58 protein-coding genes and 1 pseudogene (1 of these 59 cut by a window edge) are annotated in these 54,136 nt (G+C 69.3%); 20 read left to right on the forward strand and 39 right to left on the reverse strand.

Annotation, left to right across the window (positions count from 1 at the left end; translation table 11 throughout):
• Positions 1-66 precede the first annotated feature (66 nt).
• Positions 67-663 carry a YveK family protein gene (locus ABEA30_RS03860; RefSeq protein ID WP_345579239.1) on the reverse strand — a complete coding sequence of 199 codons (597 nt, stop codon included), beginning with the start codon at positions 661-663 and terminating at the stop codon, positions 67-69.
• Positions 664-878: 215 nt separating this feature from the next.
• Here ABEA30_RS03860 and ABEA30_RS03865 point away from each other — a divergent pair, with 215 nt between their 5' ends.
• Positions 879-1,697, forward strand: a complete 819-nt coding sequence (locus ABEA30_RS03865; protein WP_345579242.1) for an SGNH/GDSL hydrolase family protein — start codon at positions 879-881, stop codon at positions 1,695-1,697.
• Between the two features lie 48 nt (positions 1,698-1,745).
• On the opposite strand, the gene ABEA30_RS03870 is transcribed toward ABEA30_RS03865, so the two are convergent.
• From ABEA30_RS03870 to ABEA30_RS03900, 7 genes are all read right to left on the reverse strand, one after another.
• The gene (locus ABEA30_RS03870; protein ID WP_345579245.1) at positions 1,746-3,845 is read right to left on the reverse strand and encodes a prolyl oligopeptidase family serine peptidase; all 2,100 of its coding nucleotides are present in this window, start codon (positions 3,843-3,845) and stop codon (positions 1,746-1,748) included.
• A gap of 84 nt (positions 3,846-3,929) precedes the next feature.
• Complete coding sequence (locus ABEA30_RS03875) at positions 3,930-5,159, reverse strand: serpin family protein (protein ID WP_345579248.1); 1,230 nt, start codon at positions 5,157-5,159, stop codon at positions 3,930-3,932.
• On the reverse strand, positions 5,156-6,376 hold the full coding sequence (locus ABEA30_RS03880; protein WP_345579251.1) for a serpin family protein: 1,221 nt from the start codon (positions 6,374-6,376) through the stop codon (positions 5,156-5,158). The genes ABEA30_RS03875 and ABEA30_RS03880 overlap by 4 nt, the downstream gene beginning before the upstream one ends.
• Positions 6,373-7,788, reverse strand: a complete 1,416-nt coding sequence (locus tag ABEA30_RS03885) for a serpin family protein (RefSeq protein WP_345579254.1) — start codon at positions 7,786-7,788, stop codon at positions 6,373-6,375. The genes ABEA30_RS03880 and ABEA30_RS03885 overlap by 4 nt, the downstream gene beginning before the upstream one ends.
• A gap of 1 nt (position 7,789) precedes the next feature.
• A complete protein-coding gene (locus ABEA30_RS03890) occupies positions 7,790-8,275 on the reverse strand; it encodes a SigE family RNA polymerase sigma factor (RefSeq protein ID WP_182766254.1) in 486 nt (161 codons plus the stop codon).
• A 331-nt stretch (positions 8,276-8,606) separates the two neighbouring features.
• Complete coding sequence (locus ABEA30_RS03895) at positions 8,607-9,692, reverse strand: hypothetical protein (protein WP_345579260.1); 1,086 nt, start codon at positions 9,690-9,692, stop codon at positions 8,607-8,609.
• A 1-nt stretch (position 9,693) separates the two neighbouring features.
• On the reverse strand, positions 9,694-10,200 hold the full coding sequence (locus ABEA30_RS03900; protein ID WP_345579262.1) for a SigE family RNA polymerase sigma factor: 507 nt from the start codon (positions 10,198-10,200) through the stop codon (positions 9,694-9,696).
• 429 nt (positions 10,201-10,629) lie between these two features.
• On the opposite strand from ABEA30_RS03900, the gene ABEA30_RS03905 reads away from it, so the two are divergent.
• Complete coding sequence (locus ABEA30_RS03905) at positions 10,630-11,679, forward strand: lipoate--protein ligase family protein (protein WP_345579265.1); 1,050 nt, start codon at positions 10,630-10,632, stop codon at positions 11,677-11,679.
• Here ABEA30_RS03905 and ABEA30_RS03910 read toward each other — a convergent pair.
• Positions 11,645-12,598 (reverse strand): COX15/CtaA family protein, encoded by a 954-nt coding sequence (locus ABEA30_RS03910; protein WP_345579268.1) that lies wholly within the window; start codon positions 12,596-12,598, stop codon positions 11,645-11,647. The two genes, ABEA30_RS03905 and ABEA30_RS03910, sit on opposite strands and share 35 nt — an antisense overlap.
• A gap of 97 nt (positions 12,599-12,695) precedes the next feature.
• On the opposite strand from ABEA30_RS03910, the gene ABEA30_RS03915 reads away from it, so the two are divergent.
• A complete protein-coding gene (locus tag ABEA30_RS03915) occupies positions 12,696-13,382 on the forward strand; it encodes a carbohydrate kinase family protein (RefSeq protein WP_345579271.1) in 687 nt (228 codons plus the stop codon).
• Positions 13,379-13,525, forward strand: coding sequence for a hypothetical protein (locus ABEA30_RS03920; protein ID WP_345579274.1), 147 nt, complete (start codon positions 13,379-13,381; stop codon positions 13,523-13,525). Before ABEA30_RS03915 ends, ABEA30_RS03920 begins: the two co-directional genes overlap by 4 nt.
• Positions 13,526-13,580: 55 nt before the next feature.
• On the opposite strand, the gene ABEA30_RS03925 is transcribed toward ABEA30_RS03920, so the two are convergent.
• The 6 genes from ABEA30_RS03925 to ABEA30_RS03950 all read right to left on the reverse strand — a co-directional run bounded on the left by ABEA30_RS03925 (position 13,581) and on the right by ABEA30_RS03950 (position 19,611).
• Positions 13,581-14,405, reverse strand: a complete 825-nt coding sequence (locus tag ABEA30_RS03925) for a carbohydrate ABC transporter permease (RefSeq protein ID WP_077343552.1) — start codon at positions 14,403-14,405, stop codon at positions 13,581-13,583.
• Complete coding sequence (locus tag ABEA30_RS03930; RefSeq protein WP_345579282.1) at positions 14,402-15,319, reverse strand: carbohydrate ABC transporter permease; 918 nt, start codon at positions 15,317-15,319, stop codon at positions 14,402-14,404. Before ABEA30_RS03930 ends, ABEA30_RS03925 begins: the two co-directional genes overlap by 4 nt.
• An 8-nt stretch (positions 15,320-15,327) precedes the next feature.
• On the reverse strand, positions 15,328-16,632 hold the full coding sequence (locus ABEA30_RS03935) for an ABC transporter substrate-binding protein (protein ID WP_345579285.1): 1,305 nt from the start codon (positions 16,630-16,632) through the stop codon (positions 15,328-15,330).
• 69 nt (positions 16,633-16,701) lie between these two features.
• Positions 16,702-16,986 (reverse strand): penicillin-binding transpeptidase domain-containing protein, encoded by a 285-nt coding sequence (locus ABEA30_RS03940; protein ID WP_345579288.1) that lies wholly within the window; start codon positions 16,984-16,986, stop codon positions 16,702-16,704.
• Positions 16,987-17,356: 370 nt separating this feature from the next.
• Positions 17,357-19,099: a hypothetical protein gene (locus tag ABEA30_RS03945; protein ID WP_345579291.1), complete on the reverse strand. Its 1,743-nt coding sequence runs from the start codon at positions 19,097-19,099 to the stop codon at positions 17,357-17,359.
• Entirely contained in the window at positions 19,096-19,611 is a 516-nt protein-coding gene (locus ABEA30_RS03950; RefSeq protein ID WP_345579294.1) for a SigE family RNA polymerase sigma factor, read from the reverse strand. Before ABEA30_RS03950 ends, ABEA30_RS03945 begins: the two co-directional genes overlap by 4 nt.
• A 224-nt stretch (positions 19,612-19,835) precedes the next feature.
• On the opposite strand from ABEA30_RS03950, the gene ABEA30_RS03955 reads away from it, so the two are divergent.
• From ABEA30_RS03955 to ABEA30_RS03975, 5 genes are all read left to right on the forward strand, one after another.
• Entirely contained in the window at positions 19,836-20,129 is a 294-nt protein-coding gene (locus ABEA30_RS03955; RefSeq protein ID WP_345579297.1) for a BrnT family toxin, read from the forward strand.
• Entirely contained in the window at positions 20,116-20,415 is a 300-nt protein-coding gene (locus ABEA30_RS03960; protein WP_345579300.1) for a ribbon-helix-helix protein, CopG family, read from the forward strand. The genes ABEA30_RS03955 and ABEA30_RS03960 overlap by 14 nt, the downstream gene beginning before the upstream one ends.
• A gap of 155 nt (positions 20,416-20,570) precedes the next feature.
• On the forward strand, positions 20,571-20,813 hold the full coding sequence (locus ABEA30_RS03965) for a type II toxin-antitoxin system Phd/YefM family antitoxin (RefSeq protein WP_345579303.1): 243 nt from the start codon (positions 20,571-20,573) through the stop codon (positions 20,811-20,813).
• Positions 20,810-21,076: a Txe/YoeB family addiction module toxin gene (locus tag ABEA30_RS03970; protein ID WP_345579306.1), complete on the forward strand. Its 267-nt coding sequence runs from the start codon at positions 20,810-20,812 to the stop codon at positions 21,074-21,076. The genes ABEA30_RS03965 and ABEA30_RS03970 overlap by 4 nt, the downstream gene beginning before the upstream one ends.
• Before the next feature lie 119 nt (positions 21,077-21,195).
• Positions 21,196-21,435: a VOC family protein gene (locus ABEA30_RS03975; protein ID WP_345579309.1), complete on the forward strand. Its 240-nt coding sequence runs from the start codon at positions 21,196-21,198 to the stop codon at positions 21,433-21,435.
• 225 nt (positions 21,436-21,660) lie between these two features.
• On the opposite strand, the gene ABEA30_RS03980 is transcribed toward ABEA30_RS03975, so the two are convergent.
• Complete coding sequence (locus ABEA30_RS03980; protein WP_345579312.1) at positions 21,661-22,314, reverse strand: cold shock and DUF1294 domain-containing protein; 654 nt, start codon at positions 22,312-22,314, stop codon at positions 21,661-21,663.
• Between the two features lie 29 nt (positions 22,315-22,343).
• Between ABEA30_RS03980 and ABEA30_RS03985 the strand changes: the two genes are divergently transcribed.
• Positions 22,344-23,477: a sulfite oxidase gene (locus ABEA30_RS03985; protein ID WP_345579315.1), complete on the forward strand. Its 1,134-nt coding sequence runs from the start codon at positions 22,344-22,346 to the stop codon at positions 23,475-23,477.
• A 103-nt stretch (positions 23,478-23,580) separates the two neighbouring features.
• On the opposite strand, the gene ABEA30_RS03990 is transcribed toward ABEA30_RS03985, so the two are convergent.
• Complete coding sequence (locus tag ABEA30_RS03990; protein ID WP_345579318.1) at positions 23,581-23,778, reverse strand: DUF1232 domain-containing protein; 198 nt, start codon at positions 23,776-23,778, stop codon at positions 23,581-23,583.
• 284 nt (positions 23,779-24,062) lie between these two features.
• Here ABEA30_RS03990 and ABEA30_RS03995 point away from each other — a divergent pair, with 284 nt between their 5' ends.
• The 3 genes from ABEA30_RS03995 to ABEA30_RS04005 all read left to right on the forward strand — a co-directional run bounded on the left by ABEA30_RS03995 (position 24,063) and on the right by ABEA30_RS04005 (position 25,694).
• Positions 24,063-24,587: a GyrI-like domain-containing protein gene (locus ABEA30_RS03995; RefSeq protein ID WP_345579321.1), complete on the forward strand. Its 525-nt coding sequence runs from the start codon at positions 24,063-24,065 to the stop codon at positions 24,585-24,587.
• Between the two features lie 136 nt (positions 24,588-24,723).
• Positions 24,724-25,356: a protealysin inhibitor emfourin gene (locus ABEA30_RS04000; RefSeq protein ID WP_345579324.1), complete on the forward strand. Its 633-nt coding sequence runs from the start codon at positions 24,724-24,726 to the stop codon at positions 25,354-25,356.
• A 26-nt stretch (positions 25,357-25,382) separates the two neighbouring features.
• Positions 25,383-25,694, forward strand: coding sequence for a monooxygenase (locus ABEA30_RS04005; RefSeq protein ID WP_345579327.1), 312 nt, complete (start codon positions 25,383-25,385; stop codon positions 25,692-25,694).
• 19 nt (positions 25,695-25,713) lie between these two features.
• Here ABEA30_RS04005 and ABEA30_RS04010 read toward each other — a convergent pair whose 3' ends face one another.
• The 8 genes from ABEA30_RS04010 to ABEA30_RS04045 form a co-directional block, all read right to left on the reverse strand.
• The gene (locus ABEA30_RS04010) at positions 25,714-26,244 is read right to left on the reverse strand and encodes a DUF1697 domain-containing protein (RefSeq protein ID WP_345579330.1); all 531 of its coding nucleotides are present in this window, start codon (positions 26,242-26,244) and stop codon (positions 25,714-25,716) included.
• 272 nt (positions 26,245-26,516) lie between these two features.
• Complete coding sequence (locus tag ABEA30_RS04015) at positions 26,517-26,951, reverse strand: RbsD/FucU family protein (protein ID WP_345579333.1); 435 nt, start codon at positions 26,949-26,951, stop codon at positions 26,517-26,519.
• 387 nt (positions 26,952-27,338) lie between these two features.
• On the reverse strand, positions 27,339-28,325 hold the full coding sequence (locus ABEA30_RS04020) for a LacI family DNA-binding transcriptional regulator (RefSeq protein ID WP_345579335.1): 987 nt from the start codon (positions 28,323-28,325) through the stop codon (positions 27,339-27,341).
• Complete coding sequence (locus tag ABEA30_RS04025; RefSeq protein ID WP_345579338.1) at positions 28,322-29,731, reverse strand: rhamnulokinase; 1,410 nt, start codon at positions 29,729-29,731, stop codon at positions 28,322-28,324. Before ABEA30_RS04025 ends, ABEA30_RS04020 begins: the two co-directional genes overlap by 4 nt.
• A 184-nt stretch (positions 29,732-29,915) precedes the next feature.
• Positions 29,916-31,685, reverse strand: coding sequence for an L-fucose isomerase (locus ABEA30_RS04030; protein ID WP_345579341.1), 1,770 nt, complete (start codon positions 31,683-31,685; stop codon positions 29,916-29,918).
• A gap of 199 nt (positions 31,686-31,884) precedes the next feature.
• Positions 31,885-32,967, reverse strand: a complete 1,083-nt coding sequence (locus ABEA30_RS04035; protein WP_345579344.1) for an ABC transporter substrate-binding protein — start codon at positions 32,965-32,967, stop codon at positions 31,885-31,887.
• 76 nt (positions 32,968-33,043) lie between these two features.
• Entirely contained in the window at positions 33,044-34,048 is a 1,005-nt protein-coding gene (locus ABEA30_RS04040) for an ABC transporter permease (protein ID WP_345579347.1), read from the reverse strand.
• The gene (locus ABEA30_RS04045; RefSeq protein WP_345579350.1) at positions 34,045-35,565 is read right to left on the reverse strand and encodes a sugar ABC transporter ATP-binding protein; all 1,521 of its coding nucleotides are present in this window, start codon (positions 35,563-35,565) and stop codon (positions 34,045-34,047) included. Before ABEA30_RS04045 ends, ABEA30_RS04040 begins: the two co-directional genes overlap by 4 nt.
• Positions 35,566-36,600: 1,035 nt before the next feature.
• Here ABEA30_RS04045 and ABEA30_RS04050 point away from each other — a divergent pair.
• Positions 36,601-39,741, forward strand: a complete 3,141-nt coding sequence (locus ABEA30_RS04050; RefSeq protein ID WP_345579353.1) for a S8 family serine peptidase — start codon at positions 36,601-36,603, stop codon at positions 39,739-39,741.
• A 63-nt stretch (positions 39,742-39,804) separates the two neighbouring features.
• On the opposite strand, the gene fbaA is transcribed toward ABEA30_RS04050, so the two are convergent.
• From fbaA to ABEA30_RS04080, 6 genes and pseudogenes are all read right to left on the reverse strand, one after another.
• On the reverse strand, positions 39,805-40,827 hold the full coding sequence (fbaA, locus tag ABEA30_RS04055) for a class II fructose-bisphosphate aldolase (protein WP_345579355.1): 1,023 nt from the start codon (positions 40,825-40,827) through the stop codon (positions 39,805-39,807).
• A gap of 85 nt (positions 40,828-40,912) precedes the next feature.
• Positions 40,913-41,455, reverse strand: a complete 543-nt coding sequence (locus ABEA30_RS04060) for a hypothetical protein (RefSeq protein ID WP_345579358.1) — start codon at positions 41,453-41,455, stop codon at positions 40,913-40,915.
• 4 nt (positions 41,456-41,459) lie between these two features.
• A complete protein-coding gene (locus tag ABEA30_RS04065; RefSeq protein WP_345579361.1) occupies positions 41,460-42,110 on the reverse strand; it encodes a TrmH family RNA methyltransferase in 651 nt (216 codons plus the stop codon).
• Between the two features lie 32 nt (positions 42,111-42,142).
• Complete coding sequence (locus tag ABEA30_RS04070) at positions 42,143-43,186, reverse strand: hemolysin family protein (protein ID WP_345579364.1); 1,044 nt, start codon at positions 43,184-43,186, stop codon at positions 42,143-42,145.
• Complete coding sequence (locus tag ABEA30_RS04075) at positions 43,183-43,875, reverse strand: transporter associated domain-containing protein (protein ID WP_345579528.1); 693 nt, start codon at positions 43,873-43,875, stop codon at positions 43,183-43,185. Before ABEA30_RS04075 ends, ABEA30_RS04070 begins: the two co-directional genes overlap by 4 nt.
• A 69-nt stretch (positions 43,876-43,944) precedes the next feature.
• Positions 43,945-44,406, reverse strand: a pseudogene (locus ABEA30_RS04080) (CNNM domain-containing protein); the annotation flags it as partial.
• Positions 44,407-44,677: 271 nt separating this feature from the next.
• Between ABEA30_RS04080 and ABEA30_RS04085 the strand changes: the two are divergent.
• Positions 44,678-44,974 (forward strand): GNAT family N-acetyltransferase, encoded by a 297-nt coding sequence (locus tag ABEA30_RS04085; RefSeq protein ID WP_345579367.1) that lies wholly within the window; start codon positions 44,678-44,680, stop codon positions 44,972-44,974.
• Between the two features lie 54 nt (positions 44,975-45,028).
• Here ABEA30_RS04085 and ABEA30_RS04090 read toward each other — a convergent pair whose 3' ends face one another.
• The 5 genes from ABEA30_RS04090 to ABEA30_RS04110 all read right to left on the reverse strand — a co-directional run bounded on the left by ABEA30_RS04090 (position 45,029) and on the right by ABEA30_RS04110 (position 48,589).
• Positions 45,029-45,571, reverse strand: a complete 543-nt coding sequence (locus ABEA30_RS04090; protein ID WP_345579370.1) for a YceI family protein — start codon at positions 45,569-45,571, stop codon at positions 45,029-45,031.
• 309 nt (positions 45,572-45,880) lie between these two features.
• On the reverse strand, positions 45,881-46,612 hold the full coding sequence (locus ABEA30_RS04095; RefSeq protein ID WP_345579373.1) for a LemA family protein: 732 nt from the start codon (positions 46,610-46,612) through the stop codon (positions 45,881-45,883).
• A gap of 73 nt (positions 46,613-46,685) precedes the next feature.
• Positions 46,686-47,234: an orotate phosphoribosyltransferase gene (pyrE, locus tag ABEA30_RS04100; protein WP_345579376.1), complete on the reverse strand. Its 549-nt coding sequence runs from the start codon at positions 47,232-47,234 to the stop codon at positions 46,686-46,688.
• A complete protein-coding gene (locus ABEA30_RS04105) occupies positions 47,231-47,887 on the reverse strand; it encodes a class E sortase (RefSeq protein WP_345579379.1) in 657 nt (218 codons plus the stop codon). Before ABEA30_RS04105 ends, pyrE begins: the two co-directional genes overlap by 4 nt.
• A gap of 60 nt (positions 47,888-47,947) precedes the next feature.
• Complete coding sequence (locus ABEA30_RS04110) at positions 47,948-48,589, reverse strand: LysR substrate-binding domain-containing protein (protein WP_345579382.1); 642 nt, start codon at positions 48,587-48,589, stop codon at positions 47,948-47,950.
• Between the two features lie 32 nt (positions 48,590-48,621).
• Between ABEA30_RS04110 and ABEA30_RS04115 the strand changes: the two genes are divergently transcribed.
• Both ABEA30_RS04115 and ABEA30_RS04120 read left to right on the forward strand, forming a co-directional pair.
• Complete coding sequence (locus ABEA30_RS04115) at positions 48,622-48,975, forward strand: DUF5997 family protein (RefSeq protein WP_345579385.1); 354 nt, start codon at positions 48,622-48,624, stop codon at positions 48,973-48,975.
• Positions 48,976-48,985: 10 nt separating this feature from the next.
• On the forward strand, positions 48,986-49,477 hold the full coding sequence (locus tag ABEA30_RS04120) for a hypothetical protein (RefSeq protein WP_345579388.1): 492 nt from the start codon (positions 48,986-48,988) through the stop codon (positions 49,475-49,477).
• Here the strand turns inward: ABEA30_RS04120 and ABEA30_RS04125 are convergent.
• The 3 genes from ABEA30_RS04125 to ABEA30_RS04135 are packed head-to-tail and all read right to left on the reverse strand — an operon-like array spanning position 49,446 to position 52,629.
• Positions 49,446-50,207, reverse strand: coding sequence for a hypothetical protein (locus tag ABEA30_RS04125; protein ID WP_345579391.1), 762 nt, complete (start codon positions 50,205-50,207; stop codon positions 49,446-49,448). The two genes, ABEA30_RS04120 and ABEA30_RS04125, sit on opposite strands and share 32 nt — an antisense overlap.
• Before the next feature lie 50 nt (positions 50,208-50,257).
• Positions 50,258-51,511: a fatty acid desaturase family protein gene (locus ABEA30_RS04130; RefSeq protein ID WP_345579394.1), complete on the reverse strand. Its 1,254-nt coding sequence runs from the start codon at positions 51,509-51,511 to the stop codon at positions 50,258-50,260.
• Between the two features lie 8 nt (positions 51,512-51,519).
• Complete coding sequence (locus ABEA30_RS04135) at positions 51,520-52,629, reverse strand: ferredoxin reductase (protein ID WP_345579397.1); 1,110 nt, start codon at positions 52,627-52,629, stop codon at positions 51,520-51,522.
• A 73-nt stretch (positions 52,630-52,702) separates the two neighbouring features.
• Here ABEA30_RS04135 and ABEA30_RS04140 point away from each other — a divergent pair, with 73 nt between their 5' ends.
• The 3 genes in view from ABEA30_RS04140 to ABEA30_RS04150 are tightly spaced (at most 52 nt apart) and all read left to right on the forward strand, a layout consistent with a single transcriptional unit that may run on beyond the window.
• Positions 52,703-53,509: a spermidine synthase gene (locus ABEA30_RS04140; protein WP_345579400.1), complete on the forward strand. Its 807-nt coding sequence runs from the start codon at positions 52,703-52,705 to the stop codon at positions 53,507-53,509.
• Between the two features lie 52 nt (positions 53,510-53,561).
• Entirely contained in the window at positions 53,562-54,065 is a 504-nt protein-coding gene (locus ABEA30_RS04145) for a DUF1707 SHOCT-like domain-containing protein (RefSeq protein WP_345579403.1), read from the forward strand.
• A gap of 35 nt (positions 54,066-54,100) precedes the next feature.
• Positions 54,101-54,136, forward strand: the beginning of a protein-coding gene (locus ABEA30_RS04150; protein ID WP_345579406.1) for an MATE family efflux transporter. The gene runs 1,272 nt beyond the window's last position; the window shows 36 of its 1,308 coding nt (coding positions 1-36); it begins with the start codon at positions 54,101-54,103; its stop codon lies beyond the right edge, outside the window.

Below are 54,136 nucleotides of genomic sequence, written 5' to 3' on the forward strand. Positions count from 1 at the left end.
CCTGGCGAACCGGAGGTTCACTGCTGAGGCAACGATCAGTTCACCCGGAGGTATTGACATGAGGCATCACGGGACGCTGCGCAGCACTGCTTGCCCGAATCCGAGCAGGAGGCCCAAGAGCGCGCCGAGCGCGAGGTTCATCGCCGGGCGGGGAGCGGACGGTGAAGCGGGCGCCACCGCCGCGTCGATCACCGTGGCGCTCACCAGGCGGGTGCCGTCGGGGCCGGCCGGTGCGAGTGCCTCGGTCGAGCTTTGCAGGCTAGCCGCCACCGCATTCGACAACTCTGCCGCCCCTTGAGGCGAACCGTCCTCGGCGGCAACCTTGATGATCGACGTCGCAGTCGGGGAGGAGATCGCCAACTTCTCGCCCAGTTGCTTGACCGACAGATCGAGGCCGAGCTCGTCGATGACCGGCTGGAGCACCAGGGCAGAGGTGGCGACGGAGACGAATGAACCCACCTGGCGTTCGGCGTACGTCGCGCCTTGGGACAGTTCGCCGGCTGTGCCGCCGCTCTCCACAGCGATGAACACCGAGGAGGTGGCGGTGTACGTGGGGCTCTGCAGCAACGTGAAGCCGGCTGCCAGGGCGATACACAGGAATACGGTTGCCAGCGTGCTCCTCCAGTATCGGCGAGCGATCTGCAGGTACTGCTGCAACTCCATTGATGATTCCTTGTCCAGCCAGGGCGCTCCAGACCGATCCGGAGCCTTATCCGTTTGTTCACAGGGGATGTTATGGCGGCGACGGGTCACCGCTTTGTCTACCCTAACCCGAAGTGCCCCGGGTAGCCGACTCGGGGCCGGGTTCACGCCGTCGGTGGCAACGTGCACTAGCCTCTAAGGCGTTCCGTGAATTTCGATGACAGGAAGACAGGGTCATGCGCACTCCCCGTGATTTCGGCAGGCTGAGCATCATCGGCTTGATCGTGCTCGGCGTGCTCGCCGTCGTCCTGGCCGCCGCTGCCTTGCTGATGAATCGGCCTATCGAGGCCGAGCCGGCCCCGGGCGGGACCTCCTCCGCTGCGGTGACCCCGTCGTCGGATCCGGTGATTGAGTCTTCGCCGCCGTCGGTGGTCGTCTCGGAGCCAGCCACCCCGTCGCCGACCGCAGACGTGAGTGAGGGTGTGCCGCCGGCCGTCGTCGAGACGTCGCCGGAGCCGAGTGCGTCTGAGTCGCCGGCCGTCGGCGGTCCCACCGTCGTGGTCATCGGCGATTCGTACTCCATCGGCGACGACACCTGGGTGACCACCGCCGCAGAGGCGCTGGGCTGGGGTGAGGTGGTCAATTTCTCCTCCCCCGGCCGCGGCTACATCACGGCGCCCCGGGCGTGCGACTTCACCCCGTGTGCGGACTTCGCCCGCTCCGTCGGCCTGGTCGCCGACGCTGATCCTGACGTCGTCGTGACGTTCGGTGGGGTCGCTGACGGTGATTACAGCATCAGGCCCGGTGCCGACGCGTACTACGCCTCCTTGCGGGAGGCACTACCGGACGCCGAGATCGTCGGCATCGCGCCAGTCACCACGGAGGATGTGGCTGAGTACTGGCTGACGCTGCACGGGCGCAGCATCAGCGCGGCGCTGGATGCCGTCGACGGGGTCTTCGTGAGTGCGGGCCAGCCTGGTTTGGGCGACGGCACGTCGTTGTCGGCTGAGGCGCAGGACGCGATTGCTGCGGCTGTCGTGGAGGCGCTGAGTTAGGCCGGCGGGCGCGCCTAGAGCCCATCGACCAGTCACAGAGCAACTGGCTCAGGGGACGAGGCCGGTGTGGTGAGCGGCGAAGGCCAGCAGGTCCGCCCACTCGCTGGCGACCATCTGCAACGACTTCCCCGCACCGTGACCGGCTGACGTCTCCACCCGGAGCCACGCCTCGGCGGGCGACACGGCCTGCAGGGCCGCCGCGAACTTGAAGCTGTGCAGCGGCACCACCCGGTCGTCGTGGTCAGCGGTGAGGATCATCGTCGGCGGGTACTGGGTGCCTTCCTTGAGGCGGTGCAGCGGCGAGTAGGCGTAGGCCGCGTCGAAGCCCTCGGGGGTGTCGGGGTCGCCGTAGTCGCTGATCCACGCCGAGCCGATCGTGAACTTGTGGAACCTCAGCACGTCCAGCACGCCGACGGTGGGCATCGCCGCGGCGAACAGGTCGGGGCGCTGCGTGAGCGCGGCGCCGACGAGGAGGCCGCCGTTGGAGCGGCCGTAGATCGCCAGCTGCTTCGAGGTGGTGACGCCCGCGGAGATGAGGTGTTCGGCCACCCCGATGAAGTCGTCGAACACGCGCTGCTTGCTGGCCAGGCGGCCGTCGTCGTACCAACGGGTGCCGAACTCACCGCCGCCGCGCAGGTTGGCGATCGCGAGCGCTCCCCCGGCCGCCAGCCACGCGGACCAGCCGGGGCGGTAGTCGGCGAGGACGGGGATCTTGAAGCCGCCGTAGCCGTAGAGGAGCGTGGGACGGGGGCCCGAGTGGTCGTCGTCGGGGGTGATGAGGAAGTACGGGACAGGCGTGCCGTCGGCGCTGGGCGCGCGGTGTCGCTCCACGGTGAAGGACGGCGCGAACCGTTCGGAGGCCGCCGTGAGGGCGATGGGCTCGGCGGGGAGGGCGTGGGGGCCCTTCGGCCTGCCCGGCTCCTCCGTCGCAGGGGCAGGCTCGGCGACCGGCAGCGGCACGTGGAAGGACGCGGTGGGGGTGGCGATGGTGCTGAGGCCCACGAAGGCCTCGTCGCGCACCGGGGAGGAGTCAAGGGCCACCAGGGCGCCCGCCGGGAGGTCGACGGGGCGCGGGCTGGAGCCGTCGAGGTTGCGGTACTCGACGCGATGCTGGGCGTCGTCGAGGTAGGCCAGGAGTATGCCGTCCCCCGAGGCTTCGACGGCGGAGAGCGTGGCGTCGGATTCCGGGACGACCTCGCTCAGTTCACCGCCGGCCACGTTCATGCGGATGACCCGGCCCAGCGGGGCATCGAGGTCGGTATGCAGGTACAGGTGGCCGCCGTCGGTGCGGATGAAGGTGTACTCGGCGTCGGCCGTGTCGAGGGGCTTGACGGGCTCGCCGAGGGTGGAGCGGCCGTCCGCCGTGGTGATCGGGTAGACCCACAGGCGGTTGACGTTCTCCGTGCCGCGGAAGATGCTCACGACGAGCCAGTTGTCGTCGTGGCTGACCTCGCCGCTGGCCATGGTGTGCGGCTCGTCGGGGAAGGTCAGCAGCAGCTCGTCGTCGCCGCAGGGGCGGTGGATCATGAGGCGGGCCACCCCGAGGCCGGCCGTCGCGGTGCCGCGGGCGTCGTCGGCCTCGTCGAACGTGGTGTACAGGAACGAGCTGTTGTCCGGCAGCCAGGCGGGGCTGGAGAACTTCGCGGTGACCTCGCCGTCGAGGTCCTCGCCGGTGCGGAGGTCGCGGGTGCGGATGTGCTGCCAATCCGAGCCGCCGTCGCTGCGGGCGTAGGCCATCAGCGAGCCGTCGCGGGCGACGGTGAAGGTGGACAGCGAGGACGTGCCGTCATCGCTCCACGTGTTGGGGTCCAGGACGACCTCTCCCCCGTCGACCAGCTCCTCGAGCGTGGGCGCGGTGTACCAGAGGTCCTGCGCGCTGGTGCCGTCGTTGCGGCTGACGAACCAGCGGCCGCCGCGCTTCAGCGGCACGCCCGCCCGGGGGCGCGCGACGATGCGGCCCATCAGCTCCGTGAACCAGCCGCGGGCGGGGAGGTGCTGGAGTTGGGCCTCGGTGAAGTCGCGCTGCGCCGCCACCCACTCCTGCACCTCCGGGTTGTCGGCGTCCTCGAGCCAGCGGTACGGATCAGGGACGGCGGTGCCATGGAGGTTGTCGACGGTGTCGTCGCGGCGGGTGTGGGGGTAGGTCATGGAACCAGCCTATGGGGCGTGTTCCAGGAGGGGTGGGGGCGGTGTCGTCCACCGCTCCGCGTCCTTCGACCAGCCCCCGGCGGCTCAGCCTGCGGCGGCGGGATCGGCGATGCTGGCGAGGAACAACGGCCAGCCGGTGCGGGTGTCCAGCACGCGGAACACATACGGGCGGTCCACCTCGAACACGCCGTCGAGCATGGGGGCGCTCTCCGCCACCGCCAACTCGGTGACGGCCGCGCCCACGGTGCCCTTCGCGCTGACCTGGAGGATCACCTGCTGCACCCACTGTTCGCCGTAGCCGCCGGGGAAAATGCCGCTGAGGTCGCTGAGGTCGATCTCAGGGAGGGCCTCCATGAGGTCCGTTTTGGATTTGAGGTCGAACGACGGCATGACCACCATCACCTGCTGCTCCGAGGCGTCGTTGAGGGCGGCGGTCGCTGCCTCGAGGTCCTCCGCGGCCAATTCCTCCGGGCCCGTCCCCTCGTCAGGGAGCACGACGTCGGCGGCCAGGTTGTCGTCGTAGGGCAGCCGCACGGCGGTCCAACCGTCGCCCTCGGCGAGGCGGGCCGTGACGAGGCCGCTCACGCCGTCCACCTCACCCGCCCCGGCCGGGCCGGTGAACGGGACCTTGCGCTCCTGCTCGAACGGCGTGCGCCACGCGGCGGCGAACAGGACGGCGTCCTGCAGCACGGCGACCGTGTCGGGCTTGACCTTGACGCCCGACTTCTCGATGAGGCCGGCCGTATGGAGGTTGACCCACTCGTCGAGGCTGGCCTGCGCCTCCGCGCGCGGGGACTGCACCGCGGCCGCGTCGTAGAACTCGGCCAGGCGGTCGAGGAAGGGCTGCTCCAACGTCGCGTCCACCGCGAGGACGCGGCTGGACTGATGGACGACGGGGCTCTCCGGCGGGTCGTCGACGTCCACCTCGTCGGGGAGGGAGTCGTACGGGGCGAGGGCTTGCCGGAGGGCGCCGAACGCCTTGGCGCGGTCGTCGCCGGTGAGGCCGAGGATGTCGTCGAAGCTCTGCAGCGAGACGGTCTGCGCGCCCTCGGCGGCCTGGGCCATGGACATGCTGAGGGAGCTCGGGGAGGTGAGGCGGTTGTCGCCTTCGGTGTTCTGGATGACGCGCCAGGCGACCTCCTGGGAGACGCGGGCCGCCTCGTCGACGTTGGGGGTGGTGTCGAGGGGAAGGTCGAGGACGGCTGCGGCGCCTTTGACCTCCGTCGCGATGGGTTCGGCGGTGGGTTGGGAGCAGGCGGTGAGGGCGAGGGCCGTGATGAGGAGCGCTGCCCGGCTCAGCCAGCGGATGTTCATGATTCCTCGCTCGGGTTGGAGATGGCCGCCAGGAACAGGGGCCAGCCGGTGCGGGTGTCCAGCACGCGGAAGACGTACGGGCGGTCGACCTTGAAGGCTCGTGGTTCTTGCGAGGTGCCGCTCGCAGCGACGACCACCTCGGTCACGGCGGCGCCGACGGTGCCCTTGGCTGTCACGATCAGCTTCGCCTGCTGACCCCACTGATCCGCGTAGCCGCCCGGGAAGATGCCACCGAGGTCGGATAGGTCGATGTTCGGGAGGGCGGTGAGCAGGTTGGTCTTGGCGGTGAGGTCGAAGGCCGGCATGGTGACGTCCACCGGCTCCGGCTCAGCCTGCGCCAGCACGAACCGGGCCTCGGCGAGCTCACGCTCGGTCAGCTCCAAGGGGTCGACGCCGGGGCGGGGCAGGATCACGTCGGCCGCCAGGGCGTCGTCGTACGGGAGCCGCACGGCCGTCCAGCGCTCACCCCCGGCGAAGGGGAGGGAGAAGGTGCCCGCGAGCCCGTCCACGGGCGTCACTCCGTCGGGGGTGTCGAACGGGATGGCCGGCTCGCCCGTGAACTCCTGCGCCCAGGCGGCGGCGAACAGAAGCGCGTCCTGGAGGACGGCCACGGTGGAGCCGTCGGGCGTCACGGCGGATTGCGGGATCAGGCCGGCGGTGTGCTTCTTGACCCAGGCGTCCAGGTTGGGTTTGGCGTCGGCGAGGGTCACCTGTTGGGCAGGGGCGTCGTAGAACTCGGAGAGGCGGTCCAGGAAGGGCTGCTGGAGCTCGGAGTCGACGGCCAGCACCCGGCTGGCCTGGTGCACCACGGGGGTCTCGGGCGGGTCGTCGGCATCCACCTTGCTGGGGAGGTCGTCGTACTCGAGGAGGGATTGGCGGAGGGCCCCGAAGGCGCGGGCCCTGTGGTCGCCGGCGAGGCCGAGGGCGTCGTCGATGCTCTCGAGCGACGCGCCCCGAGCGCCTTCAGCAGCTTGAACGAGGGACATGGACAGGGACGACGGCGAGACCACCCGGTTGAGGCCCTCGCCGTTCTGGACGGCGAGCCAGCCGAGCGCCTCGGAGGCGTCGGCCGCCTCGTCGACGGAGGGCGTTGACTCGTAGGGCAGGTCGAGGACGGCGACGGCGCCCTTCGCCTCGCCTGCGTTGATCGCCGGGGCGGGTTGGGCGCAGGCGGTGAGGGCGAGGGCAGCGATGAGGCTCAGCAAGCGGATGTTCATGATTCCTCGCTCGGGTCGGAGATGGCGGCCACGAAGAGCGGCCAGCCGGTGCGGATGTCGGAGACGCGGAAGACGTACGGGCGGTCGACGATGAACTCGCGCTCCGCGGAGCCCCCGCTGCTCGTGAAGACGGCCATCTCGGTCAGCGCCGCGCCGACCGTGCCCTGGGCCGTGACGATCAGCTTGGTCTGCTGCACCCATTGCCCCGCGAAGCCGCCGTCGAAGATGCCGTTGAGGTTGGACAGGTCCAGCTGGGGCAGCGCGTTCAGGAGGTCGGTCTTGGCGGTCAGTTCCAGGGTGGGCATGGTGACGCCGATGGGAGCGGGCGCGGCGGCATCCAGGGCCGCGCGGGCGGCCTCGAGCTCCTCGACGGTGAGGCTTTCGGGGGCCACCCCCGCCGTCGGGAGGATGACGTCGGCGGCGAGGTTGTCGTCGTACGGGAGCCGCACGGCCGTCCAGCGCTCCCCCTCGGCGTAGGCGACCGGCAGGACGTCCGAGACCCCCTCCACCGTCTTGGGCCCCGCCGGGGTGATGAAGCTGATGGGCTGCTCGTAGCGGAACTCGTCGCGCCAGGCGGCGGCGAACAGCAGGGCGTCCTGGAGGACCGCCACGAAATCGGGTTTCGGCTCGATCGCGGACTGCTCGATGAGGCCGGCGGTGTGCTTGGTGGCCCAGGCGTCGAGGTTGGCCTTGGCGTCGTCGAAGGTGGTGGACTCGGCCTGGGCGTCGTAGAAGAGGGCGATGCGCTCGAGGAACGGCTGCTTCAGCTCAGAGTCGATGGCCAGCACCCGGCTGGCCTGATGCACGACGGGGGTCTCGGGCGGGTCGTCGGCGTCGACGCTTGCGGGGAGGGAGTCGTAGGGCAGCAGCTGCTCCCGGAGGGCGGCGAATGAGGCGGCACGGGAGTCGCCGGTGAGGCCGAGGGTGTCGTCGATGCTGGCCAGCGATGCGCCCTCGGCACCCTCGGCCGCCTGCACCAGCGACATGACCAGGGATGAGGGCGACACGACGCGGTTGGGGCCATCGGCTGCCTGGATGACGTCCCAGCCCAGCTCCAGGGAGCGCGTGGCGGCGAACTCCGGGGAGACCGTGACGGACCCCTCGCCGGAGGCGGCCTCAGGCGTAGCCTCTGCTTCCGGGGCTGCCTCTTCGACGGGGGGTTGGGCGGATTCGGCGACCTCGGCCACCGCGTCGGTCACCGGCGCGGAGGCGGGCTCGGCCACCGGGCCGGCGCCGTTGCCCAGGTTCAGCGCCAGCGGCACGATCAGCGCCCCGGCCAGCGCGAGGGCACCGGCGGCGACCAGCCCACGGGTGCGCCGACGGCGGCGGAGCGCCCCCCGGAGCAGACCTGCGGGGACAGTGGGGTGGGGGGCGGCGCGGTTGAGTGCGTCCCTGATGTCGTCGTCGTTCATCTCAAGCCTCCTGGGGCGTGAGGTGCGTCGACTCCCGGAGGGCGGCGCACGCTCGATGGGCGTACTTCTTCACCGCGCCCTGGCTGATGCCCAGTGCCTCGGCCACCTCCGCGATGGGCCGGTCCTCGACGTAGCGCATGGTCACCACCGCCCGCTGCATGCGGGGAAGGGTGGCCAGGGCGCGCAGCACGTCGAGCCGGAGCTCGGCGGTGGCGTCCGCGGCGGGTTGGTCGTCGTCGGGGACCTCGCTGGGGATCTCGGATCGCCAGCTGAGCCGTCGCCACCAGGAGATGTACGTGCGGTACATGGTGGTGCGGAGATAGGCCTCGAACTTGTGGTCGTTGGCCAGGTTGTCGTAGGCGCCCAACGACTTCGCCAACGCGGTTTGGAGGAGGTCTTCCGCGTGATGGGAGTCGCCGGTGAGCACCCACGCGGCGCGGAGGAGGTCGCCACCACGGTGGGCGATGAACGCTTCGATGCCCTGCATGGCCACCTCCTCACCCTAACGACGCGGTGGGGGTCGCGGGAGGTTGTCATGGAGAAGCGGTCGGTTGGGCTGGGTGGGGCGGGGCGTGGCGGACAGGGGGGCGCGGGTAGGGGCATCGGCATCGGGCCGGGCAGAGTGAAGTTGTGCAGCAAGTCCGCTGCACAACTCAACAACGCCCGGCTGGGGGCGGCGCTCCCGGGCTGGGCAGAGTGAAGTTGTGCAGCAAGTCCGCTGCACAACTTCACTCTGCCTCCACCCCCGAAGGCGGGCCGGGCGTCGACGGCGGGCCGGGCGTCGACGGCGGGCCGGGCGTCGCCGGCGCCTCGGCGGCCTACCCGGCGAAGAGGGCGTCGAGCTCGGCGGCGAACTCCGGCGCGGGGGTCCAGCGCATGAGGCTGGTCTCGCCGCGGAACTCGTAGCCGTCGCCGCGCTGCTCGAGCCGCAGCTCGTCGCCCCACACGTTGCGCAGCACCAGGGTGCGCTGCCCGGCGTCGTCGCTGTCTGCGGCCTCGGTGGGGACGGAGTTGGCCAGGGCCTCCGCCCCGATCTGAGCAGCCACGGATTCACGCAGCTCCACGTTCTTCGTGGGCTCCCCGGCCTCCAAGGCGCAGGCGTAACCGCCCACCACCTCGTCCAGCTCGACCGGGAACAGCGCCTGGTTGAACGTCACTGGGCACGCCTGCACCGGCGCGTACTCGCCCACGGGGCGTCCGAGCTGTTGGCGCTGCGCCAACCAGCGGGCCTCGATCTCGTCGCGGAAGAACGCCTCGCTCCCCTGCAGGCTGGTGTCGCCGTCGGTGAGTTCGGTGGAGTCCTGGATGTCGCCGGTGAACGCGGCCTTGCGGCCGTCGTCGTACTCGAAGATCACGGTGTAGGACTGAGCGGTCTCGGGGGCGTCGGCCTCGGTCAGCGGCGGCTGGGCGTAGAGGGCCTCGACGAGCCCGTCGACGTCCACGACGAGCGGCTCCAGCGGGCCGACCGTGCCGTAATCGGATGTGCAGAGCCAGGCGCGGGCCGCACCGGTGTCGATGGTGCCGATGTTGATCCAGCTGCCCACCGGCTCGTCGACCTCGTTGTAGCAGACCTCGGCTCCGGGCTGGCCGTCGCGTCGGGTCGAGAGCGACACCTCCGGCGACGGCGCGGTCACGCTGGGCGCGGGCTGAGGCGTCTCCTCCGGGGAGGTGGTGGGCGCCGCTGAGCTCACCGTCGGCTCCGGGGAGGCCACCAGGTTCTCGGCCCCACTCAACGACAGGTTGAGCGCCAGCGGGACCCCCAGCGCAAGCACCACCCCGGCCGAGAGACTGCCCGCAACCATCTGACGGCTGCGGCGCTTGCGGCGGGCGGCGGTGGCCCATCCGTTGGGCGAGGGTGCCTGCGGCACCGATTGCTTGAAGAGATCATGGAAGTCGTCGTTCATGTCACTCACCCCTTCCTGCGAGGTGCTTGGAGGCGCGCAGTGCGGCGCGGCCGCGGTACGAATGGGTCTTGACGGTGCCGGGTGAGATACCCAGGCGCTGGGCGATGTCGTCGGTGGCGAGATCCTCGAAGTACTGCAGCACGAGCACGGCGCGCTGCATGCGGGGCAATTCCTCGAGGGCGCGGACGAGGTCGCGGTTGACGCCGTGCGGTGTCTCGGGGGCGGCCGAATCCGCGACGAACTCGGCCGCCTTCTCGTTGCGCCAACTGAGCTTGCGCCACCACGACACGAACGTGCGGTAGATGGTGGTGCGGACGTAGGCCTCGAACTGGGCGTCGTTGCCGAAGTCGCCGTAGCGCGTGAAGGTCTTGGAAAGCGCGGTCTGGACGAGGTCTTCGGCGTGGTGGGAGTCGCCCGTCAGCAACCACGCGGCGCGCCAGAGGCCCCGGCCCCGCTGCGTCACGAACCCCTCGAAGCCGAGGGTCGCCTCGCTGACGTCGTCGTTCACAAGGCTCACCCTAACTGCGGCGGGAGCCGGTATGGCGAGTGTTTCGGCATGCACGGTGCCTCCTTGGTTGAGCGATCTGTCACCCCCAACACGCGTCGAGGGTGCCGTTCGGTGCACAGGGTCGGCGAAATGCCTGAGTTGGGGCGGTGAGTCGGGGCGCCGCGGCTGCCCGCGCGTCGAACCGGCCAGGCAGAGTGGAGTTGTGCAGCGGACTTGGTGCACAACTTCACTCAGCCCACCGTCGTGGCCGCTGCCCCCACCAGGCGTTGTCGAGTTGTGCAGCGGACTTGGTGCACAACTTCACTCAGCCCGCCGTCGCGACCGCCCACCCCACCAGGCGTTGTCGAGTTGTGCAGCGGACTTGGTGCACAACTTCACTCAGCCCTCCGCCACCACGGGCCCCAACCCCGGGTGGGTAAGCTCATCGACATGCGTGGCGAATACAAGGTTCCTGGCGGCAAACTCGTGGCGGTCGACGTCGAACAGCAGGGTGGCAGGCTCAGCCGCGTGGCCATCTCAGGCGACTTCTTCCTCGAGCCCGACGAGGCCCTGGACGACATCAACGGCGCGCTGCTCGGCATGCCCACCACGTCGTCGGTGGTGGAGATGGCCGAAGCCATCACCGCGCGGCTGCACTCCGAGACGCAGATGATCGGCTTCACGCCCGAGTCGGTGGGCATCGCGGTGCGCCGCGCCCTCGGGCACGCCACGGACTGGTCAGACCACACGTTCGACGTCATCGGCCCCGTCTCCATGGACCCGCGGATGCACGTGGCGCTCGACGAGGTGCTCGCCGCGGAGCTCGCGAAGGGCGAGATCCGCCCCAGCCTCCGCATCTGGGACTGGGACCAGCCGCTGGTGGTGATCGGCTCCTTCCAGAGCTACAAGAACGAGATCGACGACGAGGGCCGCGCCCGGCACGGCATCAACGTGGTGCGGCGCATCACGGGCGGCGGCGCCATGTTCATGGAACCCGGCAACTGCGTCACGTACTCGCTGGTGGTGCCGGTGTCGCTGGTGGAGGGCCTCAGCTTCGAGCGCTCCTACGAGTTCCTGGACCAGTGGGTGCTGGGCGCGCTGAAGGAACTGGGCGTCAACGCGCGCTACGTGCCGCTCAACGACATCGCCTCGGACAAGGGCAAGATCGCCGGCGCCGCCCAGCGACGGGTCACTGGCGGCGTCGTCGTGCACCACGTGACCATGGCCTACGACATCGACGCCGACAAGATGCTCGAAGTGCTGCGCATCGGGCGCGAAAAGATGTCTGACAAGGGCACGAAGTCGGCCAACAAGCGCGTCGACCCCCTGCGCTCGCAGACCCAGATGCCCCGCGACGAGATCCTGGCGTCGTTCCTGAAGCACTTCGAGTCGCTCTACTCCACGCAGCGCCGCGAGTACTCCGAGGATGAGCTGGCGAAGGCGAAGCACCTCGTGGAGACGAAGTTCAGCTCCGAGGAGTGGACCAAGCGGATCCCGTGACGGCCTCCGGGGCCGTGGGCGCCGGCGAGCGTCCGGCGACGGATCCCGCCCGCCCGATGAGGTAGCCCAGTGCCCACACGATCCCCGACGCCAGCGCGGTGTACAGCACCGCGAGCGTGGCGTTGATGCCGTTGGTCTGGGTGAGCGCCAACCCCTGGGCGCGGATCAGCAGCCCCAGCGCCAACTCGAGGACGGTCAGCGCGGCCAGCACGACGGCGGGCATGCGCAGCTTGGGGCTGCGCGCGGCCTTCGCCACCGTCGCCGCGATCAGCACGAGCGCCGCGGCAGCCATCACGATGCGCGCCACCTGCAGCGCCGGGTACTTGTCGATGTCGAGCACCAGCCACAGCGGCCAGCTGATGCAGCGCGTGAACGAGCCCGTGCCCGCCGACGTCACGCCCGCCACGACGATGCCCAGCAGGTGCATGGAGATCAGCACGACGAGGGCGCCGAGGCCGAGGCGTCGCACCGACGGCGAGCCACCGTCGACCCGGGAAGTCACCGCAGCCGACGCGACGGTCATCAGCGTCATGGCGACCATCGCGCCGCCCACGTCGATGAGGGCCAGGCCGAGCGGCAGGGTGAACAGGATGATCATCATCCCGAACACCGCGGAGCCGACGGCCAGGCCCAGCGCCACCCAGGGGAACACGCGGACCCGCACGTCGGAGGAGCGGCGCCCAAGCCACCCCGCCCAGCCCGTGAACACCAGGGAAAGGAACGCGATGAACCGGTGCACGAACTCGATGACGGGGTTGTTCAGCCACTCGAACTGCGGGAGGGGCGCCACCTGGTCGGCGTAGCAGACCGGCCACGCGGGGCAGGCCGAGCTCGAGTCGGTCGCGCACACCACCGAACCCAGCACGATCGTCGTGAAGAGCAGCGCCGCGGCCACCCGGAACACCGTCGTCGAACCCATCTGTTGGCCTCCTTGCCGTCGGACGCGGAAAGCCTATCCAGCGGGTGTCCGGCGGCCCCGGCGACCCCGGTTCGGCGACGACGCCTACGCCGACTGGATGTGGGACACGCTGTCGGGACAGGAGAGCATCGACCTGTCGGCATCCCGGCGGTTCGAGAACTTCCACTCCGCGCTGACGGTGTCGATCGCCACCGAGGGGGACCGCGCCATGGTCACCCACGGGCACGACCTGCCCGAACCCCTGGACACGCTGATCGACCTGGCGCCGTCGACGAAGGCGGCGGTCGTCGACCTCGGCGGCGAGACCGCCTGGTGGGGCGCTCTGGCGGCCAAGGGCGCACTGATCTTCGCCGACATCGGCTACGACGAGACCGAACGCTGGGATCCGGCACGGCTCGAGCCGCTGCGCCACTGCTACGCGTTCTCACCCAACGCCGGCGAGGCCATGCACTACACCCGCACCGACTCCCCACGCGACGCCGTGCGCGCGTTGGCCGACCTGGTACCGCTCGCGATGGTGACCGACGGCGCCGCCGGCGCGTACGCCGTCGACTCGACGACGGGCGAGGAGGCCTACTGCCCTGCCGTGCCGGTGGAGGAGATCGACACCACGGGCGCGGGGGACGTGTTCGCGGCGGCGTCGGTGCTGGGCGTGCTCGCCGGCTGGCCGTTGGGGCACCGGTTGGCGTTCGCGTCGCTGTGTTCGTCGTTGGCGGTGCAGCAGTTCGGCGGGTCGCTCGCGGCCCCGGCTGGGGTGACATCTCCGACTGGTGGAGGTGCGTGAAGCTCCGCGCGGCCGACGGCGACGTGTCGGCGGCGGGCAAGCTCGAGCGCTACGGCTTTCTCGACGACCTGGTCCCGAAGCACCGGGTCCACGGCGTCCGCCGCGCGGAGGGCACCTTCGCCAGCGCCTCCGACGCCCACTGACCGCAGCCGGTTCCTGAGGGGCCCCCGCGCGAAGCCGGCGCCCCACGAAGGACGCTCAGCGGATGCCCGACGTCGTCAGCCCCTGCACCAGATAGCGCTGCAGGAACAGGAACACCGCGAGCATCGGCAGGATCGCGACCAGCGACCCCATGAACAGCTCCGGATAGCGCACCCCCTGGCTGGTCATGAACTGGCTCAACGCCACCTGGACCGTGCGGGTCGCGTCGCGGCCGATCAACGTGGGCCACAGGAACGCGTTCCATGACCCGATCAGGATGATCGTGCTCACCGCCGCGATGATGCCGGTGGAGTTCGGCGCGACGATCCGCCAGAACGCCGTCCACGGGTTGCACCCGTCGACGAGCGCCGCGTCCTCCAGTTCGACGGGGAAGTCCAGGAAGAACTGCCGGAACAGGTAGGTCGCGAACGCGGAGAACATGCCCGGGATCACCAGGCCCCGGAAGGTGTCGACCCAGCCCAGCTGCGCCGTCATGATGAACATCGGCAGGAACGTCGTCGTCGCCGGCACCATCAGCGTGAACAACGTCAGCCCGAGCAGGAACTTCGCCAGCCGGTGCGTGTAGCGGGCCAGCGCGTAGCCCGCCATGACGGACACGACGACGGTGCCGCCGGTCTGCAGCACCGCCATGATCCCGCTGTTGAGCATGGCCCGGCCGATGCCGATCGAGTCGTTGGCCAGCAGCGAGTCGAGGTTGGTCAGGTTGAACTGGTCGGGCAGCCAGTTCCAGCGCGGGGCGGTGATGTTGCCCTGCGTCGAGAACGCGTTGCGGACGATCACGTAGAACGGCAGCAGGAACAGCAGCGCCAGCGCGACCAGCACGCCGTAGCGCACCGACGTCAGCACCCGGTTGCCCTTCATCGCGCGGCCCTCCGCTCGTTGCGGCCGAGTACCCAGTTCTGGCCGAGGCCGAACACCACGATGATCGCGGTGAGGATGATGGTGCCCGCGCCGCCGACGCCGAGATCCTGCTGGCCGCCGCCGAAGGCGATGAGGTACAGATGCACCAGCGGGGGGCGACCATAGGGCGGGTACTGGCCGATCGAGCTCAGCATGTTGAAGAACTCGTCGAAGGCCTGGAAGGCGTTGATGAACAGCAGCATGAGGACGGCGACGCTCGCGGCCCGCAGTTGGGGCAGCGTGATCCAGCGCAGCAACCGCCAACCGGAGGCGCCGTCGAGGGCTGCCGCCTCGTACGTCTCGCGGGGGATCTGGTTGAGGCCGGCGATGAACAAGATCATGTAGAAGCCCACCTGCAGCCACAGGCGGACGCTCACCAGCGCGACCCAGTAGAGGTTGTTCCCACCGCCGAGCCAGTTCACCGGGTCGCCGCCGGCGCTGCGGATGAACGAGTTGATCATGCCGAAGCGGGCACCGTTGAAGAACACGAAGCGCCAGATGATGGCGGCGATGACGTAGCTGACCGCCGTCGGGATGAAGAACACCGACCGGAAGAACGCCTGACCGTACTTGAGGTTATTCAGCAGCAGGGCGAGGCCCAGCGAGCACACGTAGGTGAGCGGCACGATGAAGATCGCGAAGATCGCGAACACCAGCAGCGAGTTGAGGAACAGCTTGTCCTGCAGCAGGTAGGCGTAGTTGCCCAGCCCCACGAACTTGGTGGGGGTGACGGTGTTGCGCGCGTCGAAGAACGACAGGTACGCGCTCCACGCGATGGGCACGTACACGAACGCCGCGAGCCCCAGGAAGAACGGCGCGACGAAGGCCAGGAACCACAGGTTGCGTCCCTGGCGTCCGCGCAGCCGCTTCAACATCGGGCAGGTTAGCCCTTCAGCTTGGCCAACTCGGTCTTGGCCTTCTCGGCGAAGCCGGCGAACTCGGCCTTCGGGTCGGCGTCGTTCTTGATGACGTTGCTGACGGCGGCGTTGAACGCGTCGCCCAGCGCACCCGACCACATGATGTCGTTGGTGAAGCCGTTCTCGGCGACGTACTTCGCGGCGTCCGCACCGGCGCCGTCGGCGAGCTTGTCGGCCTTGGGCACCAGCGCGACCTTGGCGGGCACGTGGGTGCCGTAGGCGTTGGAGAAGTCGACCTGCTTGTCCTCCTGGTCGATCCACAGCCACTTGACGAAGTCCTTGGCGGCCTGGACGTTCTTGCCCTTCGCCGCGACGCAGGCGCCGAACGCGCCGAACGGCACCACCGGGCGTCCCTTGGCACCGATCGCGGGGAACGCGATGACGCCGACGTCGTCGCCGTGGGCCTCCTTGATCGCGGGCAGCGACCACAGGCCGCCCCACTGGAACGCGGCCTCGCCGTTGACGAAGGCGCCCGGGTCGTACCATTCGGCCGACGCGGCCTGGAGGACTCCGCCAGACTTCGAGAAGTCGCGGTAGGCCACCAGCGCGTTGTAGAAGTCGTCGGTGAGGAACGCGGCCTCGGTGCGCTCCTCGTTGAGCTGCTCGTGGCCCGAGGCCCACAGCAGGATGGTGCCGAGCACGCCGACGCCGCCGTCGTTGCCGGCGAAGAAGCCGCCGATGTCGGAGGTCTTGACGGCGTTGGCGGCCGCGACGAGCTCCTCGAAGGTGGTGGGCACGGCGATGTTCTTCGCCTCGAGCAGCGAGGGCCGGTAGTACAGCAGCTGCATGTCGATGGTCTGCGGGACGCCGTAGATCTTGTCCTCGAACGTGAAGCGCTTGATGACGGCGGGGTTGAACTGGTCCTTGACCGGATCGATGATGTCGTTGAGGGGCTCGAGCTGACCCGAACGGATCATGTCGAGGCTGCCGCCCTGCTCCACCTCGAAGACGTCGGGGACGTCGTCGGTGAGCAGCTGGGCCGCGAGGATCTTGGCGTACTCGCCGGGGGTCCACCTCACCTCGACCTTGGCGCCGGTGTACTCGGCCGCGTACTTCTCGACGGCCTCCTTCACGCCGGCCTCGCCGTACTCGTGGTACCACTGCGTCAGAGTGACGTCGGAGGCGGGGGCCGAACCTGACGGGCTACCCGAGGGGGCGGTGCCGGTGGGCGATTCGGACGAAAGCGGGTTGTTGTCGCCACAGGCGGCGAGGACGGCGGCTGCCGAGAGACCGCCACCGGCGAGCAGGAGGGTGCGACGATTCAGGTTCATGGTCGAACTGTGGCACGGTTCGGGGTTGCAGGAAGGCCGTGTTCCGCCGATTTCTCTCCTGGCGTACGGCTACCGGAACAGCTGGAGGATCAGCGGGGCCGCCGTCGACCCGCCGCTGTCGCCCACCTCGACGAACGACGCCACGGCGTACTTGTCGTTGTAGGCGATCATCCAGGCGTGGGTCTGCAGGGCGCCCGCCTTGCCCCACTGCGCGGTGCCCGTCTTGGCCCCGGTCATCACGCCCTTGAGTGACTTGCCGGTGCCGGAGTCGACCGTGGCCTTCATCATCGTCTGCAGCATCTCAGTTGCAGAGGACCGCAGGAAGAGCGACCAGCCAGGAACCACCCCGCGCACGAACATACCCTTCCCCACCGTCACGACCCCTAACCGGGTCGTGACGGTGGGAACCACGGCCTGACAGCCCCATTTGTCGGTGGGTGGCGGTAGGTCGGAGTCATCCAAACAGGGGGTGCTTGACCAGCACCCCAGCATCTTCCGGAAGGGGAAGACCATGAATGAGAAGTTTTTGGCATCGTCACCGTCAGCGGTGATTGAGTCCACCGCTGAACGGATGGGGTTTCAGCCGGTTGAATCGGCCGTCGTTGTGGCGCTTGTCGGTCGGACGGTGGCGTTCTGTGCGCGGATGGATCTGGCCGACGCGGTGGAGGCGTCCACGGGCGTGACTCCCGCGCTGGACAGCACCGGCGCAGACGGCGTGCTGCTGCTAGAGCTCGAAGATGCGGTCCAGCTGGGCCTGCACGTCCGCCGACGGGGTCCACACGCGCGGGCCGTCGGCGATCCAACCGAACGAGCCGTCCTCGCCGCGGAGCAGCGTCATGGGCTCGCCGTACTTGTTGACCCACACCAAGGTGCCCTCGCCGGCGGCCCAGTCGTCGGGCTGCGGGGCACTCTCGAACGTGGCGGAGATGGCCTTGACCAGCTCCTGCGGCAGGTCCACCGGCAGCGCGCCGTCGGGGCCGAGGCAGGCCACGATCTGGGTCGCGCCCTCCACCTCGGGGCTGAACGGGACCAGCGAATCAGCCCGCGGGCACAGCTCCTGCGCGCCGTAATACATCCCGGCACCCTCATCCCCGGTCTGTTCGTGGAACAGGTCCACCAGCACGCCCACGAGGTCGCCGTCCTTCTGGACCGCGCCCGTCGCCGGGCCGCAGCCGTCCGCCCGCACGGCCGCCACGTCGCCCTCCATGCCGGCATACACCACATACACCTCGGGCCTGGTGCCGTCGGAAGGAAGGGCGCACTCCCCCTCGAGCACCGGGAGTCCGTTGAACGCCGCCACCGCGCGCTCCACGAACGCCGGCTCGTACAGGCCCCCGGGCGCGATCAGCCGCGGCCCGCCCTCGGGGCTCTCGAAGCAGAAGTAGACGCCGGTGATCTCGCCCTCGATGACCGCAGGGGTTTCTGCAGCGGTGTTGCGGGCCGCGGTGCAGTCCGGCCGCTCCGGCACGTACGGCTGCTGGGTGACGGGGTTCCCGAGCTGGCCGACGAGGGCGTCGAGCTCTGCCGCGAGGTCGCCCTTCGGGCGCCAGACCTGGCTGCCCACCACGTAGCTCCCGCTGGCGAAGCGGGTCAGCGTGACGGACTCGCCCCACGCGTTGGCGAGCACCAGGCGTGCGGTGGGTTCCCATTCGCCCAGGGCGCCGTCGACGGCGTTGGCGGCGACGTCGTCCTTGACGCGCTGGAGCACGTCGGCCGGCAGCTCAACACCCTCGCTCTTGGCGCCGGTGCCGTCGTCGGGGCGGCACAGGGCACCCTGCGTGGCGCCGTCGACCGTGGCCGGCAGGATGGCACCGATGGACGAGCAGACCTGCTCCGACGAGAGGCTGGAGGTCGGCGCGGGGCTCGCGGCCCGCTGCGCCTGCCACAGGCCGGCGAGCGTGTCGAGGAACGCGCCACCGCCGGAGCGGTTGCCCACGCTGCGGCAGCCGTGCAGCTCGCCGCGCACGGGCGTCATCGTGCCGTCTGCGGCCTCGGCGACCACGACGTAGGTCAGGGTGTACTCCGCCGTGCAGGTCTGGTTCGGGTCTGCTTTCGGGAGCTCCTGGAAGGCGGCCAGGGCCTCGTCGACCCCCTGCGTCAGCGGGTCCTGCGGCCCGGTGCGGGAGAAGCCGATCTCGCCCGGCTCGTCGCACAGCCACAGCCGGACGGCCTCCTCCGGCAGCTCGTCGGCTGTGGACCCGCCCGCCCCGGAACACGCGGCCTCGCGGTCCGCGGCAGCGGTCGCGACCGGCTCGGTGCCCAGCGGCGCAGGCACCGCGGTGTCGCTGGACCTGTTCATCAATTGCAGCGCGAACGGGCTCACGACGGCGAGCGCGGCCACCATGGCCAGCGTGCCCACAGTCACGCGCCGGCGACCCGCGCGGCGGCGGGCGTCCTCGGACCAGGCGCCGTCGCCCGGGCGGGGCAGGTCGCGCTTGAACATCTCGGACAGCTGGTCGTCGCTCATGACCGTTCCTCCTCGGACAGGTGAAGCGAAGCGCGCAGAGCCGCGCGCCCCTGGGAGGTGTGTGCCTTGACGGTGCCCTCGGCGATGCCGAGCAGCTCCGCCACCTCGGTGACCGTGCGGTCCTCCAGGAACCGCAGCACCATCACCGCGCGCTGCATCTTCGGCAGCGCGGCCAGGGCCCGGACGACGTCCATACTGACCGCCTGGTCCGCGCTCGTCGTTGGGCTGTCGGGCAGGTCGTCCGACGGCAGCTCGGCGTTCCACTTCCGCCGCCACCACGACACATAGGTGCGGTAGATGGTGGTGCGGACGTAGGCCTCGAACTTGGCGTCGTTGGCGAGCACCGTGTAGCGGCCGTAGGTGCGCCCGAGGGCGGTCTGGACCAGGTCGTCGGCCTTGTCGCGGTCGCCGGTGAGCAGCCACGCGGCCCGCCAGAGATCAGCGCGGCGGGTGCGGACGAACGAGTCGAAACCCACTGCCGTCTCGTCGACGGTGGGCTGGGCTTCGGACACGAGTACCTCCACACCTGTTACGACGCGTTGGCCCAAGTATGGGGTTTAGTCGCCGGTTCAGGAGACGGAAGTTCTAGCCATGGAGAGCGTGAGAATGCCGGATGGGTCGCGCAGCGAACCACGGAAGGCCCGAGGCGCATTCGTTGCCGCTCATGCCGAATTGAGAATGTCACGGCGGCGGGGAACCACTGGATAACGTAGTGCGTGCGTAGTACGCTGAGTTTGTGGGTGAAGGCATCGACTGGCGGCACCGGGGCGAGTACATCTCAAAGCACGGGCTGACGCCGGACGTCGCCGACGAGGCCTTCGCCGATCCGAACAGGCTGGCCATCGACCCAGATCCTTCGTCTGACTCGGGCAGAACCATCCGGGTCATCGGCTGGTCACCCACGACCAGCATGCTGATCACGGTCATCGTGCTCCCGGATGAAGGGACCACCTGGGGAGTCAACGCGTGGCCGTCGAACAGTACAGACCAGCGCCGATACCGAGAGGAACAGTTGGATGTCGATCAGTGATCTCATCGCGGCCGAAGCTGAAGCGGCCGAACGCAACCGAGATGCCGGCCTCGAGCCAGGAAGCAGGGTGACCCGCGGACACCAGCGTGCCAAGACGCTTCAGGTTCGCCTGAACGCCGAGGAACTCGAGGCGTTGACGCGGCTCGCAGAACGACGCGGCCTCCCCGTGTCCACACTGGCTCGGGACATTCTCCTGACCCAACTGGCGGGTTCCGGCGAATCCGCAGGGGCGTTGATTGCCAGGATCCGGGCAGAGCTGGACGACCTTGCCTCACGAGTAGCCTGACCCATCCGATCAACGTCCTGATCTGCCGCCGACCGCGCGCACTGCACTGGGAGTTGGAGCGGATAAGGCGCCAGGTGCAGCGTGACTTGGAATCTTCCGTCCATACTTGCAGGGACGTACGTCATAACGTACGCTGCTTGGTGGAGGTGGTACCCATGACTGCTGTAAGCGCAACGTCTGCCCGCGCGAACCTGTACCGGTTGATTGACCAGGTCAACGAAGAGTCCGAGCCGCTGACCATCACCGGTCAGCGTGGCAACGCCGTGCTTATCGGCGAGGCGGACTGGCTCGCCATCCAGGAGACGCTGTTCCTTGAGTCGGTACCGGGGTTGGCCGGTTCCATCCGTCGCGCCCGCGCGGAGGGCGTCGACGCGGGCTCGACCGAGCTTGACTGGTGAGTCCCTGGACTCTGGTGTACTCACGCCAAGCCCAGAAGGACGCCAAGACGCTGGCCTCCTCAGGGCTGAAGACGAAGGCGCAGCACCTGCTGGAGGTCCTGGCCCAGGATCCGTTCACCATGCCACCCAAGTACGAGAAGTTGGTCGGCGACCTCGCTGGCTGCTACTCACGGCGCATCAACATCCAGCACCGACTTGTCTATGAGGTGCTCCCTGATCGCCACGTCGTCCACGTCCTGAGGATGTGGACCCACTACGAATAGCCCCTCACCGAAACATCCGGACATGCCGCGACGATCAGGACGGACGCACCGATGAGAACCTCCGGGCCCGGCCCTCGTAACACTCTCCCAGCCGTGGCACACTCGCAAAGAGGAGGGTAGTGCGCATCATTCCGGACGTGCTGGTCACGGACATCACCGCAGCCGACGACTTCTACGGCGATCACCTGGGTCTGCGTCGCGAAGACCTGGGCCTTGATTGGGTGACCCGCTACATTGCTCCCTCGGGCGCCAACCTACAGTTGCTCACTCGAGACGGCGCTGCGTCCGATGCCCCAGCCATCTCGATCGCCGTTGACGATGTCGATGAGGCCTACGCCGAAGCCGTTCGTCGCGGGTAGGAGATCGTCCACCCGCTCACAACCGAGCCGTGGGGCGTCCGCCGCTTCTTCGTACGAACACAAGACGGTCATGTCGTGAACCTCCTGCGTCACCGCGAGTAGGCACGGATCTGCAGCGGTGCGCGAGGGAGACCTCTGCGGCTTGCCTGGCACCCCGGCACGACGGAGCAGTCCGCCGAGTTGCAGTCGAGGAGCACCGTGTGGGAAGGCGGCATCTGTCGCGCGTCAGAACGGGATGGGCCGGCCCATGGCAATCCACGCGAGGACTGAGCAGTTCGCGATGACGGTAAACCAGAAGACCATCTGGAACGGCTGCTTACGGGTCTTGTGACGGAATACCCGCTGAGCGATCAGGGCGCCGGGCCAGCCGCCCAACAGAGACACAGCCTGGAGGGTTCTTTCCGGAGTCCTCCGCGAGCCCTGAATCGCAGCCGACTTGTCCGCCCGGTACAGCGCAAACGCACACAGACTCATGAGCGTTGAAACCGCGACTGCGAGCACAGGTAGGACCTCGAAGGCGGCTAGGACGCCGATCAAGACCAAGAAGACGACGGCCACGGCCGCGGCCATGGGCACACCGCGCCTGGCCCATACGCTGAGGCGTTCTGCGGAGACCAGAAACTGCACCTTCGTGGCACGCAACCGTTGCCGGTCGTCCAGGCCCGGCAGGAAAGTGACAGTCGTTCCCACGACTGGGCGGACACCTCGTGGCAGTTCACTGACGTGCACGAAGACTGTGGATCCGCCGGAAACCGGAGTGATGAATCCGAAGCCCCGCTCGTCGTTCCACTGCGTGATCGCACCCTCTTGCCGCACGCCGATCCCCCTGCAATAGGCCACTCGTGGCAACCGAATTACCACGACGAGCCGGATAGCCACGGTGCCGCCGTGGGGCCCCATTCTGCACCATGCCCCGATTACGCGCCGCGTCAGCGCGGTCTGCCGCCCCGCCGGGAGCCGTCGGCCGCGGCGAGGCACGGCCGGGACGCCGAGCGTTCCTGCAGGCCGTCGCCATCGCGGTGGCCGTCGCCGGCACCGCAGCAGCAGCCGGCCGGTGGCTCACGTCGTCGCGCCGCGTGGAGGAGATCCGCAGGCTGCTGCGCCTCCCGCCACCGGCAACGCCCGCCCCCGCAGCCCCGCCCGATGCGAACTTGGCCATCCCCGGCCTGACTCCGCTGTACACCGCCAACGACGACTTCTACAGGATCGATACCGCCCTCTCCATCCCCCAGGTCGACCCGGAGCAGTGGTCGCTGGAGGTCCGCGGGCTGGTGAATCGCCCGTTCACCCTGACCTACGCGGATCTGCTGGCGATGCCCCACGTCGAATCCGACATCACCCTGGCCTGCGTCTCCAACGAGGTGGGCGGCAACCTGGTCGGCAACCCCCGCTGGCAGGGCGTCCCGCTGCGGGCCTTGCTGGAACGCGCCGGAGTGCATGACGGGGCCACCCAGCTGCTGGGCAGGTCGGTGGACGGGTTCACCGCAGGCTTCCCCACCGAGGTCGCCATGGAAGGAGGCGCGCTGGTGGCGCTGGGGATGAACGGCGAGCCGCTCCCTGCCCTCCACGGCTTCCCCGCGCGCCTGGTGGTGCCCGGCCTCTACGGGTACGTCTCGGCCACCAAGTGGCTGTCGGTCATCGAACTGACCACCTTCGAGGCCGAGGCCGGGTACTGGATCCCCCGCGGTTGGGCGCGCGAGGGGCCCATCAAGACGCAGTCGCGCATCGACGTGCCCCGCAGTCGAGACAGCGTGGCGGCCGGGCGCCAGCCCATCGCCGGCGTCGCATGGGCGCCGACCCGCGGCATCGAGATGGTGGAGGTCAGCATCGACGGCGGCCCGTGGAGGGAGGCGCGCCTCGCCGCCGGCCTCAACGTCGACACGTGGCGCCAGTGGGTCTATGAGTGGGACGCGACGCCCGGGAGCCACACCATCGCGGTGCGGGCCAGCGACGGTTCGGGAGACACGCAAACCGACGTCCGCACCCCGGTCGCGCCCGACGGGGCGTCGGGGCACCACACCATCGAGGTGCGGGTCGAGTAGTGAGCTGGGTTTCTGCAGCTACGTGGAGGTGCGGGCCTCACCCATGTGCCGAGCCCCGCCCGCCCACATAGCTGCAGCGGACATTCGGGCGGAGGGCGCAGGACTACTCGATGCCCTGACGTCCCGAGCCCTTCCTCGAGGTGAGCAGCTTCACCGCTAACCCGATGGCCGCGGCGATGACGGCCGCGTCATCCACCCAACCGACGGGGAAGACGACGTCTGGGACAATGTCGACTGGGGACACGCCGTAGATCGCCGCCACGGCGAGGACCAAGGCCGGTCCGACATACTTCTTGATCATCACTGGCTCACCGTATTGGCTCCGTGTGAGCCGGGGAGCGATATCCGTGCAACGTGCGCACGGTTGACGGGTGCGGGCTTCGTCGCCGTCGACGCTCAGGTACTGAGGGCCCTCAGGCGGTTCATGAGGCGCAGCATCGCCGGAACTCCCGACAGGCGACCGGGATGCCGCACGCAATGTGGTTCAGCCGGTGGCTGCGCTGCTGGAATCCGGCCACTCGCCCGTTCACGCCCGGTGCGCGGGGTAAGTTGCTGGTCACCGGACGTCCCACCGAGGGGAAGATCATGACTGAATCCCAGCCGGCACCGTACTACGAGGGCCCTCCGCGCTCCGAGGTGGAGTTCCTGGAGGCGGCGGAGATCCCCACCGTCGTGCAGAAGTTCAAGGACCATCCGCTGGCCGCGATGCCCCAGGCGATCGACGAAGCGGCGTCGGCGCTGTTCCCCGCGTTGGAGGCCGAGGGGCTCCGCCCGGCAGGCCCGGTGTTCGTGCTGTACGAGCGGATGCCCGACGTGAACGCGACCTTCGAGGTGGGCGTGCCGGTGGATCGCCCGCTGACCGCCACTGTTCCCACCCCGTCCGGGGCGTGGCTCGAGGGCTCGGTCCTTCCGGGCGGCGCGATAGCGACGGTCTCGCACGTCGGGTCCTACGACCGGTTGGGCGAGGCGTGGGGTGCCTTCCTCGAGACGGTGGAGTCGGCCCACAGGAAGGCGGGGCTTCCGTTCTGGGAGATCTACATGACCGAGCCCACGCCCGAGGCCGACCCGGAGTCGATGCGCACGGAGCTGGTCATCGTGCTCACCGACTGACATCAGGCCCGATTGCCACCCTCATCGGGAGACCGCGCACCAGACGGATGTGAACTCCCTTCCCCAACCGGGGCCGGGTCGCCTAGGCTCATGGTGACCGCATGGAACCGTCACGCCGCCCAACGAGGAGCGCACCATGACCGCCACTGATCACCCCGCCGTCGTCGCACTGTCGTCCGCCATCAAGAATGCCGCCAACCTCCTACGGCTCCCCATGGAGGGCATCGCCCTGGATGGCATGGAGGCGCGAGACTGGCCCGATTCATGCCTGGGCCTCGCCGAGGAGGGCGAGGCCTGCGCGGACGTGATCACGCCCGGCTACCTCATCCGGTTGGGCGATGGCTTCACGTACCACGCCGATCAGCAGGGCAACGTACGCCGAGCCCGAGGGGACGCACCACGGCCCGACAAGGACGTCCCGCACCCCGACACCGAGATCAGGCTGCGCTACTCGGTCTCCGGCGGCATCGCCGGCCGCTCAACGTCGTTCGAGACCGACAGCTACCAGTTGACCAAGGCTGAGGATGATGAGCTGCGCCGCCTCATCACGGAGGCGGACTTCTTCGACATTCCCAACGCCCTGCCTGAGTCACCGGTGGCTGACGGCATCACGATGCGGCTCTGGATCGCGATCGGCCGGCGATCGCATGAGGTGGTCCGGGGCGACGGCATCGACGCGGAGGACACTGAGGCCTTCCGTGCCCTGGTGGCGTGGGTGGATGCCAGGACGCCCCCGTTGTTCCCTGAGCTCTCCGGCGACCTGGCCTGACTCCGCTCCACCGACAGGAGATGAACATGGCCGTACTGGTGCAGGTGAACTTCCCGATGGAGGGGCCGTGGGGCGCCGAGATGGCGGAGGCCTTCCGCGGCTTGGCGGAGTCGATCAACGAGGAGCCGGGCTTCATCTGGAAGGTCTGGATCGAGGACCAGTCCGCGGGCCGCTCCGGCGGCATCTATCTGTTCGACACGCGCGAGCACGCAGAGGCCTACGTCGCGATGCACACCGAGCGCCTCGCCGGCTTCGGGATCGCGGGCGTCGAGGTCATCTACTCCGACGTGAACGAGTCGCTGAGCCAGGTGAACCGCGCGACGCTGACGGCTGGCTGACCACTGCTCCTTGCTCAGCTCAGGGGCTGAGGGCCTGCAGGCGTGCGCCGAGGCGGATCATCGTCGGAACTCCCCTGCAGGTGACCGGGATGCCGAGCAACTGGGTCAGCACCGGCCCGGCGGAGACTCCTGTGCCCGTTGCGCTCGTGACCGCGTGACAGGTGTCGAGTTGGTGCACCACGAGCTCGCCTGTGGGAAAGGTCTCCACGTGGGGCAGTGAGATCTTCGGGAGCGCGACGGCGTTGAAGAGGGTGACTTCCCCGGCGGGTAGCTCGGGGTCGAGGTTGGCCAGCCTGTCGAGGAGCCAGCCCGCGGAGCGGGTGACCACGAGATCGTCGTAGCCGGTGACCTGGGTGAGTCGTGCGACGACGGACTCGGCGAGGCGTTGCGGCTCGTCGCCGGAGAAGATGACGGTCCCGTTGGTCTGGAAGTTCACGGCGCTGACAGCGCCTGCGGCCGTGAACGCGCCCAGGAGCTCGGGCGAGCGCGGGGATTTGCTCCGCGCCTGACCGAGGTTCATGTTCCGGAAGAACGCCACGTGGAGGGTCATCTGGCCATGGTCGCATGCGAGCCCGCGGTGTCGTCGCCTGTGCGCGGCAGGGGCGGGCCGCTGCGTACGGTCGTCTGAACGCTTGGGGGTTTCGACACCGCTCGCAGAGCTCGCGGGCTCAACCAGCGTGACGGCTCGCGGGCTCAACCAGCGTGACGGCTCGCGGGCTCAACCAGCGTGACGGGCTCGCGGGCTCAACCAGCGTGACGGCTCGCGGGCTCAACCAGCGTGGGTTTCGACACCGCTCGCAGAGCTCGCGGGCTCAACCAGCGTTACTGCCGCACGCCGATGGTCAGGAGCAGGTTTGCGTAGATGCGCTGCTCACCGGAGGCGATCACGATGCCCACGTCGTCCTTCTTCGCCTCGTCGTAGAAGTCCCAACGGGAGATCTCCACGAACTCGACGCCGGGCAGGGACGCCTTGTACTCGTCGTGGGCGTCGATCTTCTCGGGGCGCAGCTCCGGCGGCGCGTCGGGGGCGGGCACCATGATGCCGGCCTGCTCGATCGGCACGGCCTCCTTCAGCACGTCGAGGATCTGCGTGACGCTGAGCAGCCCGGGGGCAAGGTTGAGGTAGATGCGCCGCGCGCGCGGGTTGGCGCCGGTCTCGTGGGGGTAGTTGCCGTCGGTGATGAGGATCTTGCTGCCGTGACCGGCGCGGCCAAGCGCGTTCAGCAGCTCGGGGTGGATCATGGGGCCGTTGAGCATGGGTTTCCTTTCGGGGTCTTCAGGGGGTTGTGATTGTGGTGTTGGGGACGCTGCGGGGGCCCTTCGTCGTGACTGGCTCCTTCGTCGCACGACACGCTCAGGGACCGGCTCAACCCTTCGTCGTGTCCGGCTCCTTCGTCGCACGACACGCTCAGGGACCGGCTCAACCCTTCGTCGTGTCCGGCTCCTTCGTCGCACGACACGCTCAGGGACCGGCTCAACCCTTCGTCGTGACTGGCTCCTTCGTCGCACGACACGCTCAGGGACCGGCTCCGCCCTTCGTCGTGACTGGCTCCTTCGTCGCACGACACGCTCAGGGACCGGCTCAACCCTTCGTCGTGTCCGGCTCCTTCGTCGCACGACACGCTCAGGGACCGGCTCAGCCGACTACGTGCTGTCACGGACGATCAACGTCGGCGTGATCAACGACGACTCCGCGGGCTCGCCGTTCAGCAACAGGTGCAACGCCTTCACGGCCTGCTCCCCCATCGCCCGGAAGTCCTGGCGGACGGTCGTCAGCCCGGGCAGGTACCACTCCGAGCCGGCGACATCGTCGTACCCGACGACACGCACGTCGCCCGGCACGCTCCGCCCGGCCAACTGCAGCGCGGTCATGGCGCCCAACGCCAACTGGTCGTTGGCGGCGAACACGGCGTCGACGTCCGACGGCAACTGGGGCACCAACGCCGCTGCGGCCGCGGCGTCCCAGGACCCGGCGAACAACGCCGTCGGCTCCAGGCCCGCCGCCCCCATGGCCCGCTCGAAGCCGTCCAGACGCTCCTGCGCATCCGTCCACTCCTGCGGGCCGGCGATGTGCAGGATCCGCCTGGCCCCGCGTGCGAGCAGGTGGTCCACCGCGGCAATCGCACCCGCCCGGTGGTCCACTGACACACCGACGGCGGACTCGGGCAGCTGGCTCGACTCCCCCACGCACACCGTCGGGAGGCGGCTGGCGACGGTGTCGATCCACGGCCCCGACTCGGCCCGCCCGCCCAGCACGATCACGCCGTCGGCGCTGACCGGCACCAGGTGGCGCAGCTCGAGCTGGTCGAGGTCGGCGTCGCCGAGCACCGAGGTGGACGTGTGCAGCTCGAGGGTGGACAGCGCCTGGCAGATCGCGACGAACGCGGTGGCGTGGCCGTGGAACAGCGGCACGGCGTCGATGATGTGCACCGAACCGGTGCGGGCCGCCGACAGCGAGCGGGCGGCCAGGTTGGGCTGGTAGTTGAGCCGCTCGATGGCCTCCAGCACCCGGAGGCGGGTGGCCTCGGCCACCACGTCGACGCCGCGCACCACGCGCGAGGCGGTCTGGATGGAGACCCCGGAGGCCTCTGCGATGTCGCGCAGGTTCGCGCGCTGCTTGCCGTTCCTCATCGTGGCTCGAAGATCTCGGTGCGGGCGGTGCTCGCGATGACGGCGTTGCGGTCAGCGGGGTCCAGGTGGCCCATGATCTCGAGCTGCGCGAGCAACGACCCCAACACGGACGCCTCCACGGGCCCTGCCACCACGGGCACCCCCAGCGCGTCTGCGGTGAGCTGACACAGCAGCTTGTTGCGCGACCCGCCCCCCACGAGGTTCAGCTGCGTGGGCTCGACCCCGGTGAGCGCGGTCAGGTCCGCGATGCCGCGGGCGTAGCGGGCGGCGAAGGACTCGAGCACCACGCGGGTGATCGCGCCCTCGTCGAGGCCCTCGACGGCGACTCCCTGGGCGGCCAACGCGTCCAGCACGCGGCGCTCCATCTCGCCCGGCAGCGCGAACTGCGGCTCGTCGGGATTGATCATGGCCCCCAGCGGCGGCGCCGCCTCGGCGCGGCGGATGAGTTCGACGATGTCGCGCTCGCGGCCCTGCTGCTCCCAGTCGCGCTGGAGTTCCTGCAGGATCCACAGGCCGGTGATGTTGAACAGCGGCCTCAGCCCGCCGTCGGCGCGGGCCTCGTTGGTGAGGCCCAGGGCGCGGGCGTCGTCGGAGAGCAGCGGCTCGTCGCGCAGCACGCCCAACACCGACCAGGAGCCGCAGCTGAGGAAGTAGGACTCCTGCGTGACGTCGCGCTGCAGCGCGTGGACGGCGCAGGCGGTGTCGTGGGCGCCGGCCCGCACCACGGTGAGCTGCTCGAGCCCCTCGACGGTGCAGGGGCCCACGACGGTGTGCTCGGCGGTCACCTCACCCACCCACCGGCGGGGAATGCCCAGCGCGCTGAACACGTCGTCGGAGAACTCGTGCGCCCCGGGGCTGATCAGCGCCGACGACGACGCGTGCGAGCGGGACCAGCCGCGCTGGCCGGAGAGGAGGTAGGTGAAGTAGTCGGGGAGGAGGAGGATCTGCTCGGTGCGGGCGGCGAGCTCGGGCTCCTCCTCGAGGAACGCGAACAGCTGGTTGGCGGTGTTGATGGTGGCGGGCGCGATGCCCGTGGCGGCCCAGGCCGCCTCGTCGGAGAGGCGCTCGCGGAACGCGCCCAGGGTGCGAGTGGTGCGCTCGTCGCGGTAGGCGCGGCCGGGCGTGACCGGCTGGCCGTCGGCGCCGAGCGGGACGTAGTCGACTCCCCAGGTGTCGACGGAGACGCTCACCGCGTCGGGGAACCGTTCGACGGCGGCGCGGAGCCCTGCGACGACCTCGGCCCAGATGAACTCCAGGTCCCAGGAGAGGTAGCCGGCAACGAGCCGGGCCTCGTGCGGGAAGCGCCGTACCTCGACCTCCTCGACGCGGCCGTCGCGGAACGTCCCGGCGACCACGCGGCCGGACGACGACCCGAGGTCGACCGCGAGTGCGGTGACTGTGGACACTTCTCTCTCCTCAATGGTTGCTGACCCTTCAGCCCTGGCTGGTGCTGGGGCTCGGTGTGCGGCGGGGGCGCTCCGTGAGCAACGGTGACCCCCCAGGTGGCCCGACGTCGGGCCGGGCCACCCGGGTTTCGACACGATCGCGCTGCTCGCAAGCTCGCAGGCGATCGGCTCAACCAGCGATCGGCTAGTTGTACAGCGGGCCGAACTGGGCGCAGGCGCGGAAGTCGGCGCCCTCGAGGTCGACCGTGCCGAAGCCCAGCCAGTTCTTCGGGCGGAAGATCCGCTCGCGCGGCACGTTGTGCATGTTCACCGGGATGCGCAGCATCGCGGCCAGCGTGATCAACTGGTGGCCGATGTGCCCGTGCGTGATCGCGCCGTGGTTGGCGCCCCACGCGTTCATCACCTCGTAGACGCTGGTGAACGCGCCCTCACCGGTGATGTTGGGGACGAACCACGTCGTCGGCCAGCCCGGGTCGGTGCGCAGCTCGATGGTCTTGGCCACCTCGTCGGGCAGTTCGACGGTGTAGCCCTCGGCCAGCTGCATGACCGGGCCCAGCCCGTCCACCCAGTTGATGCGCGTCATCGTGACGGGCACCTCGCCGGCGGAGCGGAAGTGCGTCGAGAAGCCACCGCCGCGGAAGTAGCCGGTGTTGGCCGGATGGAACGTCGTCTCGTCGATCATCGCCTGGATGTCGTCGTCGCTGAGCTCCCACCAGGGCTTGATGACGTTGTTGCCGTCGGCGTCCTGGGCGGCGAAGGTGCCGTCGAGGGTGGTGGCGCCGGAGTTGCGCAGGTCGATGATGCCGGCGGCCGCGCGGCCCTCGGGGCGGTGGCCGGTGACGCGCTCGATGGCGTCGGCGCTCCAGTAGGTGCGCACGTCGGAGAAGATCTGCGCCTTGTTGGTCAACAGGTAGTTGAACAGCATCGACGCGCCGTTGAGGTTGTCGTTCTCCGTGGCCTGGATGAGGGGCTGGCGCTTGCCGTTCCAGTCGAACTGGGTGTTGAGGAGGGTCTCCATCAGGTCGCCGTTGGGCAGGTAGTCGGTCCACTGGCGCTGGCCCTGGAAGCCCGACACGAGCGCGCCGTGGCCCACGGACTCCTCGACGAAGCCCATCTCGGCGAGCTTCGGGTTGCCGATCATCAGGTCACGGCCGATGAGCACCATCTTCGTGCTCCACTCCCACCACTTCTCGTGGTCCTCCTCGGAGCGCTGCCACTCCTCGGGGTTGAAGTCCTCGCCCTGCTTGAGGTTCTCACGCACCCACTTGTAGGCGACTTCGTACTCGTCCTTGTCGTAGATGCCCAGGTTGATGCGGCGCTCGATCTCGACCATGTCGATGTATTCGTTGCGCATGCCCAGCCAGTAGTTCCAGAACTCCTCCTTCACCACGCAGCCGGCGATGCCCATGGACACGCCGCCGATGGAGAGGAAGGACTGCCCACGCATGAGGGCGACGGCCAGGCCGGCCTGCGCGTAGTCGAGGAGGCGCTGGCGTACGTCGGCGGGGATGGAGTCGTCGTCGGCGTCCTGCACCTCCTCGCCGTAGATGCCGAAGGCGGGGATGCCCAGCTGGGCGTGTCCGGCGAGCGCGGCGGCCAGGTAGACGGCGCCCGGGCGCTCAGAGCCGTTGAAGCCCCAGATGGCGTGCGGCATGGTGCGGTCCATGTCGATGGTCTCCGAGCCGTAGCACCAGCACGGCGTGACGGAGAGGGTGAGGCCGACGTTCTCGGCCTTGAACTTCGCGGCGGCGGCCTGGGCCTCGGGCACGCGGCCGATGGTGGAGTCGGCGATGACCACCTGCACGGGGGAACCGTCGGGGTACTTCAGCTCGGACTCGTAGAGTTCCTTGACGCGCACCGCCATGGCCATCGTCTGGTCCTCGAGCGCCTCGCGCACGCCGTTGCGGCGGCCGTCGATGATGGGACGGATGCCGATCTTCGGGTAGTTGGTCACGAATCACACCTTCTTATGTTTGGTTCTTGTGAGGTTCTGGTCCGGCACGGTGTGTTTCGGCGCAGGCGGCCGGGTGGCTGCGTCGGAAAAAAGGGGCCCTGCCCGCGCCTCCCACGCGAGGCAGGCAAGCGGCGGACAGGGCGCCCGTGGGATGTTCAGGTGAGGTGCGGTGGGCCCGGGGTGGGCCCACCGTCACGTGTCACTCGTAGAGGTTGGCGGCGATCTCGGGCGACTCGATGTTCGAGGCGTCGTACCAGGCGAAGCCGGAGTCGATGACCTTCGGCAGTTCCTGGCCGTTGATGGCCTTGATGGCGGCCACGACGGTCTCGTAGCCCATCTTGACGGGGGCCTGGGTCACGGCGCCGGCCTGGTCGCCGGCCTTGATGGCCTCGATCTGGGTCTTGCCGGAGTCGAAGCCGACGACGACGACGTCGGCGCCGGATTCCTTCGCACCCTGGATGGCGCCGGTGGCGGCGGCCTCGTTGGTGCCGTAGATGCCCTTGAGCTCCGAGTTGGCCTGGATCATCGACTTGGCCGTGTTGGCGGCGAGGTCGACGGCGCCGGCAACCTGGGGCTCGAGGACGGTGACGTCGGGCGCGTTGTCCTTGATCCAGTTCTGGAAGCCGTCGCAGCGCTGCTTGCCGGTGGCGGAGGTCTGGTCGTGGCAGATGAGGCCGACCTGGCCGGAGCCGCCGATGAGCTCGACCATGTGCTTGGCTGCCTCTTCGGCGGCGGCGGTGTTGTCGGTCGAGACGGTGGTCAGCGGGATGTCGGAGTCGACGCCGGAGTCGAACGCGATGATCGGGATGTTGGCGGCCTGGATCTGGCTGAGCAGGTCGGAGGCGGCGCCCGAGTCGAGGGCGGCGAAGCCGATGGCGGCGGGCTTGGAGTCAAGCGCCGTCTTCAGCTGGTTGAGCTGCTCGGTGACCTGGGTCTCGTCCTGCGGGCCGACGAACTGGACCTGGTAGCCGAACTCCTCGCCTGCCTGCTCCGCGCCTTCCTTGACGGCCTGCCAGAAGCGGTGCTGGAAGCCCTTGGAGACGAGGTAGATGGTCTGCGAGCCGTCGCCCTTGGGGACATCGCCGTCCGCCGGGGCCTCTTCGGATGCAGACTCGGAGGGGGATTCCTCAGCGGGGCTGGAGGTGTCTTCGGCGGGGGCAGAGGTGGTGTCCTCGGCCGGGGCCGCGGGTTCGGTGGTCTCGCTGGAGGTCGACGTGCCACAGGCGGTGAGGCCCAGGGCGAGCACTGCTCCGAGAGCCAGTGCGGAGCGCATCATGCGCATAGCGGTTTCCTTTCGGTTTGTGGGAGGACCGCCCTCCCGGTACATGGGTGTGTGTAGTGGTGGTTGGGGGACGGGGTCAGACCGCGGCTGCCCTGGCGCGGCGGACGTTGTCGATGAACACCGCGAGCAGCACGACGACGCCAGTGGCGACGAGCTGCCATTCCTGGGCGATGCCCATCATCTGCAGGCCCTTGCGGAGCGTCTCCATGATGAGAGCGCCGACCACCGTGCCGATGATGTTGGCACGGCCACCTGCGAGGGAGGTGCCACCGATGACGACGGCGGCGATGACGTTGAGCTCGAAGCCCACGCCTTCAGCCGGCTGGACGAAGCCGAACCGGGCCGAGTAGAGGATGGCGCCGAGAGCCATGAAGACGCCGGCGGTCACGTAGACCATGGTCTTCCAGAACCTCACGTTGACGCCGGAGAGACGGGTGGCCTCCTCGTTGGAGCCGATCGCGATGGCGTAGCGGCCGAGCAGGGTCTTGTTCAGCATGACGCTGGCGACCACGGCCAGCAGCAGGAACAGCAGGATGGAGTTCTTGATGCCGGGGATGACCTCACCGTTGAACAGCCACGTGTACTGCGGGTTCTTGATGCTGATGGTCTGCTTGTCGGAGACGACCAGCGCCAGGCCGCGGGCCGCCATCATCATCGCCAGGGTGGCGATGAACGGCGGCAGGCCGAGCACCGAGATGTTGAGGCCGTTGATGAGGCCGATCACCGCGCCCACCAGGATGGTGAGGATGAGGCCCGCCCCCAGGGGCAGGTTCAGCCACGGGTCGGCGGCGAGGAACACGCCGGCCGCGACCGCCACGAGGCTCATGCCGGTGCCGACGGAGAGGTCGATGCCGGCTGTCGCGATGACGAAGGTGGCACCCAGCGCCATCACGCCGACGTAGGCGGACTGCGAGAGGATGTCGAGGGCCACACCCATCGTCGCGAAGTTCGGCGCGACGAGCATGAACACGAGGTAGATCAGGACGAGCGCGAGGAAGACGAAGATCTGCTGAAGCGAGGACTTCAGGTAGTTCTTCCCCGAGGAGTTCACGTCCTTCTTGGTGATGGCTGCAGTGCTCACGCTGCGGTTCCTTTCAACTGAGCCTTGCCGAGGGTGGCGAGCTCCATGATGCTTTCCTGGGTGGCGTCCTCGTTGTCGAGGATGCCGGTGATGTGTCCGTGGGCCATGACTGCGATGCGGTGCGACACGCGCAGCACCTCAGGCAGTTCGGACGAGATGACGATGATCGCCTTGCCCTGCGCGCAGAGCTGCTCGATGAGCTCGTAGATCTCCTCCTTGGCACCGACGTCGATGCCGCGGGTGGGCTCGTCGAAGATGAGGATGTCGGAGTTGCGCACCAGCCACTTGGCGATGACGACCTTCTGCTGGTTGCCGCCCGACAACTTGCCGAGCAGCTGGTTTACCGACGGCGTCTTGACGCGCAGCCGGTCGGAGTACTCCTGGCCGACGGTCCGGATCTTGCCGTCGAGCACGAACCCGCCGATGCTGAAGTCCTGCATGGCGGCGAGGACGGCGTTGTACTTGATGTCCTGCTCGAGCAGCAGGCCGAAGGTCTTGCGGTCCTCGGAGAGGTAGCCGATGCCGGCGCGCACGGCGTCGGCGGCGGAGCGGACGTTGACCTTCTTGCCGTGGACGTAGATGTCGCCCGACTCGCGGGGGTCGGCACCGAACACGGCGCGCGCCACCTCGGTGCGGCCGGCGCCGACGAGGCCAGCGAAGCCGAGCACCTCGCCCTTGCGGACCTCGAAGTTGATGTCGTGGAGGAGCTTCTTGGTGTTGAGGCCCTCCACCTTGAGCATCACCTCGTCGGAGTCGACGGTGGTGCGCGGGCGGGCGTCGCCGGAGACCTCGCGGCCCACCATCATCGAGATGATCTCGCGCATCTCGACCTCGTCGGTGGTGACGGTGCCGATGTACTGGCCGTCGCGCAGCACGGAGACCCGGTCGGTGATCTCCTCGATCTCCGGCATGCGGTGCGAGATGTAGATCAGCCCGGTCTCGGGGGTGACGAAGTCGCGGATCATGCCGAACAGCGCATCGGTCTCCGACACGGTCAGCGCCGCCGTCGGCTCGTCCATGATGAGGATCTTGGTGGAGTCGAACGACAGGGCCCGCGCGATCTCCACCATCTGCTGGCGGGCGACGGAGAGGTCGCCGACGCGCGCCGTCGGGCGGATGTTCATCCCGAGGCGCTCGAACAACTCCGCGGCGCGCACGTTGAGCGCCTTGTCGTTGATGAAGCCGCCCTTGCTGCTGCCGTCGCGGCCGATGTAGAGGTTCTGCGCGACGGTGAGGTCAGGCACCATGTTGAGTTCCTGGTGGATGATGCTGAGGCCCAGGTCGCGGGCGTGGTTCACGTCGCGGACGTTGACCTGCTGACCCTGCAGCCAGATCTCCGCACCCGCGTCAGGGGTGTAGATGCCGGTGAGGATCTTCATCAGTGTGGACTTGCCCGCACCGTTCTCGCCGCACAGCCCAAGCACTTCGCCGGCGTTGAGGTCCAGATGGACGTTCTGCAACGCCTTGACGCCTGGGAACGTCTTGCTGACGTTCTTCAGCTCCAGCAGTTTGGTCACGTGGTACTCCTTCGTACTTCGTTGGAACCCCGCAACGGTGCGGTGTCGCCGACGATGATGTTAACGCTAGCACTCTGACGCCGGGGCGCAAGGGTCCGTTATGAAAACGTGACCGACGAGGGGCTTGGGGCTGGGTGTCGCCGTCGGGGTGTTGGGCTCGGGCCTGACGTCGCAGACCGGCCACGACGTCGCAGACTTGAGGTGCCACGTCGCAGACCCGCCACAACCTCGCAGACGGCCCGCGGCCTCGCAGACAGTCCTCTGTCTGCGACGATGGCCGCCGTCTGCGACGATGTGCGGCGGTCTGCGACGACGAGCTTGCGGGTGCCCGAGGTCCAGGCCAACGTCCTCATCCCTCGGAGTGGGCGGCTCAACCAGCGGAAGCCCGCCAAACGACGGCGGCTCCAGCCCACCTGTCGCGGTTGCTGCCCTACCCACCGCAAGCACCGCAACGCCAAGCCGTCAGAGCCCGACCCACGACAACCGACGAAGCGGGATACCCACCGGGTTTCGACACGCCCGCGCTCCTCGTTCCTCGGAGCGGGCGGCTCAACCAGCGTCGCGGTTGCTGCCCTGCCCACCGCAAGCACCGCAACGCCAAGCCGTCAGAGCCCAACCCACGACAACCGACGAAGCGGGAACCCCACCGGGTTTCGACACGCCCGCGCTCCTCGTCCCTCGGAGCGGGCGGCTCAACCAACGTCCTCGTTCCTCGGAGCGGGCGGCTCAACCAGCGTCGCGGTTGCTGCCCTGCCCACCTAGAGCACCGCAACGCCAAGCCGTCAGAGCCCGACCCACGACCACCGACGAAGCGGGAAACCCACCGGGTTTCGACACGCCCGCGCTCCTCGTTCCTCGGAGCGGGCGGCTCAACCAACGTCCTCATCCCTCGGAGCGGGCGGCTCAACCAACGTCCCCCCTTCCTCGGAGCGGACGGTCCAACCAACGACTGACACCCCCTAAGACCTCAGGCCGACGCACGCCCCATCCACGCACCGATATCTTGTGCTCACACCTTGGAACCGAAAGGACGCCATGTTCCAGCAACGTCGGTGGCTCACGGCGGTCATTCCGCTCGTCGTCGCTGCTCTCGCACTCTCCCCCGCCGTCTCACAGGCCGACGACGGCGACTCCGCGCCGGTCAACCTCGGCAACCTCGCCGACTACGTCACCACCCCCACCGCAGAGGTCGGCAAGACCTGGCCCACGGGCGAGTGGTTCGTCGAGTTCCAGGCCCAGCCCACCGCTTCGGGCGGGCGGCCCACGCAGCTGCAGCGCAACCGCGCGGACTTCACCGCCGAGGCGCGCGCCGCGAGCCTCCCGGCCCAGGTCGAGCGGGTCTACACCCGCCTCTTCAACGGCGTCACGGTGAGGGCCGACGAGGCGCAGGCCCGCAGGATCGCCGAGCTCCGCACCGTCAAGGCGGTCCACCCGGTGCTCGCCATGCGCGTCCCCACCGCCCCGCCGACGGCGGAGGACTCGGCCACGAAGCCCACGCTCGCGATGATCGGCGCCGACCGGGCCCAGTCGGTACTGGGCACCACCGGCAAGGGCGTGAAGGTGGGCATCATCGACTCCGGCATCGACTACGCCCACCCCGACCTGGGCGGCACCGGCGACTACGAGACGACGACGTTCCCCACGGAGCGGGTCGCCTACGGCACTGACCTCATCGGCGACGACTGGCTCCCCTACCCCGGTGAGGACGGCGAGGTCACCGAGATCACGCCAGACGGCGACCCCATGGACTGCCTCGGCCACGGCACCCACGTGGCGGGCACCGTCGGCGGCGCAGGCACCGCGGCGGGCGTGGCCCCGGAGGCGACCCTCGGCGCCTACAAGGTGTTCACCTGCAACGGCGACACCACCATGGCCGTCGTGCTCAGCGCCATGGAGCGCGCCGCGGCCGACGGCATGGACGTGGTCAACATGAGCCTCGGCTGGCCGCTGCAGAGCTCGCAGCGGCACCCGCTGTCGCAGGCCGCCGACCGCATGGTCGACGCCGGCGTCGTCCTCGTCGTCGCCGCCGGCAACGAGGGCGAGATGGGCACGCAGACGCTACGCGCGCCGTCGGTGGCCGACAAGGCGATCTCGGTGGCCTCGTTCGACGCCACCAGCATCGCCACCCCGGAGGTGGTCTTCACGCCCGCCACCGGCGACCCCATCCACTCCGGCTACACCCTCGTGTCCGAGGCCCCCGTGCCGACGGGGTTCACCGGCGAGCTGGCCACCTTCAGCGACCCGCTCCAGTGCAAGCTCGACCCGAACCTCGCGGGCAAGATCGCGTTCTTCCCGGGCGACGGCGGCTGTGACGTCGAACGGCGCACCCAGCTGGCGCTCGAGTCGGGCGCCGTCGGCGTGGTGCTGTACAAGGAGTACTTCTTCTGGGACTGGGTCGACAGCCCCGAGGTGCCGGTGATCGGCATCCTCAGCGACGCCGGCCGCGCCGTGCTGGACGCGCTCGCCAAGGGGCCGGTCACCGTCACCGTGCCCGGCACCTTCATCGACGACCCCAACCCCTACACCCCCGGCCTGGCCTCGGTGTTCACCTCCTGGGGCCTCGACGCCGAACTCGGCCTGAAGCCAGACCTCGCCGCCCCGGGCGGCGCCATCTACTCCACGATGCCGCTGTCGATGGGCGGCCACGCCGTGATGAGCGGCACGTCGATGGCCTCACCGCACGTGGCGGGCGCCGCGGCGCTCCTGCTGCAGGACGACCCCAGCCTCACCGCAGACCAGATCCGCACCCGGCTGCAGAACACCGCCACCCCGGCCGTCTTCTCGTTCATGCCGGAGACGGGCGTGCTCGACGCCGCCCACCGGCAGGGCGCCGGCCTCATCCACGTGGACAAGGCCATCACGCAGCAGCACCTCGTCACGCCGTCGAAGCTCGCCACCGGCCAGTCGGCCGACGGCCCGTTCCGCCAGACCCTCACGCTGACCAACGCCACCGACGCGGCCGTCACGTGGACCGCCTCGCACGACGACGCCGTGACCACCTCCGTCGCCTGGGCGGAGGGCCGGCTGCAGGACCGCCCCGACTTCACGCAGGAACGGGCCAAGGTGGCCTTCTCGTCGCCGACGGTGACCGTCCCCGCCGGCGGCAGCGCCACCGTCGACGTGACCATCGACGCGCCCGACGCTGCGCCGGAGACCGCCATCTACAGCGGCTACCTGCGGTTCACGGCCGACGGCCAGTCCATCCAGGTGCCGTTCGCGGGCATGAAGGGCGACTACGGCGCGGCACCGCTCCTGCTGGGCGACGACAGCTCCCGCCCGCCGTTCCTCGGCGTGCTGTGGGAATGCCTCGAGCGGGAGGGCCGCCAGTGCGTGGATCTGATGCCGTCGTTCGGCCCCATGGACGAGCCCATCCCCTACGACGAGTGGGCGCTGCCGGCCATCGGCTTCGTGCTGGGCACGCCGGCGTCGTCGGTGACCCTCTCGGTGCTCGAGGTCGACGACGCGGGCTCCCCCATCGAGGCCACAGCCCAGGAGGTCTACACCGAGAGCACGCCGTGGCGCTCCCCCGACGTCAACATGGCGGCGTGGGACGGCCTGTTGGTGGACGCCGACGGTGAGCTCGTCCCCGCCCCGCACGGCGAGTACGCGCTGCGCATCCAGGTGACGAACTCCGACACCCCGGCCAAGGTCGAGGTGTGGACGTCGACGGCGTTCCAGTGGCTGGACGAGCCCCTCGAGCCCGAGGAGCCCAGCCCCCAGCCCACCAAGCGGCCCACCACCGCGGCCCCGAAGCCCGAGGTGCGCGACGTCTACAACACGCCCGGGCTGCACATGGTGGGCGGCCGCCAGTGGTTCACCGCCTGCGAGCCGTACTCGCAGACGGTGCGCTGCCGCACGATGATCATGGCCAGCACAGTCACCGAGCGCGACGGGCGGTTCAGCGTGACCAACGGGTGGGTGTTCAACAACCTCACCTACCTGCCGCAGATGACTCGCGCGCAGTGGGGCACCAACCCCTTGGCGAAGACCGGCGCCTGGACGGCGGCCGACGGCCGGAAGTGGCGCACCGAGTGCGACACCGCCGCCACCGGGCGCGGCGGGTGCCGCTCCTACCTCACCGCCAGCGTGATCGCCACCGTGCGGCAGGCGGATGGCAGCAGCCGGTACGAGTGGGTGACCAAGGAGGTCCTCAACAACATCGTCCGCTTCCGCTGACCTGGACGAACGACTGCGGCCGGCCCCCGAGGGGACCGGCCGCAGTGGTGTTCAGTCAGTGCGTCACTTGGCGGACTGGCCAGCGGAACGCAGCTGCTGGCAGGCCTCGACGACGCGGGCGGCCATGCCGGCCTCAGCGGCCTTGCCCCAGGCGCGCGGGTCGTACATCTTCTTGTTGCCGACCTCACCGTCGATCTTGAGCACGCCGTCGTAGTTCTTGAACATGTGGGTGACGACCGGGCGGGTGAACGCGTACTGCGTGTCGGTGTCGATGTTCATCTTGATGACGCCGTGGTCGACCGCGTCGGAGATCTCCTGCGCGGTGGAGCCGGAGCCGCCGTGGAACACGAGGTCGAACGGCTTCTCCTTGCCGTACTTGGCGCCGACGGCGTCCTGGATCTCCTTGAGGAGCTCGGGGCGCAGCTTGACGGCACCCGGCTTGTACACGCCGTGCACGTTGCCGAAGGTGAGGGCCGTCATGTAGCGGCCCTTCTCGCCGAGGCCGAGGACCTCGATGGTGCGCAGGCCGTCCTCGACGGTGGTGTACAGCTTCTCGTTGATGGCGGCCTCGACGCCGTCCTCCTCGCCGCCGACGACGCCGACCTCGATCTCGAGGACGATGTTGGCCTTGGCGCAACGCTCGAGGAGCTCAGCAGCGATCTGCAGGTTCTCCTCCATCGGAACGGCCGAGCCGTCCCACATGTGCGACTGGAACAGCGGCAGCTCGCCGCGGGCGACGCGCTCCTCCGAGAGCGACAGCAGCGGGCGCACGAAGCTGTCCAGCTTGTCCTTCGGGCAGTGGTCGGTGTGCAGCGCGACGTTGATCGGGTAGTTCTTCGCGACTTCCTGGGCGTAGGCGGCGAACGCGGCGGCGCCGGCGATCTTGTCCTTGATGGTGGGGCCGGAGAAGTACTCGGCACCGCCGGTGGAGACCTGCAGGATGCCGTCCGAGCCCGCCTCGGCGAAGCCCTGGAGGGCGGCGTTGAGCGTCTGCGAGGAGGAGACGTTGATGGCCGGGTAGGCGAACTGGCCTGCCTTGGCCCGGTCGAGCATCTCCGTGTAGACCTCAGGAGTTGCAACTGGCATGGGGAGCCCCTTTTTCTCGATGGAAGTCGGTTTCCCAGCAAGCCTATCGCGTCGGCTCAGGAGCGCGAATGGCGGGTCCGTTCACTCACAGCAGGTTGTCGAGTGCGGAACTGTCGAGCCGCACCCGGCCCAGCGAGTACGCCTGGACGGCGGAGTCGATGACGGCGGGCGCCGCGTCGAGGAACGCCACCGGCACCTTCGCGGCGGGCTGCCCGTTGACCTCGACGACGAGCTTGGGCCCGGCGCCGAAGTTGTGCCCGGCCAGCTTCAGCGCCGACACCTCGGACCACGGCACCCGCACCGGGGTGGGGTGGACGATCTCGATGCCCTTGGGGTCGAGGTAGAACGCGACGCCGTCGGTGATCGCGGCGAGGTCCTTCTTCGCGTTGCTCAGCCCGACGATCGACAGCACCAGCCAGAACACCGTCGAGACCACCCACAGCACGCCGACGGTGATGGTCCAGCCCAGTGACCAGTCGCGGCCGAAGAAGTACCAGAACACGATCAGCAGGACCGCGGAGACCACCGTCGAGATCACGCGCCAGCGCAATGTGCTGCGCGCCCGGGTGACGCGTGCCGCCGTGGGCAGGGGCGTCAGCCCGGCTGCGAATCGCTGTGCCTGCTGCATGGGGTCATGCTAGCGCCACCCCGGTTGAGGGCCCGCCGTGCTGCAGCTGCCAGTGGTACATCGCGATCGCTGCGGCGGCACCCGCGTTCATGGAGCGGGTGGAGCCGTGCTGGGTGATGGCCACGAGGCGTTCGCAGCCGGCGACCATGTCGTCGGTGAGCCCGGGGCCCTCCGAGCCGAACACGAGGCAGCACCGCTCCGGGAGCTGCGCGGTCTCGAGCGCGACGGAGCCCGGCAGGTTGTCGACGCCCACGGGTGTGACGCCGTGCTCGCGGAGGTAGGTGAACAGCGACGCCTCGTCGTCGTGGTGGTGGACGTGGAGGTAGCGGTCGGTCACCATGGCGCCTCGCCGGTTCCACCGTCGCTTCCCCACGATGTGCACGGCGGCGACGTTGAACGCGTTGGCGGTGCGCACGATGGAGCCGATGTTGAAGTCGTGCTCCCAGTTCTGGATGGCGACGTGCAGGCCGGAGCGGGTGCGGTCGAGGTCGGCGACGATGGCGTCGAGCCGCCAGTAGCGGTAGCGGTCGATGACGTTGCGGCGGTCCCCCTCGCGCAGCAGCTCCGGGTCGAGCCGCTCGTCGTCGGGCCACGGCTCCGGGTGCGGGCCGACCCCGACGGTGGGCGCGGTGGGGTCGTGGGGCTCGTCGGTCATGCGCGGAAGGATACCGACACCTCTCGCGGGGCTCAGCCGGCGTCGACGCTCTCGACGATGCCGGTGGGCATCAGCCCGGGCAGCACGTCGTTGAGCGTCACGATGCCCAGCTCGCGTTCACCGTCGGTCACCACCGCGATCTGCGTGCGGGCCTGGTTGAGCTGGCTGAGGGCGGTGGCCACCCCGCTGTCGCCGGGAAGGCGCACGGGCTCGCGGGCCAGGTCGATCGCCGGGCGGGTGAGGTCTGCCTCGCCGAGGGTGTCGCGGACGTGCACGATGCCGACGGTGACCTCGCCGTCGCGCACGAGCACGCGCATGTGCCCGTGTCGGCGGGTGACGGCCTGGACGTCTGCGAGGGTGCCGTGGATCGGGACGGCGGCCAGCTCCTGGCCTGCGGGCACCAGCTCGCTCAGCTTGCGCTCGCGCAGCGTCAGCACCGAGGTGATGGGTGACTGGTAGCTGGCCTCCAGCGCGCCCACGTTGGCGGAGTGTTCGACGAGGTGGCGCAGGCCGGCGACGTCCTGGGTGGCCGACAGCCCGTCGATCGGCGTGGCCCCGGCCTTGCGCACCAGCCAGTTGGCCATGGCGTTCATCGCCTTGAGGATGGGGCGGGCCACCAGCATGAACCCGCGCATGGGCAGGGCGAGCAGCACCGACGAGTCCTCGGGGTGGGCGATGGCCCACGACTTCGGCGCCATCTCCCCCACCACCAGGTGGAGGAACGTGACGATGACCAGCGCCAGCACGAACGAGGCGACGTCGGCGACGGCCGCCGGCAGGCCCGTGGTCTCCAGCAGCGGGGTCAGCGCGTGGTGGACGGCGGGCTTGGTGATGGCGCCCAGCGCCAGGGTGCACACGGTGATGCCGAGCTGCGAGCCGGCCAGCACCAGGGTGAGTTCGTGCGAGCTCTTCAACGCCGCGCGGCCCGAGAGGGTGCCGGCGCGTTCCTCCAGCCTGTGGGGCTTGGCGGCCATGAGCGCGAACTCGACGGCCACGAAGAAGGCCGACAGCACGATGATCACCACCGTCCAGATGACGACGGCCCAGCCGTTCATGCCGGTCTCGAGCGGCGTCATGCCTTTTCCTCCTGCGTGCCGGGGAGCGTGATGCGCACCCGCGAGGCCACGTGGCGTTCGACGGCCAGCACCTCGATGCGGACGTGGCGCGCCGGGGTGGAGGGGTCGATGGTGCGCTGCGCCGCCGTCGGCTCGAGGACGAGGTCCACGACGGCGCCCTCCTCGGGCAGGTCGCCCAGCGCGTGGATGATGAGGCCCGAGACGGTCTCGAAGTCGCCTCCGGGGAGCTTGAGCCCGATGGCGCGCTCCACCTCGTCGACGTGCACGTCGCCGGGCATCACCCAGATGCCGTCGCCGGTCTGCGGGAGGTAGTCGGGGTCCTCCGGGTCGTGTTCGTCGGTGAGTTCGCCGATGATCTCCTCGGCGAGGTCCTCGAGGGTGACCACGCCGACGAAGACGCCGAACTCGTCGATGACGCACGCCATCTGCTCCCCGGCGGCACGCAGCGCGGTCTCCGCATCGGGGAGGTGGGTCAGGTCGGGCAGCCGGAACGGCTCGCGCGCGATGCGCAGCGCCGGCTCGTCGAGGCTGCGGCCGGTGCGCAGCACGTCTGCCAGTTGCACCACGCCGATGACGGAGTCGTGTTCGTCGACGACGGGGTAACGCGTGTGGCCGGTGGCCATCAGGGCGCGCACCTCGCCGATGGTGGCGTCGGCGCGCACCACGTCGACATGCACGCGGGGCACCATGGCGTGTTCGAGGTCGCGGCGGGGGAAGTCGAGGATGCGGTCCAGGATGTGCGCCAGCTCGGGTGACAGCGCGCCCGATTCGCGGGAGGCGGCGACCACGCGCTCGAGGTCCGTGGCGGAGGCGGCCGACTCGACGTCGTGGACGGGCTCGATCCTCAGGGCCCGCAGCAGCAGTTCCGCCGCCTTGTCGAACACCCAGATGACGGGGCCGAAGACCGCCAGGTAGATGCGCGTCGACGGCGTGAGCGCGTCGGCGACCACCCCGGAGCGCGCGATCGCGTAGTTCTTCGGGAACAACTCGCCGAAAAGCATCTGCACGAACGTGGAGAAGCCGATCGCGACGAACCCGCCGATCGCCACGCTGACCGCGGTCAGCGCGCCGCCGTCGAGCAGCGAGCCGATGGCCTGGCCGATGAGGGGTTCGGCGACGTAGCCGACGAGCAGTCCGGTGACGGTGATGCCCAGTTGTGCCCCCGACAGCATGAACGAGGTGCGCCGGGTGATCTGCAAGGTCCGGGCCGCGCGGTCGTCGCCGGCTGCCGCGCGTGGAGCGGTCGACGGCGACGTAGGCGAACTCCTGCGCCACGAAGTATCCGGTGGCCACCGTGATCAGGAAGACGACCACGACGCCGACGAGCAGGGAGACAACGGGGGTCATCGGGGCTTACCTCTCAGAGGCAGACGTTGGGACCCCTCCGATGTGTCGCAGCATGGCATGCGCACAGTATGTCAGGTGCCTCAACCGCACGCAGGGACAACGGATGAGGCCCCGGCGCCCGCGCGGGCGAAGTATCGTCGGGTCATGACTGACGACACCGCCACCGTGACGAACAACCCCGAGCGGAAGCGCTACGAGATCCGCCTGGACGGCGAACTCGCGGGATTCGCCGACTACATCCTCAGCAACGACCTCATCACGTTCACGCACACCGAGATCGACCCCGCGTTCGAGGGGAAGGGCCTGGGCTCGACGCTGGTGCGCGAGGCGCTCGACGACGTGCGCGCCGCCGGCGACCGGAAGGTGCTGCCGCTGTGCCCGTTCGTGAAGTCCTGGCTCCAGCGCCACCACGACTACGCCGACCTGACCTACGGCGCCTGAGACGCGAAGAACGCCCCCGGTGTGGCAGCCGGGTGCGTTCCTGGGTCTGGGAGATCAGGCCTGGTGGATGGCGGAGATCTCGAACTCGAGGGCGACCTTGTCGGAGACGAGGAAGCCACCGGTCTCGAGGGCGGCGTTCCAGGTCAGGCCGAAGTCGGAGCGGTTGATCTGCTTCGAGCCCTCGAAGCCGACGCGGGTGTTGCCGAAGGGGTCCTTGGCGGCGCCCTGGTACTCCAGCGGGATGGTGATGGACTTGGTGACGTCCTTGATGGTGAGGTCACCGGTCACGTTGACGGTGTCGCCGGCGATCTCGAAGTTGGTGCCCTTGAAGGTCCAGGTGGGGTAGTTCTCGACGTCGAAGAAGTCGGCCGAGCGAACGTGGTTGTCGCGGTCGGCGTTGCGGGTGTTGATCGAGGCCGCGTCGATGGTGACCTCGAGGGTGCTGTTCTGGATGTTGTCGGCGTCGATGACGGCCTGGCCCTCGAACTTCTCGAAGGAGCCGCGCACCTTGGTGACCATCGCGTGGCGGGTCACGAAGGAGAAGGTGGTGTGGGCCGGGTCCAGGACGAAGGTGCCGTGGAGTTCGTTGAGATGCATTGGAGTGTTCCTTTCCGGGGTGGTAGTTGAAACTCTAACAGTTTGTGGTTGAGAGTTCAACTACTCAAGAGGGTTGCTGCAAAGTAGCTAGTCGCATCGGCGTGTCGGGGTTGCTGCTTGGTAGGCGGGGGCTTCCAGATGTGGTGCTCGACGGCGGTGGTGGGGCGCGGGCGGGCGCTGGACCTGGGTGTGGGGTCGACGGCGACGGGGGCCGGGCCCCGCGCGCAAAGCAGCGACGCCCCTCCGTCTCGAGGACGGAAGGGGCGTCGGTTCGCCATCGGGCTCAGCACGTCTGCCTGCCAGGGGCGGTCAGTTCTCGAACGGCGGCCGATCCGCGGGCTGCTGCTGCGGCTGCTGGATCTGCTGCTGCGGCGGCTGGACGGGCTGCTGGTACTGCTGCTGCGGGGCGATCTGCGGCTGCTGCTCGGGCGAGGCGGCCGGCCGCTGGGAGATCTCGCCGAAGTTCACGTCGGGCGCCTGGCGCACCATCGGGTCGTTGACCTCGAAGTAGGTGGCCTTCTCGAACTTCGCGAACCCCGCGATGATGTTGCTGGGCAGCGACTCGATGCGCGTGTTGTAGTCGCGCACGTTGGCGTTGTAGAAGCGCCGCGAGGCCGCGATGCGGTCTTCCGTGTCGGTCAGTTCGCGCTGCAGCTCGAGGAAGTTCTGGTTCGACTTCAGGTCGGGGTAGGCCTCCACCGACACCAGCAGGTTGTGCACCGCCTGGGTCAGTTCGGACTCGACGGCGGCCCGCTGCTCGCTGGGCTGCCCGCCGGTCTGCCCGGCCAGCTGGCGCGCCTGGTTGCGCAGTGCGGTGATCTGCTCGAGGGTGTTGCGCTCGTGCGCCGCGTAGCCGCGGACGGTCTCCACCAGGTTCGGGATGAGCTCGTAGCGGCGGTTGAGCTCGACGTCGATCTGGCGCCACGATTCCTGGATCAGGTTGCGGCTCTTCACGAAGCCGTTGTAGGCACCCACGCCCCAGAGGACCACGCCGAGGGCGAGGACGACCAGCACGATGAGGATGATCAGCAGAGGTTCCACGGGGTTCTCCTATCTCTGGGATTCACGGTACCGCAGGGCCCGGGTTGTCGAGCCGGTCCGGCGGCCACAGGCCTCAAACCAGCACGAGGCCCAGGTCGGCGAGGTCGAGGGCGTAGCGGTACTCCAGGCCGGCCTCGGCGACGGCCTCGGCCGCTCCGGTGCCGCGGTCGACGACCACGGCGACGGCCACCACCTCGCCGCCCGCCTCGCGGACGGCCTCGACGGCGGTGAGGGCCGAGCCCCCCGTCGTGGAGGTGTCCTCCACCACCAGCACGCGGCGGCCGGCGACCTCGGTGCCCTCGATGCGCCGCTGCATGCCGTGCGACTTGCTCTCCTTGCGCACCACGAACGCGTCGAGGCGACCCCCCGCCGCGGCGCGGGCGTGCAGCATCGCGGTGGCGACGGGGTCGGCGCCGAGGGTGAGGCCGCCGACGGCGTCGAAGTCGAGGTCTGCGACGAGGTCGTTCATCACGCGGCCGACGACGGGCGAGGCGGCGCCGTCGAGCGTGACGCGGCGCATGTCGACGTAGTAGTCGGCCTCCTTGCCGGAGGCGAGCGTGACCTTGCCGTGCACGACGGCGAGGTTCTTGACGTGCTCGATGAGTTCGGTGCGGTCGGTCATGATGTCTTCTTCTCCGTGTCGCTGAGGGTGCCGAAGCCGACGGCTCGGTCGGTGGTCGGGAACAGGTCCTCGCACGTGGTGAGCGTGATGAGGGCCTGGTGGGGGACGACGTCGCTCTGGCCGGGCACCGGGTCGAGGACCCAGCCGTCGTCGGCCTGGACGGTGAGCTCGGCGGGCGCCGAGACGATCTCGTAGGTGAACGTGGCGGTGCGGGTCTCGACGACGACCTCGTCGCCCTGCCGCAGTTCGAGTAGGCGGCGGAAGGGCTCGCCCTCCGTCACGCAGTTGCCTGCCAGCGCGAAGTTACCGAGTTGGCCCGGCAGCGCGCTGCCCGGGTACCAGCCGACGCCGCGGTCGAGGTCGGCGGCGTCCACGCCTGCGATGATCGGCCACTCGGCGCCGAACGCGGGGATGCGCAGCAGCCAGTTGGCCTCGTGCGGGGTGGGATCGGCGACGACGGGTGGGGCCGCCGGGTCCTCCTGCCGCAGTTCGTCCGGCAGCGGGGCGTCCCAGGACGTGCGCAGCCGGGTCATCTCCTCCACGGCCCGGTCCCTCGCGAACGCGGTGGTGCCCCACACCTGCCAGCCGAGGTACCCGCCGACGACGGCGGCGGCGACCAACAGCACCACCAGGAGCATGAGGAACGGGGACATGCCCCGCTTCTCCCTGATCACCCGAGTCGCCACGGGCCCCATTCTTGCAGGATCGCCCCCTCAGCGACGGCGGCCGCGCCTGCTGCCGCCCACCGACGGCGGCTTCGGCCCGCGGCGCTGCTGCGGCGGGCGCGGCTTCTCGCCCTTCGCCTGCGCCGTGCGGGTGCTGTTGACCGTGCGGCCCCGCACCACGCCGATGAAGTCCTCGATGAGCGGGTGCTCGTCGTCGACCCGCCAGGCCAGCCCCACCGTCGTGGGCTCGGCGTCGACCACCGGCAGGTACACCATGTCCTTGCGGCTGCCGGAGCGCGCGATCGACATGGGCACGCGCAGCACGGCGGCTGAATAGGTGGCCAGGTCGATGCTCTCGGGCGAGGCGTCGAAGACGACGCGGGTGCCGTCGTCGGCGAGGTCCTGCGCCGTGACCTCGTCCAGCGCGGCGAGGATGTGGTCCTTGCTCAGCCACAGCACCGGCTGCTCCTCGTAGAGCGGGATGACGTGCAGCCCCTCGCGCTCGATGGGCAGCCGCACGAAGCACATGTCGACGTCGCCGGCGACGAGGGCGCGGCGCTGGTCCGCCTCCGTCACGTCGACGACCTCGAGGGGCGCACGGAACCGTTCGGCCCAGATGCGTCGCCACTTGGTCAGCGTGACGCCGGGCACGAAGCCGATGCGCAGGCCGCCGTCGTCTGCTGCTGTCATGCGTCGAGGCTACTGCAGGGCTACGCTTCGGCATGAGCCAGACGATGAAGCCGATCACGGCGGCGGCCAAGCTGGGCATCTACCTGCCCGCGGCGCCCGAGGACTTCCAGAACACGCCGATCACGCGCGAACAGCTCGACGCGCTGCGCGACGACCCGCCGGAGTGGCTCGTGGAGCTGCGCAGGAACGGCCCGTTCCCGCGCGACGTGGTGGCGCAGAAGCTGGGGGTGTCGAAGTCGGGGCTGGCGCGCGGCGGGGTGACGGAGGCGCTGACCAGCGACCAGGTCGGCGAGCTGCTGGCGAACCCGCCCGGCTGGCTGGTCGACGAACGCGAGACGCACCGGAAGGTGCTCAAGGAGCAGGCCCGCCTGCGCGAGCAGGGCTGAGGACGGCGACATGGCCGACGACACCCCAGACGTGGAGCCCACCGACGAGGAGTTCTTCGCCTCGATCGAGCAGGACGAGGAGGCGCAGCGGATCCTCCAGCTGATGTCCGAGAAGGTCTGCGACTACTGCGAGACCACCGTCGAATGGCTGGACCCGGAGTCGTTGCGGGCGCGGGACCCGCAGTCGTTCGACGAGCTGCTGGACCGCGAGGGCATCGACGCCGACGAGATCATCATGAGCTGGGACTGCCCCGAGTGCGGCAACTTCAGCGTGATGGGCGAGGACTTCGAACTGCAGTGGCTCGACCCCGTGCCGCAGTGCCCGGAGTGCGACAGCTACGAGGTCAACGTCATCGACCCGGCGCAGGTGGCGCACCTGGACCGGGCGCGCTACCTGGAGCTGAAGAAGCAGGTGGGCGCGCAGGCGCTGCTGGCCGGCGACGCGCTGCAGTGCCTCAGCTGCGGGACGATCAGCTTCGTCCCGCTGGAGTCGGCTCACTAGGCACGGCCGGCGCTGCCACGTCCGTCACCGGCTGGTAGCGCGCCAACGCCGTGTACTCGACGGCGCGGCTGCGCAGGAACCAACTCGCGGCGAACGCGGTGAGGGCCACGGTCTCCAGCACCAGGATGGGCTTGTACCGGCCGAGCATGAAGTAGATCTCAACCGGCAGGAACGTCCACAGCACCATCAGCAGCACCGAGATGACGATGGTGGCGCCGCTGACGCCGTACGCCACCAGCCGCCGGCCCAGGTCCTGGCCGGGGATGGCACTCATCGGGAACAGCACCAGGCAGAACGTGGCCAGCGCCACCAGGAACACCGCCGCGGCCACGTTGTGGACCCAGTAGGCCGTGTCGGTGCCCAGCACGCACTGCAACACGGTGCACTCCCACTCGGCCTGCCGTGGCTTGAGGGGCGCGAGGGCGACGAGGGCCGCGGCGATCGAGGCGACCTTGGCGACGATCCGATCTGCCCGCAACTCCGGGTTGGTGGGGTGGTAGCCGCGATAGGACCACAGGAACAGCGCCAGCGCGCACAGCGTGCCGACGAACACGTCGCGCATCGGCGTGTAGTAGTACTCTGAGATGCTGCCGCGCAGCCCCTGGCCGCTGAGGAGGCTCCAGCCGATGAGGGAGGCGGGCAGGAAGAAACTCAGCAGCGCGATGACGCGCTGCTGGGTGATGAAGGTCCGCCCCAACTGCTGGTGGCTGCTGGGCTGGTCTTCCCGCACGGCGCCTCCCTACGTCCTCACGCCCGGACGACCACGATAGTCCCGACGGGTCACGCAGCGACGGCGGCCCGTCGAGGTCGCCACATGCCGCGCGTCTGGCGCACCAGGTCCCCCACGGCGTCGCGGGCGGCCTCTGCCACCTCGCGGAACCGGCTCACGCCCTCGCGCTTGTTGGGCACCGAATGGCGCAGGACGGTGCGCCAGGCGGAGAACACCTGCTGGTGCAGCGGGCCCGACACGTAGCGAAGGTCGTGGCGCTCCATCAGCTCACGGATGCGGGGCGCGATCTGCGGGTAGCGGTTGCTGGGCATGTCCGGGAACAGGTGGTGCTCGATCTGGTGTGACAGGTGGCCGGTCATGAGGTGCATGAGCTTGGAGCCGGTGATGTTGGCGGAGCCCAGCATCTGCCTGAGGTACCACTCGCCGCGGGTCTCCCCCTCGATGGATTCGGTCTCGAACGTCTCGACGCCCTCAGGCAGGTGGCCGCACAGGATCACGGAATGGGTCCAGACGTTGCGCAGCGTGTTGGCGATCGCGTTGGCGGCCAGCGTGGACAGCGCCGAGGGGCCCGACAGCAGCGGGTGCACGACGTAGTCCTTGGAGAACTGCTTGCCGATCTTCTTCAACGTGGCGGTGAGGTCGGCCTTGAACTCGGCAGTGGGCCGCTCGCCGTCCTTCCACTGCTTGACCTGCATGTCGTAGGCGGCGATGCCGTACTCGAAGAACAGCATGGTGAAGAAGTTGGTGACCGACTGGAACAGGTGCTTGAGCTGCCACTCCTGCCCGGCGTCGACCCGCATGATGTTGTAGCCCAGGTCGTTGTCCATCCCCACCACGTTGGTGTAGGTGTGGTGCTCGACGTTGTGCGAGCGTTTCCACTGGTCCGCCGGGGAGGCGAAATCCCATTCCCACGTGCTGGAGTGGATCTTCTTGTCGCGCATCCAGTCCCACTGGCCATGGAGGATGTTGTGGCCGATCTCGGTGTTCTCGATGATCTTGGCCAACGTCAGCCCGGCGGTGCCCGCGACGAACGCCGGCGGGAACTTCGAGAACAGCAGCACGACGCGGCTGCCGGCCTCGAGCATCCGCTGCAGCCGGATGACGCCCCGGATGTACTCGGCGTCCTTGGCGCCGCGGCTGTTCATGACCTCGTCGCGCAGTTCGTCGAGCTCGCGGCCGATGGCCTCGATGTCTGCCGGGCTCAGGTGGGCGATGGGGTTGGGCCGCCCCGTCGAGGATGCCTCGGCGCGGACGCGGGGTGTGCTGACGGTGATGCGGTTGGTGCGGAGTTCGGTGGCGGTCATGGCGTGTCCTAAACGGTGAGGTGACAGGGCCCGGCCGCAGCCGATACGCAGGTCTGGACGAGAACGGGGTCTTGGGGGTCGGCCGTGGTGACCTCCCCGGTGCGGAGGTCGCGGACACTGCCTTCGGTGAGCGGCAGCACGCAGTTGAAACAGATGCCCATGCGGCACCCTGAGGGCAGGAGGACGCCGGCGTCTTCACCGGCGTCGAGGATGGTGGTGCCGGCACCTGCGGCCACGCTCACGCCGGGGCCGTCGAACGTCACCGTGCCGCCGTCGCCGACGACGGTGACCGCCGCCCTGAACCGCTCGGTGTGCAGGCGGTGGGCCAGGCCCTCCGCCGCCCAGTGGGCCTCCGCGTCGTCGAGCATGCCGGCGGGGCCGCAGGCCCAGGTGTCGCGGGTGCGCCAGTCGGGGACCACGTCGTCGAGGTGCGCCGGAGTGAGGATGCCCTCGACGCCGGTGAAGCGGCTGGTCAGTCGCAGGTGCCCGGCGGCCTGGAGGCTGCGCAGCTCGGGGAGGAACAACGCCTCGGCAGCGCTGGGGGCGGAGTGGACCAGCGCCACGTCGGCGGGCAGGGGGCTGTTGCGCAGCATGCCCATGACGGGCGTGATGCCGGAACCCGCGGTGAGGAACAGCACGGCTGGCGGGGTGGGATGGGGCAGCGTGAAGCTGCCTGCGGCCTGGTCCAGATGGAGGATGGTGCCGGGCGCCAGACCGCGGACGAAGTTGCTGACCTTGCCGTCGGGGATGGCGCGCACCGTAACGGTGATGGTGTCGCCGCCGACGGGGCTGGTCAGCGAGTACGCGCGCCAGAGGCGCACGCCGTCGACGTCGAAGCCGATCCGCACGTACTGGCCGGCGCTGTGTGGGCGCCACCCCCGGCCCGGCTTGATCGCGATGGTGGTGGCATGGGGCCCTTCGGAGCGCACGGCGAGCACCCGTCCGCGGAGTTCGGCGCCGGAGGCGAGCGGGCTGATGAGATCGAGGAAGTCTTCTGGGAGGAGTGGCGTGGCGATGGCTTCGGCTACCTTGCGGGCGCCTTTGCGGACGCCGCCGAGAACGCGTTTCGCGACCGACGTGGCCTTGGGCTGTGGGGCGATGACGCCCGTTGCGGTCATGCACACCAGCCTACGCCACCGTAGGTAACGCCCTGGCTGAGCGGTCCACGGCAGGTTTGGCTAGGCTCTCAAGGTGGCTGACCGACTCTTCCCCGACCCCGAGACCATGGGCGCGTACTACGTCAGGTTCGGGCCCACGTCGCAGTCGTACGTCGACCCGTACCAGCCCGATTTCCTGATGTTCGAGTACGTCGCGCACATCTCGCTGCTGCTCGAGCACTCCGCGTTCCGCGCCCCTGACGAGCAGCGGCTGCGCGTCGTGCACATCGGGGGCGCCGGCATGACGATCCCGCGATGGGTGGCCCACCGTCGGCCCGGCACGGCGCAGGTGGTGTGCGAGCCCGACGTCGAACTCACCGACGAGGTGCGGCGCAAGATCCCGCTGCCCACCCGTTCCGGGATCAAGGTGCGCGACGTCGACGGCCGCACCGGCCTGGCCGCGATGCCCGACGGCTGGGCCGACGTGGTCATCGTCGACGCCTTCAAGGAACTCGTCGTCCCGGGAGACCTCGTCACCGGGGAAGCGCTCGACGACCTGCGTCGCGTGGTGCGGGGCGAGGCCGTCGTGGTGTTCAACGTCACCGACAAGGCCCCGTTCGAGTGGGCCAAGAAGCTCGCCGGTGGGCTCAACCAGCGCTGGCACACCACGATGTTCGGCATGGAGAACGACGTCTACAAGGGGCGACGCTTCGGCAACCTCCTGATGCTGGCCTCCGACGCCAAGCCTGACGTGCGGGCCGTCGAACGGGAATCGGGCCGCCGGATGTTCGGCTACCGATGGGTCACGGGCCACGCGGCGCAGCGCTGGCCGGGCGGCGCCCTGCCGTACACCGACGAGACCATGCTCGACTCCCCCGGCCCGCGCGGCCGCGGCTGGTGAGCGTTCCCCGGGCCGGGGAGCTTTTGTCCGTGGCGATGACTAGCCTGAGCGCATGGACAACCTCCAGCTCCGCATCGGAGACCTCGAACGCAACGAGGCCGTCGGATTCCTGCAGACGCATGCCGAACAGGGCAGGCTGACCGCCGACGAGTTCAACGAACGCATCGGCAACGCGCTCACCGCCCGCACCCACGGGGAGCTGGCCGCACTGTTCACAGACCTCCCGTCGCCCAAGCCGGGCCGCGTCGACAACCTGCCCTCGGTGCCGCAGCCGGGCCCGTTGCAGACCCCGCCCAGGCACGCGGCACCCATGCCGCCGGCACCGCAGTACGGCGCGCCGCAGATGCCCCCGCCGTACGCGCCGCCCATGTACGCGCACCAGCCCATGGCCTCGGTGCAGCAGGTGGTCATCAACCAGGGCGGCCCCATGGTCATGTACCACCGCAAGTACAACTCGTTCTGGATCCACCTCCTGCTGTTCTTCCTCACCGGCGGCATCGGCAACATCATCTACGCCTGGTACATCTGGGACTGGAACAACAAGCACGGGTACTGAGCTCCATCCCGAGGGGCCCTAGACTCACCAGCGCCATGAGCCTCTCCCGTCGTGTCCTCGCCCTCGCGGTG

Origin of the sequence: Tessaracoccus lubricantis, from assembly GCF_039544535.1 — a bacterium.
Taxonomy (GTDB): Bacteria; Actinomycetota; Actinomycetes; order Propionibacteriales; family Propionibacteriaceae; genus Arachnia; species Arachnia lubricantis.

What these genes read in the sequence shown, in the direction of transcription:
- ABEA30_RS03860 (WP_345579239.1), bottom strand. Translation starts at nt 663, where the DNA reads ATGGAGTTGCAGCAGTACCTGCAGATCGCTCGCCGATACTGGAGGAGC.
- ABEA30_RS03865 (WP_345579242.1), top strand. Translation starts at nt 879, where the DNA reads ATGCGCACTCCCCGTGATTTCGGCAGGCTGAGCATCATCGGCTTGATC.
- ABEA30_RS03870 (WP_345579245.1), bottom strand. Translation starts at nt 3,845, where the DNA reads ATGACCTACCCCCACACCCGCCGCGACGACACCGTCGACAACCTCCAT.
- ABEA30_RS03875 (WP_345579248.1), bottom strand. Translation starts at nt 5,159, where the DNA reads ATGAACATCCGCTGGCTGAGCCGGGCAGCGCTCCTCATCACGGCCCTC.
- ABEA30_RS03880 (WP_345579251.1), bottom strand. Translation starts at nt 6,376, where the DNA reads ATGAACATCCGCTTGCTGAGCCTCATCGCTGCCCTCGCCCTCACCGCC.
- ABEA30_RS03885 (WP_345579254.1), bottom strand. Translation starts at nt 7,788, where the DNA reads ATGAACGACGACGACATCAGGGACGCACTCAACCGCGCCGCCCCCCAC.
- ABEA30_RS03890 (WP_182766254.1), bottom strand. Translation starts at nt 8,275, where the DNA reads ATGCAGGGCATCGAAGCGTTCATCGCCCACCGTGGTGGCGACCTCCTC.
- ABEA30_RS03895 (WP_345579260.1), bottom strand. Translation starts at nt 9,692, where the DNA reads ATGAACGACGACTTCCATGATCTCTTCAAGCAATCGGTGCCGCAGGCA.
- ABEA30_RS03905 (WP_345579265.1), top strand. Translation starts at nt 10,630, where the DNA reads ATGCGTGGCGAATACAAGGTTCCTGGCGGCAAACTCGTGGCGGTCGAC.
- ABEA30_RS03910 (WP_345579268.1), bottom strand. Translation starts at nt 12,598, where the DNA reads ATGGGTTCGACGACGGTGTTCCGGGTGGCCGCGGCGCTGCTCTTCACG.
- ABEA30_RS03915 (WP_345579271.1), top strand. Translation starts at nt 12,696, where the DNA reads ATGTGGGACACGCTGTCGGGACAGGAGAGCATCGACCTGTCGGCATCC.
- ABEA30_RS03925 (WP_077343552.1), bottom strand. Translation starts at nt 14,405, where the DNA reads ATGAAGGGCAACCGGGTGCTGACGTCGGTGCGCTACGGCGTGCTGGTC.
- ABEA30_RS03930 (WP_345579282.1), bottom strand. Translation starts at nt 15,319, where the DNA reads ATGTTGAAGCGGCTGCGCGGACGCCAGGGACGCAACCTGTGGTTCCTG.
- ABEA30_RS03935 (WP_345579285.1), bottom strand. Translation starts at nt 16,632, where the DNA reads ATGAACCTGAATCGTCGCACCCTCCTGCTCGCCGGTGGCGGTCTCTCG.
- ABEA30_RS03945 (WP_345579291.1), bottom strand. Translation starts at nt 19,099, where the DNA reads ATGAGCGACGACCAGCTGTCCGAGATGTTCAAGCGCGACCTGCCCCGC.
- ABEA30_RS03960 (WP_345579300.1), top strand. Translation starts at nt 20,116, where the DNA reads ATGTCGATCAGTGATCTCATCGCGGCCGAAGCTGAAGCGGCCGAACGC.
- ABEA30_RS03965 (WP_345579303.1), top strand. Translation starts at nt 20,571, where the DNA reads ATGACTGCTGTAAGCGCAACGTCTGCCCGCGCGAACCTGTACCGGTTG.
- ABEA30_RS03985 (WP_345579315.1), top strand. Translation starts at nt 22,344, where the DNA reads ATGCCCCGATTACGCGCCGCGTCAGCGCGGTCTGCCGCCCCGCCGGGA.
- ABEA30_RS03990 (WP_345579318.1), bottom strand. Translation starts at nt 23,778, where the DNA reads ATGATCAAGAAGTATGTCGGACCGGCCTTGGTCCTCGCCGTGGCGGCG.
- ABEA30_RS03995 (WP_345579321.1), top strand. Translation starts at nt 24,063, where the DNA reads ATGACTGAATCCCAGCCGGCACCGTACTACGAGGGCCCTCCGCGCTCC.
- ABEA30_RS04000 (WP_345579324.1), top strand. Translation starts at nt 24,724, where the DNA reads ATGACCGCCACTGATCACCCCGCCGTCGTCGCACTGTCGTCCGCCATC.
- ABEA30_RS04005 (WP_345579327.1), top strand. Translation starts at nt 25,383, where the DNA reads ATGGCCGTACTGGTGCAGGTGAACTTCCCGATGGAGGGGCCGTGGGGC.
- ABEA30_RS04010 (WP_345579330.1), bottom strand. Translation starts at nt 26,244, where the DNA reads ATGACCCTCCACGTGGCGTTCTTCCGGAACATGAACCTCGGTCAGGCG.
- ABEA30_RS04015 (WP_345579333.1), bottom strand. Translation starts at nt 26,951, where the DNA reads ATGCTCAACGGCCCCATGATCCACCCCGAGCTGCTGAACGCGCTTGGC.
- ABEA30_RS04020 (WP_345579335.1), bottom strand. Translation starts at nt 28,325, where the DNA reads ATGAGGAACGGCAAGCAGCGCGCGAACCTGCGCGACATCGCAGAGGCC.
- ABEA30_RS04035 (WP_345579344.1), bottom strand. Translation starts at nt 32,967, where the DNA reads ATGCGCATGATGCGCTCCGCACTGGCTCTCGGAGCAGTGCTCGCCCTG.
- ABEA30_RS04050 (WP_345579353.1), top strand. Translation starts at nt 36,601, where the DNA reads ATGTTCCAGCAACGTCGGTGGCTCACGGCGGTCATTCCGCTCGTCGTC.
- fbaA (WP_345579355.1), bottom strand. Translation starts at nt 40,827, where the DNA reads ATGCCAGTTGCAACTCCTGAGGTCTACACGGAGATGCTCGACCGGGCC.
- ABEA30_RS04060 (WP_345579358.1), bottom strand. Translation starts at nt 41,455, where the DNA reads ATGCAGCAGGCACAGCGATTCGCAGCCGGGCTGACGCCCCTGCCCACG.
- ABEA30_RS04065 (WP_345579361.1), bottom strand. Translation starts at nt 42,110, where the DNA reads ATGACCGACGAGCCCCACGACCCCACCGCGCCCACCGTCGGGGTCGGC.
- ABEA30_RS04070 (WP_345579364.1), bottom strand. Translation starts at nt 43,186, where the DNA reads ATGACGCCGCTCGAGACCGGCATGAACGGCTGGGCCGTCGTCATCTGG.
- ABEA30_RS04075 (WP_345579528.1), bottom strand. Translation starts at nt 43,875, where the DNA reads ATGGTGCCCCGCGTGCATGTCGACGTGGTGCGCGCCGACGCCACCATC.
- ABEA30_RS04085 (WP_345579367.1), top strand. Translation starts at nt 44,678, where the DNA reads ATGACTGACGACACCGCCACCGTGACGAACAACCCCGAGCGGAAGCGC.
- ABEA30_RS04090 (WP_345579370.1), bottom strand. Translation starts at nt 45,571, where the DNA reads ATGCATCTCAACGAACTCCACGGCACCTTCGTCCTGGACCCGGCCCAC.
- pyrE (WP_345579376.1), bottom strand. Translation starts at nt 47,234, where the DNA reads ATGACCGACCGCACCGAACTCATCGAGCACGTCAAGAACCTCGCCGTC.
- ABEA30_RS04105 (WP_345579379.1), bottom strand. Translation starts at nt 47,887, where the DNA reads ATGTCCCCGTTCCTCATGCTCCTGGTGGTGCTGTTGGTCGCCGCCGCC.
- ABEA30_RS04110 (WP_345579382.1), bottom strand. Translation starts at nt 48,589, where the DNA reads ATGACAGCAGCAGACGACGGCGGCCTGCGCATCGGCTTCGTGCCCGGC.
- ABEA30_RS04115 (WP_345579385.1), top strand. Translation starts at nt 48,622, where the DNA reads ATGAGCCAGACGATGAAGCCGATCACGGCGGCGGCCAAGCTGGGCATC.
- ABEA30_RS04120 (WP_345579388.1), top strand. Translation starts at nt 48,986, where the DNA reads ATGGCCGACGACACCCCAGACGTGGAGCCCACCGACGAGGAGTTCTTC.
- ABEA30_RS04130 (WP_345579394.1), bottom strand. Translation starts at nt 51,511, where the DNA reads ATGACCGCCACCGAACTCCGCACCAACCGCATCACCGTCAGCACACCC.
- ABEA30_RS04135 (WP_345579397.1), bottom strand. Translation starts at nt 52,629, where the DNA reads ATGACCGCAACGGGCGTCATCGCCCCACAGCCCAAGGCCACGTCGGTC.
- ABEA30_RS04145 (WP_345579403.1), top strand. Translation starts at nt 53,562, where the DNA reads ATGGACAACCTCCAGCTCCGCATCGGAGACCTCGAACGCAACGAGGCC.